The sequence below is a fragment of the Ruegeria sp. AL11 genome (assembly GCF_056540865.1).
In genome coordinates this window covers 57,672-115,342 of the sequence record NZ_JBQFXO010000006.1, presented here as the reverse complement: position 1 = coordinate 115,342, position 57,671 = coordinate 57,672, and the positions used below count along the sequence as shown (strand labels likewise).

General features: G+C 54.7%; 43 protein-coding genes (2 of these 43 cut by a window edge). 25 read left to right on the top strand and 18 right to left on the bottom strand.

The genetic code is table 11. The features are described 5' to 3' along the window. From ACR0IP_RS11345 to dctP, 4 genes are all read right to left on the bottom strand, one after another. Positions 1 to 491, bottom strand: partial view of a M24 family metallopeptidase gene (locus ACR0IP_RS11345; protein ID WP_170471592.1) — the 5' portion only. It extends 664 nt beyond the left edge of the window; 491 of the gene's 1,155 nt are visible here — the first part of the coding sequence; its start codon is at positions 489 to 491; its stop codon lies beyond the left edge, outside the window. Between the two features lie 152 nt (positions 492 to 643). Next, on the bottom strand, positions 644 to 1,939 hold the full coding sequence (locus tag ACR0IP_RS11340; RefSeq protein WP_480525596.1) for a TRAP transporter large permease: 1,296 nt from the start codon (positions 1,937 to 1,939) through the stop codon (positions 644 to 646). A 1-nt stretch (position 1,940) separates the two neighbouring features. Beyond that, a complete protein-coding gene (locus ACR0IP_RS11335) occupies positions 1,941 to 2,552 on the bottom strand; it encodes a TRAP transporter small permease (RefSeq protein WP_480525595.1) in 612 nt (203 codons plus the stop codon). A 64-nt stretch (positions 2,553 to 2,616) separates the two neighbouring features. Next, positions 2,617 to 3,621 carry a TRAP transporter substrate-binding protein DctP gene (gene dctP, locus ACR0IP_RS11330; protein ID WP_480525594.1) on the bottom strand — a complete coding sequence of 335 codons (1,005 nt, stop codon included), beginning with the start codon at positions 3,619 to 3,621 and terminating at the stop codon, positions 2,617 to 2,619. A 172-nt stretch (positions 3,622 to 3,793) separates the two neighbouring features. Between dctP and ACR0IP_RS11325 the strand changes: the two genes are divergently transcribed. The 3 genes from ACR0IP_RS11325 (at position 3,794) to ACR0IP_RS11315 (ending at position 7,409) form a co-directional block, all read left to right on the top strand. Further along, a complete protein-coding gene (locus ACR0IP_RS11325) occupies positions 3,794 to 4,519 on the top strand; it encodes a maleate cis-trans isomerase family protein (protein WP_480525592.1) in 726 nt (241 codons plus the stop codon). A gap of 44 nt (positions 4,520 to 4,563) precedes the next feature. Next, entirely contained in the window at positions 4,564 to 5,259 is a 696-nt protein-coding gene (locus ACR0IP_RS11320) for a GntR family transcriptional regulator (RefSeq protein WP_480525590.1), read from the top strand. A gap of 518 nt (positions 5,260 to 5,777) precedes the next feature. Beyond that, complete coding sequence (locus ACR0IP_RS11315) at positions 5,778 to 7,409, top strand: bifunctional aspartate transaminase/aspartate 4-decarboxylase (RefSeq protein WP_480525588.1); 1,632 nt, start codon at positions 5,778 to 5,780, stop codon at positions 7,407 to 7,409. A 107-nt stretch (positions 7,410 to 7,516) separates the two neighbouring features. Here ACR0IP_RS11315 and aspT read toward each other — a convergent pair whose 3' ends face one another. The 10 genes from aspT to ACR0IP_RS11265 form a co-directional block, all read right to left on the bottom strand. Then, positions 7,517 to 9,217 carry an aspartate-alanine antiporter gene (aspT, locus tag ACR0IP_RS11310; protein WP_170552053.1) on the bottom strand — a complete coding sequence of 567 codons (1,701 nt, stop codon included), beginning with the start codon at positions 9,215 to 9,217 and terminating at the stop codon, positions 7,517 to 7,519. 588 nt (positions 9,218 to 9,805) lie between these two features. After that, positions 9,806 to 11,362: an ATP-binding protein gene (locus ACR0IP_RS11305; RefSeq protein ID WP_480525586.1), complete on the bottom strand. Its 1,557-nt coding sequence runs from the start codon at positions 11,360 to 11,362 to the stop codon at positions 9,806 to 9,808. Next, positions 11,356 to 12,039, bottom strand: a complete 684-nt coding sequence (locus ACR0IP_RS11300) for a response regulator transcription factor (RefSeq protein ID WP_480525584.1) — start codon at positions 12,037 to 12,039, stop codon at positions 11,356 to 11,358. The genes ACR0IP_RS11305 and ACR0IP_RS11300 overlap by 7 nt, the downstream gene beginning before the upstream one ends. Before the next feature lie 153 nt (positions 12,040 to 12,192). After that, positions 12,193 to 14,169: a VIT and vWA domain-containing protein gene (locus ACR0IP_RS11295; RefSeq protein WP_480525582.1), complete on the bottom strand. Its 1,977-nt coding sequence runs from the start codon at positions 14,167 to 14,169 to the stop codon at positions 12,193 to 12,195. 104 nt (positions 14,170 to 14,273) lie between these two features. Then, positions 14,274 to 15,728: an exosortase T gene (gene xrtT / locus ACR0IP_RS11290; protein WP_480525580.1), complete on the bottom strand. Its 1,455-nt coding sequence runs from the start codon at positions 15,726 to 15,728 to the stop codon at positions 14,274 to 14,276. A 232-nt stretch (positions 15,729 to 15,960) separates the two neighbouring features. Beyond that, positions 15,961 to 19,521 carry a hypothetical protein gene (locus ACR0IP_RS11285; RefSeq protein ID WP_480525578.1) on the bottom strand — a complete coding sequence of 1,187 codons (3,561 nt, stop codon included), beginning with the start codon at positions 19,519 to 19,521 and terminating at the stop codon, positions 15,961 to 15,963. A 699-nt stretch (positions 19,522 to 20,220) separates the two neighbouring features. After that, positions 20,221 to 20,955, bottom strand: coding sequence for a proteasome-type protease (locus tag ACR0IP_RS11280; protein WP_170375812.1), 735 nt, complete (start codon positions 20,953 to 20,955; stop codon positions 20,221 to 20,223). An 11-nt stretch (positions 20,956 to 20,966) separates the two neighbouring features. Next, on the bottom strand, positions 20,967 to 21,764 hold the full coding sequence (locus ACR0IP_RS11275) for a transglutaminase-like domain-containing protein (protein ID WP_170375815.1): 798 nt from the start codon (positions 21,762 to 21,764) through the stop codon (positions 20,967 to 20,969). Positions 21,765 to 21,767: 3 nt separating this feature from the next. Beyond that, positions 21,768 to 22,709 (bottom strand): alpha-E domain-containing protein, encoded by a 942-nt coding sequence (locus ACR0IP_RS11270; RefSeq protein ID WP_480525575.1) that lies wholly within the window; start codon positions 22,707 to 22,709, stop codon positions 21,768 to 21,770. 2 nt (positions 22,710 to 22,711) lie between these two features. Then, positions 22,712 to 24,130, bottom strand: a complete 1,419-nt coding sequence (locus tag ACR0IP_RS11265) for a circularly permuted type 2 ATP-grasp protein (protein WP_170638005.1) — start codon at positions 24,128 to 24,130, stop codon at positions 22,712 to 22,714. Between the two features lie 384 nt (positions 24,131 to 24,514). On the opposite strand from ACR0IP_RS11265, the gene ACR0IP_RS11260 reads away from it, so the two are divergent. From ACR0IP_RS11260 to ACR0IP_RS11225, 8 genes are all read left to right on the top strand, one after another. Continuing rightward, positions 24,515 to 25,753: a hydroxymethylglutaryl-CoA reductase gene (locus ACR0IP_RS11260; RefSeq protein WP_480525573.1), complete on the top strand. Its 1,239-nt coding sequence runs from the start codon at positions 24,515 to 24,517 to the stop codon at positions 25,751 to 25,753. Beyond that, on the top strand, positions 25,750 to 26,661 hold the full coding sequence (locus tag ACR0IP_RS11255; protein WP_170660584.1) for a UbiA family prenyltransferase: 912 nt from the start codon (positions 25,750 to 25,752) through the stop codon (positions 26,659 to 26,661). Before ACR0IP_RS11260 ends, ACR0IP_RS11255 begins: the two co-directional genes overlap by 4 nt. Beyond that, positions 26,658 to 29,114 (top strand): PEP/pyruvate-binding domain-containing protein, encoded by a 2,457-nt coding sequence (locus tag ACR0IP_RS11250; RefSeq protein WP_480525571.1) that lies wholly within the window; start codon positions 26,658 to 26,660, stop codon positions 29,112 to 29,114. The genes ACR0IP_RS11255 and ACR0IP_RS11250 overlap by 4 nt, the downstream gene beginning before the upstream one ends. After that, a complete protein-coding gene (locus ACR0IP_RS11245; RefSeq protein ID WP_480525569.1) occupies positions 29,107 to 30,207 on the top strand; it encodes a BtaA family protein in 1,101 nt (366 codons plus the stop codon). The genes ACR0IP_RS11250 and ACR0IP_RS11245 overlap by 8 nt, the downstream gene beginning before the upstream one ends. Further along, on the top strand, positions 30,204 to 31,523 hold the full coding sequence (locus ACR0IP_RS11240) for a hypothetical protein (RefSeq protein WP_480525567.1): 1,320 nt from the start codon (positions 30,204 to 30,206) through the stop codon (positions 31,521 to 31,523). Before ACR0IP_RS11245 ends, ACR0IP_RS11240 begins: the two co-directional genes overlap by 4 nt. Continuing rightward, positions 31,520 to 32,365: a hypothetical protein gene (locus ACR0IP_RS11235; RefSeq protein ID WP_480525566.1), complete on the top strand. Its 846-nt coding sequence runs from the start codon at positions 31,520 to 31,522 to the stop codon at positions 32,363 to 32,365. Before ACR0IP_RS11240 ends, ACR0IP_RS11235 begins: the two co-directional genes overlap by 4 nt. Further along, positions 32,358 to 33,779 carry an AMP-binding protein gene (locus ACR0IP_RS11230; protein ID WP_480525564.1) on the top strand — a complete coding sequence of 474 codons (1,422 nt, stop codon included), beginning with the start codon at positions 32,358 to 32,360 and terminating at the stop codon, positions 33,777 to 33,779. Before ACR0IP_RS11235 ends, ACR0IP_RS11230 begins: the two co-directional genes overlap by 8 nt. Positions 33,780 to 34,393: 614 nt before the next feature. After that, on the top strand, positions 34,394 to 35,935 hold the full coding sequence (locus ACR0IP_RS11225) for a phospholipase D-like domain-containing protein (protein ID WP_480525562.1): 1,542 nt from the start codon (positions 34,394 to 34,396) through the stop codon (positions 35,933 to 35,935). A 59-nt stretch (positions 35,936 to 35,994) separates the two neighbouring features. Here the strand turns inward: ACR0IP_RS11225 and ACR0IP_RS11220 are convergent, their stop codons facing one another. Continuing rightward, complete coding sequence (locus tag ACR0IP_RS11220; protein WP_480525560.1) at positions 35,995 to 37,335, bottom strand: serine hydrolase domain-containing protein; 1,341 nt, start codon at positions 37,333 to 37,335, stop codon at positions 35,995 to 35,997. Between the two features lie 363 nt (positions 37,336 to 37,698). On the opposite strand from ACR0IP_RS11220, the gene ACR0IP_RS11215 reads away from it, so the two are divergent. Continuing rightward, positions 37,699 to 39,660: an amidohydrolase gene (locus tag ACR0IP_RS11215; RefSeq protein WP_480525558.1), complete on the top strand. Its 1,962-nt coding sequence runs from the start codon at positions 37,699 to 37,701 to the stop codon at positions 39,658 to 39,660. A 55-nt stretch (positions 39,661 to 39,715) separates the two neighbouring features. On the opposite strand, the gene ACR0IP_RS11210 is transcribed toward ACR0IP_RS11215, so the two are convergent. Then, positions 39,716 to 40,477, bottom strand: coding sequence for a YbaY family lipoprotein (locus tag ACR0IP_RS11210; RefSeq protein ID WP_480525557.1), 762 nt, complete (start codon positions 40,475 to 40,477; stop codon positions 39,716 to 39,718). 798 nt (positions 40,478 to 41,275) lie between these two features. Further along, entirely contained in the window at positions 41,276 to 42,055 is a 780-nt protein-coding gene (locus ACR0IP_RS11205) for an MOSC domain-containing protein (RefSeq protein WP_480525555.1), read from the bottom strand. 396 nt (positions 42,056 to 42,451) lie between these two features. Here ACR0IP_RS11205 and ACR0IP_RS11200 point away from each other — a divergent pair, with 396 nt between their 5' ends. From ACR0IP_RS11200 to ACR0IP_RS11150, 11 genes are all read left to right on the top strand, one after another. Then, positions 42,452 to 43,771 carry an ABC transporter substrate-binding protein gene (locus ACR0IP_RS11200; protein ID WP_170375848.1) on the top strand — a complete coding sequence of 440 codons (1,320 nt, stop codon included), beginning with the start codon at positions 42,452 to 42,454 and terminating at the stop codon, positions 43,769 to 43,771. A gap of 79 nt (positions 43,772 to 43,850) precedes the next feature. After that, positions 43,851 to 44,798, top strand: a complete 948-nt coding sequence (locus ACR0IP_RS11195) for a carbohydrate ABC transporter permease (RefSeq protein ID WP_155150124.1) — start codon at positions 43,851 to 43,853, stop codon at positions 44,796 to 44,798. Continuing rightward, the gene (locus ACR0IP_RS11190; protein WP_010442361.1) at positions 44,795 to 45,733 is read left to right on the top strand and encodes a carbohydrate ABC transporter permease; all 939 of its coding nucleotides are present in this window, start codon (positions 44,795 to 44,797) and stop codon (positions 45,731 to 45,733) included. Before ACR0IP_RS11195 ends, ACR0IP_RS11190 begins: the two co-directional genes overlap by 4 nt. Continuing rightward, complete coding sequence (locus tag ACR0IP_RS11185; RefSeq protein ID WP_155150119.1) at positions 45,730 to 45,918, top strand: hypothetical protein; 189 nt, start codon at positions 45,730 to 45,732, stop codon at positions 45,916 to 45,918. Before ACR0IP_RS11190 ends, ACR0IP_RS11185 begins: the two co-directional genes overlap by 4 nt. 2 nt (positions 45,919 to 45,920) lie before the next feature. Next, positions 45,921 to 47,018 carry an ABC transporter ATP-binding protein gene (locus ACR0IP_RS11180; RefSeq protein ID WP_480525552.1) on the top strand — a complete coding sequence of 366 codons (1,098 nt, stop codon included), beginning with the start codon at positions 45,921 to 45,923 and terminating at the stop codon, positions 47,016 to 47,018. Next, complete coding sequence (locus ACR0IP_RS11175) at positions 47,011 to 48,003, top strand: ABC transporter ATP-binding protein (protein WP_480525550.1); 993 nt, start codon at positions 47,011 to 47,013, stop codon at positions 48,001 to 48,003. The genes ACR0IP_RS11180 and ACR0IP_RS11175 overlap by 8 nt, the downstream gene beginning before the upstream one ends. A gap of 11 nt (positions 48,004 to 48,014) precedes the next feature. After that, on the top strand, positions 48,015 to 49,637 hold the full coding sequence (locus tag ACR0IP_RS11170; protein WP_480525549.1) for a dihydroxyacetone kinase subunit DhaK: 1,623 nt from the start codon (positions 48,015 to 48,017) through the stop codon (positions 49,635 to 49,637). Positions 49,638 to 49,644: 7 nt separating this feature from the next. Then, complete coding sequence (locus ACR0IP_RS11165) at positions 49,645 to 50,703, top strand: LacI family DNA-binding transcriptional regulator (RefSeq protein ID WP_170552589.1); 1,059 nt, start codon at positions 49,645 to 49,647, stop codon at positions 50,701 to 50,703. 27 nt (positions 50,704 to 50,730) lie between these two features. Beyond that, on the top strand, positions 50,731 to 51,786 hold the full coding sequence (locus ACR0IP_RS11160) for a sugar phosphate isomerase/epimerase family protein (RefSeq protein ID WP_480525546.1): 1,056 nt from the start codon (positions 50,731 to 50,733) through the stop codon (positions 51,784 to 51,786). Beyond that, on the top strand, positions 51,786 to 52,940 hold the full coding sequence (locus tag ACR0IP_RS11155) for a Gfo/Idh/MocA family protein (protein ID WP_480525544.1): 1,155 nt from the start codon (positions 51,786 to 51,788) through the stop codon (positions 52,938 to 52,940). The genes ACR0IP_RS11160 and ACR0IP_RS11155 overlap by 1 nt, the downstream gene beginning before the upstream one ends. 130 nt (positions 52,941 to 53,070) lie before the next feature. Further along, positions 53,071 to 53,997 (top strand): DMT family transporter, encoded by a 927-nt coding sequence (locus ACR0IP_RS11150; protein WP_480525542.1) that lies wholly within the window; start codon positions 53,071 to 53,073, stop codon positions 53,995 to 53,997. A gap of 138 nt (positions 53,998 to 54,135) precedes the next feature. On the opposite strand, the gene ACR0IP_RS11145 is transcribed toward ACR0IP_RS11150, so the two are convergent. After that, entirely contained in the window at positions 54,136 to 56,268 is a 2,133-nt protein-coding gene (locus ACR0IP_RS11145) for an adenylate/guanylate cyclase domain-containing protein (protein WP_480525540.1), read from the bottom strand. A gap of 286 nt (positions 56,269 to 56,554) precedes the next feature. On the opposite strand from ACR0IP_RS11145, the gene ACR0IP_RS11140 reads away from it, so the two are divergent. Further along, on the top strand, positions 56,555 to 57,289 hold the full coding sequence (locus ACR0IP_RS11140; RefSeq protein WP_480525538.1) for a CoA transferase: 735 nt from the start codon (positions 56,555 to 56,557) through the stop codon (positions 57,287 to 57,289). Beyond that, positions 57,213 to 57,671, top strand: the 5' end (the start) of a protein-coding gene (locus ACR0IP_RS11135) for a CoA transferase (RefSeq protein ID WP_480525537.1). Its footprint extends 1,362 nt past the window's final position; the window shows 459 of its 1,821 coding nt (coding positions 1-459); it begins with the start codon at positions 57,213 to 57,215; its stop codon lies off the right edge, out of view. Before ACR0IP_RS11140 ends, ACR0IP_RS11135 begins: the two co-directional genes overlap by 77 nt.

Genomic DNA, 57,671 nt, shown 5'->3' with positions numbered 1-57,671 from the left:
ATCATCGCACCAGCGATCTCTCCAGCCTGTTTCATCACTTCTATTTCGAAGGGTGACTTGATGGTCCGCATCGCGCCCAGTACCGGAGAGATATCCTTGAGAGGAACGCCCGGATAAGTCTCGTCCAGATGATTGCGGACAATTGCAGGGATCGAACCCTTTTCAACCCAGATCTCGGATGGGCTCTCGCCCAAAGCACCGGCCAGCGCGCGGCCCCATGTGCGTTGTCCGATATCTTCCCAGGTGCGCACGTCTTCGACCCATGTCATCGCGCCGACCATTTCCGACTCCATCAGCGGCGTGATGACGACAGGCGAGTCATCCGCGTCCACCACCAACATCGTGGGGCGCCCGAACTCGATCCCCAGGTAACCCCAGAAACCTGCCAGATAGGCCATTGAGCTTTCATCGGTAAAAACGGCCTTCTGAATGCCTGCGTCCTTCATGCGGCTCTGAAGCTCAGTCGTTCTTTGTTTTGCGTGTTCAAGCATGTGCCTTTTTCCTTCGAGAAAAGCCAACGGCATGACACCAAAACCGATGGCAGGGTTGAACTTCAGGCCGTTCTTTCATTGTCGCCTGGGCGGCCATTTCAATTTTCAATTTCAACGCCGCCCGCCTTCTACGCGGGCGGCGTTTTCGAGCCTCAGTCTAGGAGACCCGGCAAGAAAAGAGCGACCGGCGGCACGAAGGTAACAACGAAGACCATCGGCAGGTGACCCAACAGCAGGAACTTCAAGGTCGGGCCGACATAGGTTGACAGGGGTTGTCGTGTGACGCCCCCGGCCATGTAAAGCAGCGGTGCACAGGGCGGAGAGATGTTGCCCAATCCCAGGTTTGTACCGACAATGGCAGCGAAATGGATCGGATCCAAACCAATCTTCTGCGTTACCGGCAGCAGGATAATCGCAGCCAGAACTCCACCCGAAACGTCGTCGATGATCATGCCCATGATCAGCAACAGCAGATTGATCAGCAACAGGATGACAATCTTGTTTTCCGATATGGTCAGCAACAGATCGGCAAACTGTGTCGGCACCTTGGCCAAAACCATACCGCGGCTCATGACGAACAGGAAAAACAGAACCATCAGGATCGCGCCAGTCAGACGTGCGGCTTCGACTGTTGAGGCAAACAGTTTGTCGAACGGCAGCGTACGGTAGATCAACAGACCAACGGCCAGAGTATAAACCAGCGCCATCGACCCTGCTTCGGTCGGAGTGGCGATGCCGCTGTAGATGCCACCCAAAATGATCACCGGCATGATGATCGCAAGGCTTGCACGTTTACCGGTTTGGCCGATTTCTTTCACGGTGCCCGAGAACGACAGTTTTTCAGCGACCGTGATCGTCGTGTTGTTGCGCAGAAACCAGAAATTCAGCGCGCAATAGGTCGCGGCCAGCAGGATCCCCGGCCCCATGGTCGCCAGAAAACACTTGGCCACTGACTCGCGGATCGCAATCGCGAAGACAATCATTGGAATGCTGGGTGGGATCATCAGCGGCAGAACAGAAGAAACAGCCACGAGCGCAGTTGCATGGCCCGGCGGATACCCTTCCTTGATCATGCGCGGGACCATGATTTTCCCGATGGCTGCAATCGCAGCAGAGGCCGATCCCGAAATCGCGCCGAACAGCGCACAAGTCACAACAGTAACTGCGCCAAGCCCGCCCTTGGTGCGTCCGGCGAATGAATTAACGAAATCCAGGAGTCGCTCGGATATCCCCGAAGCGCCCATCAGGGTGCCCGACAGGATAAACAGCGGAATGGCAAGCAGCGAGAACGCACTGACCTGCGAATAGCCGAACCCGGCATGAAACGAGATGTCTGTGCCCTGCAAAGTGCCAAAGACAAGCGCACCGATGCCGAAGGCAAAGCCGACGGGCACCTCGATCAGCAGCAGGACAATGACAATTGCGATGGCGACGAAAAACAGCGTCATGTCATTCTCCCCCTTTCCCGGTGATCAGGGCGCGGGCTTCGAGGAAAATCTGCAGCAGCATGTAGAAACCCATCAGCACGAAGCCGAAGACCATGCTGAGATCCCACATGTATTTTGGGAATTTCATGTACGAGCTTTTGCGGTTCAGGTTGATGTTGAACTGCGCAAAATCCCAAGCGTATTTGGCAAAAACGACCAGTGCGACCAAGCACAGGATTGATCCGAACAAACGGAGGGCAAGCAATGTCTTTCGATTTCGAAAGACCAGCGACATCACTCCACCTTCGATATGGTCACGCTCGCGCGAGCAATACGCCATTCCGATGAAGTAGATCCACAAGGCCATCATCGGTGCCAGTTCTTCGATACCGAGGAACGGAGACGAAATGACATATCTCATAAAAACCTGCGCGGCCATGACCAGACCAAGGGCAAGCATTGCGACAAACATGATGACTCGCATCAGCCACGCAGCTTTGGCTTCCAGCGAGTACAGGCCATCCAGGCCGCGATAGACAGGCAGTTCGCGATCCTCTGCCGCAGGCACCGGTATGATCGGCGATGGCACCAGGACATCGTCCAAACTGTCCGTGTGCAAGATATCCTTCGTCATTTTCCCTCCCATCCCCATAAGGAAGCACGCGCAAAGCGGGCTTTGCGCGTGTTCGTAAGTGGCGCTATTCCACGCCGGCCGCCTGCTTGATGGCACCCATCACTTCTGTGCCGATGATCTCCTCCATGTAGGGGTATTCGACGGCGACAACCTTTGAGCGATAGGCATCCAGCTGCTCGGGGGTCAGTTCGACGACTTCAATCCCGGCCGCTTCGATCTGCTCGAACCACTTGGGGCTTTCGGACTCGGCGTTTTCCCACGCCCAGGTGACGGCTTCGTCGGCCGCTTCTTTAACCCAGCCCTGCTGTTCCTCTGTAAGGCTATCAAACCATGCTTTGTTTGCGTTCCAGAAGGTGTGTTCGAAGTTTTCGCGCGTGAAAACGTAAGCGCTCAGCACGTCCTTGAACAACAGTACCTCGGATGGCGGCGAGTAAGCCCGACCGTCAATAGCGCCGGTCTGCAATGCTGTATGAACCTCGGAGAATGCCATCGGAACGGCCGAAAAGCCGGTTGCCTTGTAGCGCTCGATCGCCATGGGCATACCCGGAACGCGCATCTTGAAACCTTCTGCATCGGCCGGGAAGTCTACGGGAACGTCAACGCCTTTGCGCACAACGAAACCGGTGAAGTCGGTCGGGATCGTACCCAGCAACTCCATGCCCAAGTCGTTCATGATGTCGTTGTAGACTTCGTTCATCGTCGAACCGGGACCGTAGACTTCCTTGCCCGACTCCCAGTCGTTTGCGACATAGCCCAGAACGGACACGTCCCAGCGCGGATCAAGTTCGGAATGGTTCCACGACATTGTCATCTGAACTGCGCCTTGAGCGACCTGCTCAACGATCGATGTCCAATCGCCTAGATCACCACCGGGGTGATAAGAAACCGACATGGTTCCACCAGAAAGCTCGTCCAGCCGTTCGATGAACTGTTCGGAGACTTTGTGGAAGATGTGTTCCTGATCCATGACGTGACCCAGAATGATGTCCTGAGCCGATACACTGGACGCGGTGAACCCGGCAAAGCCGAGTGCGACAGCCCCAGTTTTCAGAAATTTTGACACCTGCATTTACGAAGGTACCTCCCTTTGATCGAATCTCGGCCTGTGTTTGAGGAACCCCAATCAGGCTGGCGGGACAGTTGACCTGTATACAGCTTAATGTCAATGATCAATTTTATTCGCTATTTTCACACAAAAATGAAGGAGGTGCATGCAGGCTGTGAGAGGTGATCCAGGATCCATGTTCGATGAGGGCCGCCACAAACGGGCAAAAATAGGATTCGTTCTACTCGCGACCGAGCAGACAATCGAAGACGATATGATGGAACTGATGCCAGAAGGCGTCGGTGCACATTTCACCCGGGTGGCCATTCCAGACAGCATCACAGTTGACAGTCTGACCGCAGTCGGGGCTGACCTGGCACGCGCTGCGTCAACCCTGTTGCCAGATGGTAGTCTGGATGTGATCAGCTATGCATGCACGTCCGGCAGTTTGGTCCTGGGCGAAGAAAACGTATTTCGCGAACTGCGCAAAGGCGCACCCAACGCGATCGCGACCTCTTTGATCACCTCCGCCATTCGCGCTCTCAAAACACTTGCGGTAGAAAAGATCGCGGTGTGCACACCCTATTTGGAAGAAGTGAATCTGAGAGAAAAACAATATCTTGAAAATCAAGGGTTCCATGTCACTGATATACTCGGCCTAAATCTGGAAAAAGACAGCGACATGATCCGTGTGCGCCCGGACGTGAACGAACAGTTGGCCCATTCGGTCGATTCCAGGGCGGCCGATGCCGTGTTTATTAGCTGCGGTGCGTTGCGGTCACTCGAAGTCATTGAACGGCTCGAAGACGCCCTGAACAAACCCGTAGTTTGTTCCAATCAAGCCATGGCCTGGGATGTCTTGCGTAAAGCAGGTGTTGATGACCAAATTGCTGGGTACGGTCGGTTGTTGAGAGTCTACTGATTGGTAGTCTAAGACAGCAAAGAGCACCCAGAGGGATCAGAAACGTGACTATCGCAGATTCAGGAATTGCGGCGCCCTCGAGGGCAACCGTAGACGAGATCCAAGAACAAATCTTGGAGCGCATCTGCTTCGCGCACTACCCTCCGGGCACTCAACTGAAAGAGGCCGCGCTTGCCAAAGAATTCGGCGTCAGCAGAACCCCTGTCAGAGATGCTATCGCGCGCATCGGGCATCTTGGATTGGTAGAGACGCGCAATGGTGTCGGCACCGTTGTCATCGAGCTTTCGGCAGAACGTGTCCGCCATCTTTACGAAATGAGGATGGAGCTTGCCCAGATGATTGGGACCTTGTCGCCGATCACTGTCACAGAACATCACCGCGAAGAAGCGCGTTCGATCCATGAAAAAGCCGTGGCACTGCGCGAGCGGCTGGACTCTCAGGAATACGTAAAGCTGAACCAACGCCTACAGACCCTGATCACATCTCTGATCGGAAACCACTCTCTGCGCGAATTCTGGAACCAGGCATATTTCCAGTCGTCCAGCGTCTGGCATCGCATGGAACAGATTGTTGGCATAGTTGCCTACGATTCTTTGGTGCGAGAGACCTCTGACTTGGCCAAAGCACTGGAGCGTGAAGACATCGCCGCCGTCGGATTTTTGCAGAGAGTCTACATAGGATATGCTTTTCAACTGATTGAGACACATCTTTTGAAGCGACAAGAAGAACGTGAGTTTTGAGTCGATTGCTCAATGCTCGTTGGAATTTTCTTAGAACTTCAGAAAAATTGGTTTCGGCAGATCACCTGGCCTTTCCCATTGGCACAACCGCATTCTGGTTAGATTTCGAACCATTGGGAGCAAACGCTTCTGTTCGCCAAAAATTGTACGTTGGACATGACGGAGATAGAAACACCTCAGTGCGGGTGTTTTGTGAAGCGACTTTCAGTAGAGTCGCACGCTACCTTGCGCATCTCGCCAGCCCCTCCGAAAGCGACAGTTGATCATACGCGCGCAAAATGTTTGGGAGCTACCTTTTCGGGCATTGCAATTTCTTATGGGATGTCAGCTCAGAACCTCAGCGCAATTTCTATCACTCTGACGGCTTTGCAAGTAAGTTACAGCCAAGTCTTCTAATGACGACACGCAATCCTCGGTTATGCGTTCATCCCTTCAATCATCGTTGTTTTCATTGACACATTGCCTTGCATGCGATCCGCTGAGCTACGTCATCTGTTTTAACGCAAGGATTTGAAGTCATGCCAGAATCGCTCAATCTGCATAAATTTGAAAACCTAAGTCCTTTCCAAATTAAAGACGAACTTATCAAGTTGGCGCAGAAAGAAGCGCGGCAGATGGCTTTGCCATATCTAAATGCCGGTCGAGGGAACCCAAACTGGATCGCCACCAAAGCGCGTGAGGCATTTTTCCTTTTGGGGCAGTTCGCCATGACAGAAGCTCAGCGCCATCGGAATGAGCCGGAGGTCGGTCTGGCTGGGATGCCGCAAGGGCCAGGCTGCTACGATCGGCTCAAAACGTACTGCGCGAAATCGGTTGAAGGAAACGGCCCTCCTGGTGCAGATACTTTGGTGGCGGTCGTTGATTTTTCGATTGAGAAATTTGGGTTTACGCCAGACGATTTCGTGCTCGAGTTGACCGATGGTATCGTCGGCGACCATTACCCAATGCCCGACCGTTGCATGGAACACAACGAAGCGATTGTGCATGAATACGTTATGTGGGCGATGTGCGCGGGGCACCGACCGGATGCGAAGTTCGATATCTACGCGGTCGAGGGTGGAACCGCAGCGATGTGTTACATCTTCAAAGCGCTCAAGAACCAGAGATTGCTGAATGCCGGTGACACGATTGCGCTGGGCACACCGATTTTCACGCCCTATCTGGAAATGCCGGTCCTTGAAGATTATGGGCTGAACACAGTGGATGTATCTTCGAAAGAAGAGGACCACTTTCAACTGAACGACGAAGACTTCGAAATTCTGTCCGACCCGAAAGTCAAAGCACTCTTTCTGGTTAACCCGGGCAATCCGTCTTCAGTCGCTATCAGCCCCGAGGTCTCGGCTCGGCTTGTCGAGTTCGTAAAGACCCGCCGCCCGGACCTGATCATTTTGACTGACGATGTGTATGGGACCTTCGTTCCAAACTTTCAGTCTATCTTGGGGCATCTACCTGAGAACACTATCGGGGTTTATTCCTACTCCAAGTATTTTGGTTGCACCGGATGGCGTTTAGGCGCGATTTTGGTGGCTGAGAACAACATCTTCGACAAGATGATTGCGGATGCTCCGGATGAAACCAAGGCCGTTGTCAACGCACGGTACGAAACACTGACGCCTGATCCATCATCGTTCAAATTCATCGACCGGATCGTCGCAGACAGCCGCGATGTTGCGCTGAACCACACTGCAGGTCTGTCGCTACCGCAACAGGTGATGATGACCTTGTTTTCACTCGTCGAGCTTATGGACGAAGAGAAGGCCTATCAGAAATTCTGCTGGGGTATTCTGAAACATCGCTTTGAAGAGTTGGTCGACGGGATGGGCATCGAAGTTCCCGACAACCCGCTGTTCGACAAATACTACGGTATTATCGACTTCGAGTTCTGGCTTCGCAAATACGTGGGCGAAGAGGTTGTCGAGTGGATCAAAGAGAATGTCCACCCGCTGGATATATCCTTCAAACTGGCTCAGGACCACGGGATCGTGTTGCTGAATGGATCGGGCTTTGACGCGCCGAACTGGTCGGCGCGGGTATCCTTCGCCAACTTGGATGATAGTGCTTACCGCCAGATCGGAAGAGCTGTACGCGCAGTGGCCACTGGTTACGTGCAGGCTTACCGTGCCTCGAAAGGACTACCTTTGCACGGTTAAGATCCAGTAACAGCGTAGAGCAACGGATCAGCATGATGATTGACACACATGCTGATCTCGACCTTCCGAGCTAGGATCCCGGTTGTCGCGCCCGCTTCCGACCTGAATTACGGCACAAAAGCCACAACCAACGGTCCCCAGAGTGTTAGGAAGATATTGGCCACGGCATAGGTCATGGTGAAGGCCGGTGTGGGTGTCGAGTTCCCGGCTTTTTCCAAGAGTGTCGCAAAACCGGGATTGCCCGAGCGTGATCCGGTCACAACCGCGCAGGCCTCAACCGGGTTCTTAATACGCAGGGCGAAGTAGTTGATCGGGAACTGCACGATCATGGGCATCAATGTAACCACAACACCCAAAAGCAGAAGTATGATCCCATATTCCTGAATTGCCTCTAGTGCAGGTTTGCCCGCATTTAGGCCAACAACACCGACAAATACGGCCAATCCGAAACTCTGAAGGAAATTAGCAGCTCCACGATTAATACCTCCGATCTTGGGTTGCCGGATGCGCAAATAGCCGATGATCAATCCTGTAACCAGGCAACCGAGGCCGGACCCCAAAGCCACCTTCGTTCCGGCGATGACGAAACTGATCTCTCCGATCAGATAGCCGATGGCTACGCCGATCCCCAATGCAATGAAATTGGTGACCGAGGCCGAAGGCGGCACATAGCCCGCAACTTTGGCAACTCGATTCAGGTCGTCCTTGTGGCCGACAATACTGATCTCGTCACCTGCGTGGATCTCAGTATTGTGCAGGACGGGGACATCATGGCCCATGCGAGTGATCTTTGAGATATGAACACCGCGCCTTTGATCTGCCGTCAGAGCCTCGCGCAACTCTGCCAAGGTTTTGCCGGTCAGTTTGCGGTTGGTGACCACGACGTTGCGACGCTCCTCCACAACCGTCAGTTCAGGTGGGTACTCTCCGATTTCACCACTGGCGCTCCCCTCGAACTGGGTCAAAGTCGCAACAAGGCCAGAGACGACCACAGTGTCTCCGGCATTGACTATCGTTTCGGGGGTCGGATCTACAGGGGCGCCATCGTGGAGCAACCGTTCGACGATCAGATCGCCATCATAACCGCCTTCGATGTCCTTGACGGATTTTCCGGCAATGCTTGCATCCGCATTTACCTGATAGGCGCGGGCGTCAAACCGATTCATAGGAAGGAATTCTCCTTCCTCTAGTTTGGGACCACCACCCCCGAGTTTCTGAGCCAATTTTATCGCTTCTTGCCGCAGATCGACACGCATGATGATGGGAATGATGCTAACTGCCAATATCGGGCCGATTGAGCCGAAGATGTAAGTAACCGAGTATCCTACGGCGATGTTGGTTTTCAGTTTTTCCGCCTCATCAGCGGCGAGCCCAAGCAGATCGATGGCGTTTCCAGCGGTGCCAATGATTGCAGATTGTGTCAGGCCGCCAGCGGCCAACCCCGCAGCCAGCCCTTTGTCCAAGCCCGCCAACCGAGCAACGACGATAACAAAAAACAACCCCCAGAGGGTCATCATAAACGCGGCCAGTAACTTGGTCAGCGCAGTTCGGTTCAAGGCCGCAAAAAACTGAGGCCCGCCGTTGTAGCCGACCATGAATATGAAGAGGGAAAAGAAAACATTCTGAACGTCGGTGCTAAGGTTGATACCACCGATCTGGCCAATGAAGACTGCCACCAACAACGTGCCCGCAATGCCCCCCAATTCGAACTTGCCGACCCGAAACTTTCCGACGCCGTATCCAAGACCCAGACAAAGAAACAATGCCATGATCGGGAAGGCGCGAAGCTGTTCTGTAATCAATTCCATTATTTAATCTCCAGGGTTCAAACGCTGGTCATTTCCCCTCAAGATACAGCGCCCTACTGTATTGAAAACAAAAAAATTTAGGCACCCGACGTCGTGCGGACTCTATGAAACCATTCGGAACAATTTCTTATAATTGCTCGGGTGAACTTGAAATCAAAAAACTATTTTCAAAATGTAGGTCACGCCATTCACTCTTTGCCTTTTGGGAATGAGCCTTTGCCATTTCGGGGGTTTCACGTGGTCCCTTCTCAAATGCTGCAGATCTCCACTTAATTTGCAGCGAACGGAGGTTGTTTTTCTGACCTGATCTGCAGCAATGAAGCGATCACTCTGAACGGCGGGATACTGTGTACAGAACAGCGTCGTCGTGAGCGCAGTTAAGTCTTTGGCCTCTTCTTCCCGATTTGTGCGACAGAGCCGAAGGTTACGCAGATTTACAGGAGTTAACGCGATTTCTGCAGCTACTGGTGTAGAAATTTCAGTCTGGGTGAAACGATGTCTTCCGATCTGCAAAAATGGAGCGTGCAACAAGTTGTGAAAGCCGGCACCGACCAAAGGTCGCCCGCCAAAAGTACTCTCAACTGAGGCTCAAAACCTGATCCGAAAACTGGCGCCGTGTTCTCGGGTCATTGTCTCGATCACTGCATTTGCTTGTTTCAATACAGCGGAAACAATGGACAAGCCCAAGCCAGTACCGCCTTGATCCCGTCTAGTCGTGAAGAAGGGCTCGCTTATGCGCGTAGTGTTGCGCGGGGAAATTCCCGTGCCATCGTCAGAGACAATCAAGCTGTTAGAAGCTGAATCAAATGTAATGTCGACACGTGTTGCCCCGTGCTGGAAGGCATTTTGCAAAAGATGATGCAGAACAATGTGCCCCTGATCTTTGGACAATGGTAGGCGCGTGTCGGAAGGCGCGTGACACTCAATGACGTGCTCTGAAAACTCGGCTGATGCGGCTTGGACAATATCCGCCAATGGCGTTGGGGTCGCGTCAGTTTGAATGCTGGCCCGGGCCAGTTCGCGAAGACGCACCAGCAGAGCGTTCATGCGCAGACCTTCCTCCTTTATGTTGTGAACCAGTTTCTGATTTCGGTCACCGGGTAGAGCAGATGGCCCTTCAGACAACAGCTCGGCCGCGCCGAGAATTGCGGTGACCGGCGATTTCAACTCATGTGTGACATGGCTCGTGTAAGTTTCAATCGCTGTGGAACGTTCTGACAAGGTTGCGGCCATAGAAACGACGTTGTTGCCCAAATCTGCCAATTCCCTCACCCCATAGTGCAGCACCGGGTCAGGCGTTGGCTTCGACCCGTTTGCGACATCTCGGCTTTGACTGCTGAGGTCGCGGATTGGCTTCGAGATCAGTCGCCACATCATCCAGCAGACACCGACCGCAGACACCAGCATGAACACGGCAACAGAACCCAGTGTGAACCGTTCCTGAAACAGAAACTTCCTCAGGTCCATGGGCGTGCGCGACAGGTAAACGGCGCCGATAACCCGATTGCCCAACACAACGGGATGTGCAACGAACACGCGGTATGACGTGTCCCTGCTGATCGAATTCAGAAGATGCCGCTCAGACGGATTTTCCCGATGCCGCAACACAGAGATGGTTTCCCCCTGCAGAGCTTGAGACACTTCCGGGACATGCAGAAAGGACCCGATGACGGATCCGCTGCTTGCAATGACTCGACCAGAATGATCCGTGAAAACATATCCTGACAGAGTCGTCTTCTTTGCAGACATGGCCAACTGGGACAACGTTTGAGAAATCGCTGCGTACGGCGCAGCCAAAGGTTCATCTATTGAAACCGGATCGGGTCTGGGCGGCGAAACCTCTCCGCGAAGCAGGTCCAAACTGGGTGCTATGGGATGAAAGTCCTGCTGAAGCCGCGTAATCTGCTCGGGGGACAAGCTGTGGCCAACATCGGACGTATGTTGGAATTCTGAGAAAACCGCAGCATACACCTCGGCAAAGACAACCGCCTGAGATAGCAGGCTACGTTCCGTTTCACGCGCGAATTGGTTGCTGGACAAGCGCGCGCCCAGAACGCTGACGATTGGAAGCGTCACCAGCGCGATGCAGACCAGCGCAATCACCAGTGCAAGCGAAGGCCGCCATTTTTTCTTGACGGTCAGCACCGACAAACGCCCAATTTTACACCAACCCCGTGCACGGTCTGGATCAGGTCTGGATAGCCCGACGCGCGTGCCTTTTGACGGATATTGCGAATATGGCTGTCGACCGTGCGCCCGGACAGGTAGGTGTTATGACCATAGACCAGTTCAATGAGCTGCGACCGCCCGAAGACCCTGCTTGGCGCCTTGGCGAGGATCGACAGCACCGAGAACTCGATCCCGGTCAGCTGAATCTCGGTTTCCGCAAGGGTGCAACGATGGGCGCTGTGATCCAGCCGCAGGTCCTGAAAAACCGTCACTTCGTCGGGCGCCTTTGTGTCTACCGAGCGCGCGAGAATGGCTTTGATCCGTAGAACCAGCTCACGCGGGCTGAAAGGCTTAGTGACATAGTCATCGCCACCAAGTTGAAACCCAAGAATGCGGTCAATCTCATCATCCCGTGCCGTCAGAAACAGGATCGGTACAGTTGAGGTTTTGCGCAGCTCCTTGCACGTTTCCAACCCGTCCATTTCGGGCATTCCGATATCCAGAACAACCAAGTCAGTCGGGGTTTTTCTGAACAGCTCTAATGCATCCTGACCAGTGCCCGCTTCGGTGGTTTGAAAACCGGAATCTTCCAGTGCAAAACGTACGACATCGCGGATACGGGCATCATCATCTACGATTAGAATGTTGTTCACGGTATCTGTCCGCCGTCGAAGTTTCACCCAAGTCACAATCAGAGATCATACTGCCATTGGCCGGGTCAAGTGGGGCCTGCACACGTGATGCGCTCCATTTGAAATCGTCCCCCAACCACCAGGCATCTGTTCGCAATTTATATGGTATGTGTCTCATGCTTCGATCCTCCGCACTCGGGTCAGACGCAGCGCGCCTAAAGCCGCCAGGACGATCAGCCCAAAAATCGTTTGAGGCTCGGGTGTTGATGATCCGCTGAACGCGGTTTTGGGATAGGCCGCAGCACCGACACCCGCCACCTGAGGCAGGGCCACAGCTGTACCTCTTGCCGGTACCTCGCCTTCATTCACAACCTGTTGAGACACAGCTACAAATGAGGTGAACTGCGTCTGAAGACTGAACTTCAAACCAAGATCGGTGATCTGTGCTTCAAGCTTCTTGGGGTTACCTGTCTGAACCGCCAGGGCGCGGTCCAAATCCGCAATTTTCGTGCGCGCCCAGGTCAATGGGATTGCTTTCCCTTGACGCATATCAGCGTCAGCGACGGGCTTCGATGGCAGGTTCAGCGACAACGGCATTTGCGCGTCTCGACCCTGAACCAAACCATTGATCTTGATGTCCGTAGGCCCGCCACCTTCGTACCGCGCCATAACCCGGATTGAGCCACCGTCGAACAGGTCAGGGATATGTTGGGGAACGACGTCGGTAACGTTCAGTCCGCCCCAATCAACGGATATATCCGTCAGTACCGGCGATTTCAGGTCTTGGGCTAGCGCTTCCGCAACATCCGACGCGCGCTGCGTTGGATCGACATATCGGGCATAGCCACGACCTTCTTTGGCCATCCCATCCAAAAGGTAGCGATTGACGGCAGTACCGACACCAAAGGCATAGATCCGAGCATCACCGATCTGCCGCCGGATTGTGCGCAAGACATCCGCTTCGCGTCCGATATAGCCATCGCTGAGAAAGACGACGATGCGCAGTGTATTCTCAGGTTGCCGCGTCGCAAAAGCATGACGGATTGCATTGTCGATTTCGGTTCCACCTCCAGCGCGGAGGTCGCGCACGTGGCGCAAACCAGACCGGACGTTGGCGCGTGTGGCGGGAACGGCTTGGGATGCGAATTCGGACGCGCCTGACGAAAACCGGATAACTCGAAAACAATCTTCGGGACGCAAACCCTTTAACGCAGTTTCCATAAAGCGCTTGCTGGCATCCAGCGGTGCGCCGCCCATTGATCCCGAGGTATCTAGCACAAAAACCAGCTCTCGCGCCGTTATTTGATCCGATTGCGGAACCTTTGGTGGTTCGATTAGTAGCGACACAAAACCGCCGCGCTCATCATGATGCGCCAGCACTCCGGCCGCTGTTTGATCACCGCCAAGTTCGTAGCGCAGAACAAGATCACGGTTGTCGATCACGCGTCCGTCCTTGAAGGTGGCACTGATTGCTCCATCGGACTCCTCAAGCTGCAGATCATGGGTTGCGCTTGTCAGTTTTGAAACAGGGACAGCGCCACGCAGGTTCAGGGTCAGCGAAACGCGCGCGGGTTCAATCGTATCTGGGTTCGTCAGGCTTGGAACTGGCGGGTATTCGGGTAGCTTGGAAACCGACCAGCCAGCGATCTCAGTCACGGCGGAGGCGTCCAGCTCTTCTTCGTGGAAGTCCGCCAGCACGACATTCTCGGACGTCGGTTCAAAGTCCATCCTGCCCTGATAGCGCGGCCCGACAACCAGTGGCAGCACTAACTCATAGGCATCATCGATCTTTGGAACCGCCTGCACATAGCTCAGCGTCACCGTGATCGGCTGCCCTGGCATCAGGTTGGCGACGTTCTGCGTGAACATGTTGGGACGATGTTGGCTCAAAAGGGCTGCGGTCTTACCCTCTTGCTTTGCGGTTTCAAAGGTTTGTTCGGCCTCGTGCTTTTTCTGAACCTCAGCCTCAATCACTTCGTCGCCAACCCGCATCTGCATGGAATAGACGGCAGCCTTTTGGTTCAGTGGAAACAAGTACTCCGCCGACATTGGATCATCTGATGGGTTCACGAACACCTGCTGCGCCTGAACGGTTGCAATATCGCCTTGAATATCAACGGAAAGGTCCGACTTGAGCAGCGGGAGATCCAATTGACCCGCCGCACTAATACCGACCAATCGGCCCGCGACGTCGTCTTCTGGTTGGGCGTAGACAATCCCGGGACACAGTAAGAAGAGAAAAGCAAAGTGGCGTATCATATGTCCGTTCCTTTGATGGTTTGAATGTCCAGAGCTGCAATCGTGGCAGCGTCGAGTTGGGCGCGAAGCTCGCTGTCCAGACTCCATGGGGTAATCCTTTGCACGCTGCTCCAGGTGCCGCCGGAGCCGTTCAGCCAGCGCCAAATCGCTTCACCTACGCTGGGTGTGACGTGCCCGTTTTGTGAGACGTAGCTGACTGCGACGAGCCATTCGTGCCCATTTGGGCCGATCGCGCGATAGTAGGCACTCGGAACGCCGTCATAGCGTGTGCCAAGAAAGTGAACCTTGTAACCCAGACCCCTCAGGCAGATCTCCGGTGCATGCAGATGCCGCAGCGGTGCGCGCGTGCTAACCACGTTCAGCCCCAGCGGACCAAACTGAGCTTTCTGAGCCTGTCCGCCATAGGCTTCGAAGTAGTGTGCCTCCATCGCAGTCAGAGGTACGCTTCGCATAAGATGCCCGTAAATTTGTGCGGGAAGGTTCGGGGTTGCCACACTGCCCGAAACATCCACTGGATTGGCCTTGAGGGACACGATGGCAATGCTGCCGACTAGGCAAGCAAGCCCGCCAAAAGCTTTGATGGATTTCGGCAGGATGATCCGGCTGGATTTTGGGCGACCTACACATGCAACCGCATTGCGGGGCCGATAAAACAGCGCAAAGGGCGCAACCGTCAGAGCAAGCGTTACCAAGCCGATCAGGCTGTGCCAAGGTTCGGCCATCACATCCAGACCATGTGTAATCCCAATTGCCAGAAGTGAAATGCGCAGGCTATTGCCCAAGGCGGCGCATCCGATCACGGTCAAAACGCTGAGGCCACCAACATACAGTTTAGGACGCATGATCGCGTTCTGAGTGACCACAAAAGCCAGCGACAACAAAAGCCCTGACGCGCCCGAGCATGGCAAGTCCACCAGAATGTCTTTCTGTTCCAAAGTGATGCGCACCCCGTCGCAAACGACACCTGAAAACAAAGAGCCAAGCATGTGACAGGACAACTCCGCCGAAACCATCTGCAACGGGAAGCCAAGCGTGCGCTGCAAGACCATCTCGGCTGGTAAAGAAAACAAAAACAGAGTGGCCATCCAGAATGGCGAAAGCGCGAAGGGGCGACGATGCAGCTGCAATACCGAAACCAGCGCGAAAACATCCAATGCAAGCGCGAAAGCACTGAGGATATTGACCGCCAAAACCTGTCCTAGAAATCGGATCAAAGCGGCCAGCAACAATAAGGCAATCGTAGGTATCTGAGAGCCCACTTCATTTGGACGGCCGCTCAGAACGCTCATGCCGGCCAAACCAAAAATCAGCAGAACATAGATATATCCGTGCGACCCGTAAGCCGGACTAAGCCAGCTTTGTGCAAGCCATTGCAAAGGCTGCGCTGCAAGAATTGCGGAGGCGGTTGCGAAGGTGCACCAAGCCAAGTTATCTGCGGTCAAACGTTTCATACCGCCAGATGTGACCGGCGAATGCGCATTTCCCCTGCCCAAGATGTGCAGATTTTGATGAGACACTCTCAAGTGAGGTCTTTGTCGCTTTTCTCAGTCCTCAGCACACTGCGCGTATTGCCTTATGCCATGTAGGCTCTGCAATCACTTCTAAAGCGCGCCGGACTTCAGGCGTCAGCAATGGATGTGATCATTGGAACACTGTGTTCTGCAGCGCATCAAAGGTGGTCAACTAGCGGGCACCTGTAGAAAACTTGATAGCCACCGGGTTTGCACCTTTTGCGCGCAGTTCTGCTACATGCTCACCGGGTTTGAGTGCGTCGACCCAGGCATCCAGATCTTTCGCGACCTTTTTACCGTCCAGATACCATTCAACAGATTTTACTGCGGTTCGCCCTGTGAATGTGCCCCAGAGGTGTAGCGGTCTGTCTGCGCGCACCACCTGACCCTCTAAAGGATGAATTATGGCAAGCTCGGGCGGCGCCACGGGCAGTTTGACTGGCTTGGTGTCGGCCGTCGCGGTGGAATAGCCGTCATGCGCCAGAACCCTGATCCTGACTTTGTCGGCTGGGATGATGGCTGGGTCGATCTCAACAGAGTTGCCTGTCACGCCAACCGTCAGGCCGTTCCAGCGTTCGCCATCAGCGGACCATTGCAGCCAGATATCAGGGGCATAACCTCGTTTGGCTCCATTCATTTTCCAGGAAACCTTTAGACCAGATTTGCCAATACTGGCTTCGGCCGATGCTACTTGGATGGGCCGCACCGGGCGTTTGCGTTCCCATAGGGTCGTATCACCCTGGCAAATTCGAATTGCAGTTCCGAGGTCGACATCACCCATTGCCGCAATGAAATTGTAAGGCGGTTCAGCCGGATCCTTCTTGCTGCCCTCGCCGCAACCGCAGCCATCACCATTGGCGTCGTGCGTATCCATAGTGAAGACGGGCGCAGATGAGATCACCTCGTCATTGTCTCCGAGCAATTGGATGACAAGATCAGTGCGCGCGCCAGACATCCTTAGGGGCCGCGTTGGAACCCGTACGAGGCTTGCGACCGATGCTTGCATGTCTTTGTCAACCGCTCCGACAATCGTCACGAATGGACGTATCTGGTCTTGCCTGTCAACTTCCATAGCACCTGCCCCCGTCGCATTGCCGCCAGAGACGCCGGTTGCCAGTGCGACAGGGTCAAATTCGGCACGGTTCAGCATGTAGTTATGCGTAAAGATCGAAACCCAACGCGGGCCGCAATAGCCCATCAGATCCTCGCTGTTGGCCGGTCGGTGTATGGTCCCGTCATTTGTGTCGAGACCGTATTCACCGATGCTCGCATCTGAATAGACTGTATTGCCGCTGGAATTGGTTGTTGTCATGCCGGTATCATAGGGTTCGTACAGCGGATAGTTTGCATTCGGTGTGCCAACCGCACCGCATGGGGCGTGCGGCAAGCCCGCCTGATGGCCCAATTCATGCGCCAACGTAACCGGATTGTTGGACAGGCCGGCACCGTTGCCACCGCTGGCGCATCCTGTATTGCCATGCGAGCGTGGGATCGCCGCATTCACCAAACCATAGTAAAGCCAGTCGCCCTGATTGCCGTCGTTCGTGCGCGCATTGGCCACGAAATTCAGGATAGGCGTCCAGTTGGGATCGCATCCGCCCGCCGGGAACATATTGTTTGTCAGCCCCTGTGTTGTGGTTTGACTGTCGATGATCCGCACGTTGGGTGTACTGCCCACCGGGAAGACCCGAAGCGCAAAACTGGTGTCCGCGGCCACCTGCGCTGCGTTGGGTGCTGGCAACGTAATATTCGCTCCGCCACCCATTGGCGGGCCTTGATAGCCGATGGTGACGGCTGCAACGCGCAACTCTTGCTCAAGGTCGACATCGACGAGCTGTTGGGCTTTATCACTACCGCCATAGCAATCATCCGGCGAAGAGACGGTGATCGAAAGACGCAATAGCCCTGTCATAACACTGGCCGGGATGATGAAGTTCAGAGTCGCGTCGATATCGCGCCGCTCTGCGTCATAGCTGGAGAAACTGTCCTGGGCCGTCATCGGGGCATTGAACGGCGGAATATTGGCCACCGAGGACCAAACTCCGCCAACCCGGCGTTCCACTTGAAGTGTGCCGCCGACATTGCCGAGCTGCCCGTTGTCGAAACTCGGATCCTGCCCGCTGCGCAAGTATGTCCGCACCCAGGCCGATTTATTGGCCACCAGTTGCAACGAGTTGTCTGGGCCGCGATCAGCCGGATCCGTCAGATGCTGGGCGGCACGGTAATACTGGATCGCCTGCGTTACCTCTATCCCGTCAATGGACAGGTCCGGTGGGTTCTGGAAGACAAGGTCCAGACCCTGACTGACGGTAGCTGGTTTGCATTGCCCAGTCGCGACGATTTCCACACGTACCTTAGTCGTCTCATTGAAATCGGTTTGATCAAAGTCCCAACGCCCCAGATCAGGGGCTGGTGCAATCTGTGCAATGACAGCACCGGTTTCGGTGTTCACGATGCGAACTATCACGGTGTCTGCGGCACAGGCTTTCCAGCGGATTTTGAGGACTTCTCCAGGCAACAGACAGTCGTCATTTTGATGCCCTTTGACAATGAACTTGAGGATATCAGCGCTTGTGCCTTCGAACTCAGCCAACATCTTTCCGCTTATGCGGTAGTCCAGAAAACGATCACAGACGTTGATGGTCTGAGCAAGCGGGATGATCGTCAATCCGCACCCCGCACTGGTGGGCACGACCACGCAGATGCGTTTGTCCGACCACGAGGTCGGCTCCACGATCGGGCCGGGATTCATCGTTCCATGCTGAGTGAACTGCACTTTCCCAGCAATATCGCCGAAGCCGCATCCGCAAATAGCGACAGTATCACCGGGGCAAGCACGCTGTGGGTTGATCTCGGTCACGGTGTAACAGTCGATACTGCACCAGTTCCGATAGGCATCTGTGATGCAATCCAAAATGGGCTGACGGACACAGAGGTGGCAGCAAGTCACCTGACCGCAGTGGGTCTGATCGGTGCAGATACACAGCACGTATTCCAATAAATCAATAAAGTGCCGCTCTGAATGAAGCTTTTTGCAGATCAGGTTGACGGCTGCTTCGTGTAGCGCGGTTAACACTTGGAAACGACATAGTTGCTCCAACAACGCACCGACATATTTGACCATTGTTGGTCTGTGGCCGCAGGACACATGCATGGCGGCGAAAACCATCAGGCTCACGTCTTCGTCGGCGATCAGGGATTTTCCCGTCGGACAGACATGGTCGGAACAGCAGGTCGATTTGTGTTTGGATTTGACCGGTTTGCAGTCGTCGTCATTGCAGTCTTCGTCAAAAATGTCCTGCAACACGCTGCCAGCATCCTCGCCGGACGCGCCGTTGCAGCCGCAACCCATTGGCGACGTGGCGCAAAGGGCATTGAGCACATCCACAAATCGCCCCTTGGCAGCAATATTTCCCTTCAGAACATGCCATGCGTCATCAAGCGCATTGCCGAAGATCGCAAGCGTTGGGCGAACGCACTCAAAGAGGTCAACGCGCTTTCGCTGCAACCGACCAGCATCGGCAAGCTCAAGCGCTTCCTCTATGTCATGCAAGATACTGTCTGGCAAAAACGGCTTGTCGGGTGCAGCCCAGCTTAATGGGCGGTTCAGGTGGCAGATGAGCTCTTCTGCCGGAACGGTAACATCGAAATTGATGCCTTCGCTACAGGAACAATCTTCTACCTTGAGCCGGGCCTTGTGAATGCGCGTTCCATCACGATCGCGCAGCTTCATCCGAAGTTCCATGGGGCCTTCGCATTTGCAATACTCAGGGATTTTCGACGGATCTACTGTGAGCACAAATCGGCCATCAGCGGCCGTCAATACACACCCCAAGTCGATCTTACAGTCATCTCGCTTATGCCAGGCGTTGCCAAAAACGGCGCGAATCTTGACCAGTAGTCCGTGTACAGGTTGGCCGTTTTCCTTCTGAGTGACACGACCGAAAACAAATTGAAAGTGACTAGGCATAGCTGAAACAAGCCTCCGATTTAAATATGAACTTCTGCTGATTTCACTTGGGAATTGCGCCAAAAAGGACGCTTTGCACCAATTGCGACCAAGTGTGATATGCAAATTTCAAATAGGGTTAATGTTAATAAAATATGCTATTATTCTGCGCCAAAATCCCCAAAATGTCAATCAGATGCCGCCCCCGGCGGCGCTCTGGGCGGCATTTGGAGCCGTGGGCACGGCACCCCTTCTGAACGGTGACAGATGTGGAATGTCGCTCAGCTCTAAGGTGAAGGTCACGTTTTTGGGGCAATTATACCGCGTATGCGGCCCAAAACACCGACGGCCCTTTGCGGCAGTTCGTCCAACATTCAAGTTTCTGCGGCGGCAGGCGCAACAACAGACATTAGTGCGAGGGCGTGAACTATGAGCAGGCAATGACCTGGGCGCGGACTAAGCCGAGGATCGACTATTTCGCTCTTACACCGCTTTGTATTCTGGAAGTTTGGACAAGGCAGACTTCAAGGCGTCGCCCCAACCTTCCGATATCGTTCGAAAGTACTGATCGTCACTCTCAAACCTGGACCTCGTGCCAGCTTCAAGACTATCTTCATCGTAAAGCAGTAGATCCAACGGTGCCCCGACAGACAAGTTCGCCTTGATCGTGGAATCGAAACTGACGAGCAAGAGTTTCACGGTCTCTGGAAAGCTCATTTCGGGATCGTAGGCCCGCACCAGAATTGGGCGGCCGTATTTTGTCTCTCCGATCTGAAAGAATGGGGTGTCGTCGCCTGCCTCGATAAAGTTGCCTTCGGGGTAGATCAGGAACAATCGAGACGGTCCGCCCTTAATCTGCCCACCCAGAATGAGCGTCGCGTGAAAGGCGCTGTCGGCTTGTTGTCCAGACCGGGCGTGCTCTTCGATGACATCGTTCAGCGTAGCCGCGACCAGTTGCGCGACCTGAAACATTGTCGGCGCTTCCAGGATCGAGGGAGAACGATCTTCCGGGGCCTTAGTGCGCTCCTCAAGCAGGCTTACTGTGGCCTGAGTGGTCGCCAGATTGCCTGCGGTCAACAGAGTGATCGACCGCTCACCTTCCACCGTCCAGTTGAACATCTTGTTGAAGGTCGAAATGTTGTCGACGCCCGCGTTCGTCCGCGTATCGGACATGAACACCAGTCCGCGGTTCAGCCGCATGCCCACAGCATAGGTCATTAAGTTCTCCGTTACTGCTGTGCGACTTGCAACTGTACTGTCAATTGCTCGCCCGCTGTCCCAATTCTGTTCCCTATTACCGGCGCAGCTTGGGCATAGTCCAGACCGGTTGCGACGCGTACATAACGATGATCAGGCGAGATCCCGTTGGAAACGTCAAATCCCACCCATCCCAGCCCGTCCAAATGCACTTCGGCCCAGGCATGGGTCGCGTCCTGCAGCTCGGTTTCGTTCATCATCAGGTAACCCGAAACATAGCGCGCCGGCAGTCCGATCTGACGAGCGCAGGTAATGAAGATATGCGCATGGTCCTGGCACACGCCGCACCCAGCCGTGAGGGCCTCTTCAGCACTCCAGCCTGGGTGCGAACTTCCCACTTTATAGGTGACCCGAGATCGAATTTTTTCGGACAAGGCGTGCATCTGCTGAAGCGGCTCGCCTTCGGGCAGCGCGCCGATCACATCAGCAACCCCTTTTCCTGGCGTTGTCTGAGGCGTGCTCCGTTTGAAAAGCCATAGCGGTGTCGACCCTTCGTGGCGTCCCAGGACACCATGTGTGTCTTCCACCTCCACAACGCCTTCGGATATCAAAGAAATGCTTTGGGTATTTGCTTCGAAACTGATCAATTCCACAGTGTTTCGGTGGTAGTCTTCAAAGCTCAGCTCTTTGATCCCTCCGATGACTTCGGTGCTCCAGCTTTCAATGGTCTGGTTGCGAAATGACTTTGGCGTTTTCCTAAGCTGCTGCAGTCCAAAGGGGACCGGCGCGTCGAAATCGTATCGTGTCTTATGGCGAATATGGAGTTTCATGGGCTACTCATAGAACCGGTAGTCAATCTCGATCTGACGACTTAAGCTGCCGAGATCTTTCAGAAAATCCTGAATGTATTCATGCAGCCCCAACTCAAAGATATCGGATATTTTCCGGTCCAGATATTTCTCGTACAGTGCATTTGATGTGGCGCATGACGGCCCCGCAAAGCCATAGTCTTTCTTCAGGTAGGACAGGTTTTCTTGAATCTTTCTACAACAAAAGTGAAGACTGCGGGGCATCCGCTCATCCAAGATCAAAAACTCAGCAATGTCAGACGGTCTTGTTTTCTGACCGTGTGTCATCCGATAGCCGCCACCAGCACCGACGGAACGAAGGATGCTTTCCCACTGGATGTTGTCCAGGGACGAGCCGACTGAGAACGCCGTGGGCAATAGAACGTAGTACTTCACGTCCAAGATGCGCCCCGTGTTGTCGGCCCGTTCGACAAAAGTGCCGATGCGAGTGAAATCGAAGATATCATTGCGCAGCATGGTACCCAAAGTGGCGCCACGGACCAGTGCGGCCTGGTGACGAATAAGCTCCAACATGGCGGGCAAATCGCGCTCATTCACACGGCGCTTCATCGCCTCGTCAATTTGCATCCAACTTGCGTTTACCGCGCTCCAAACATCGTGGGTCAGTGCGGTTCGAACAAGGCGTGCGTTGTTCCTTGCCTGTTTGATGACCGACTTGATCGAGGATGGGTTGTCGGCATCGCGCAACACCCAATCCACAGCGTTGTCTTTTGAAATGTCATCGTACTTGGCGTGGTATCCATCCAAAACACCAGCCGTTTTCAGTACAGAGCCCCATTCTTCGGCAGAGTTCTTGGAACGGGTCAATGCCATCCTCTGACCTGTTTCAAGCAGCCTCGCCGTGTTTTCCGCCCGTTCGAGGTAACGGGACATCCAGAACAACCCGCCAGCAGTTTTTCCCAGCATGGTCAGTCCTCCAGAACCCAGGTGTCTTTGGTCCCGCCGCCCTGACTTGAGTTCACGACGAGCGACCCTTTCTTCAGCGCCACGCGTGTCAAACCGCCGGGCGTGATATTAACCCCATCTGGAGACACCAAAACAAAGGGGCGCAGATCAACGTGCCTGGGTGCGAGCCCCGAGCGCGCGAAAATTGGAACCGTTGAAAGCGACAGAGTCGGCTGAGCTATATAGTTCCCGGGTCTCTTCTTCAGCTTTTCACGGAAAGCTGAAATCTCTTTCTTGCTGGCCGTAGGGCCAATCAACATACCGTAACCGCCAGACCCATGTACTTCCTTGACCACGAGGTCGGACAGGTTGTCCAGCACGTAGGACAGAGACTCTGGATCGCTGCAACGCCAGGTGGGTACATTTTGAAGCAGAGGTTTTTCGCCCGTGTAGAATTCAACGATTTCAGGCATGTAGGAGTAGATTGCCTTATCATCCGCAATTCCTGTGCCCGGAGCGTTCGCAATAGTGATGCCCCCCGCGCGGTAGACATCCAGGATGCCAGGAACGCCCAGCGCGCTATCAGGGTTGAAATTCAGCGGGTCTAAGAAATCGTCATCGACCCGTCGATACAGTACGTCGATAGGCTTGTAGCCGCGTGTAGTGCGCATACAAACGCGGCCGTCGACCACCCTCAGATCGTGTCCTTCGACCAACTCCACTGCCATCTGATCCGCAAGAAACGCATGTTCGTAGTAGGCTGAGTTGTAGATACCGGGGGTCAAAACCGCGACCGTGGGTTCTCCCTCTGCACAAGCCGGTGCGCAGGCTGCAAGAGACCGCCTCAAATTTCGCGGGTAGTCGGAAACATTTCGTACATTTGTGGCGCTGAAGAGCTCGGGGAACATCTTCAGCATCGTTTCCCGGTTTTCCAGCATATAGCTGACACCGGATGGCGTACGCGCGTTGTCCTCAAGCACAAAGAACTCATCTGGTCCGGTTCGCACCAGGTCAACACCGACGATATGCGTATAAACCTGACCGGGCGGCGAGACACCGAGCATCTGCGGCAGGAACGCTTCGTTTCCGGCGATCATCTCGGCCGGTACACGTCCGGCCCTTACGATTTCTTGGCGGTGATAGATGTCGTGAAGAAAGGCATTGATTGCCCGCACCCTTTGTTCGATGCCGCGTTCCAGCCGCTGCCACTCTCGTGCGGAAATGACGCGCGGCACGATATCAAACGGTATCAACCGTTCCTCTGCTTCCGCTTTTCCGTAGACATTAAAGGTTATGCCCGTCAGCCTGAAGACTTCCTCAGCCTCGCGCTGCTTAGCTCTTAGCCGTGATACATCTTCCGCATCAAACCAACGACCGATCTCTTCGTATGGACCTCTGAGTGATCCATCGCTGTTGAACATTTCATCAAAATACTCACTCATGCGAGGAGTTTGACGATCAATTCGGGGTTTTCAAGTCATTCGGTCCTTTTTGGTAAGCACTTCTGAAAGAAACGCCTATTTTTCAAGCGAGTTGGTGCATCCACCAATTTGAACAATGCCGCTGGTTTTCTAGTTCGAATTCATGCGGCTTTGTTGCACAAATCGAGGAGAAGGCTTGCTCCCCCTTTCCTCTGACAGACTTATCCTTCGGGCTCTTTGACGAATGCGAGACCCTTTTGAATCAAACACATGATCAGCGAACATTTGGCTGGATTTCGATCCCGCGACTGATACCTTGCCCTCGCATCGGTTTTTAGCTGCACAACATATGTACGAAAAGTCTATTGGAGCACACTTTTGGTCATTCCTTTTCACGTTCGGGAAATGCTTCAACGCATTAAAGCGCGATTTGACGCCGATCAGATACCCCAGCAGATGGCGCCAAGCGATGCGGAGTTTTCAACACTGCGCCCCTCCCGCAAGCCGACCAAAGAGATGCTCGAACGCTTTTGGGGCAAGTTGAAACCCACAGCCAGCGCAGACGATCAAGCACAGATCGCGGATCCGGCGACCATCGAAGACGCCGAAATCTACGGTGCAAATATCGAGAATTTCATCGGGACGGTTAAGCTGCCTGTCGGGGTTATTGGCCCCTTGCGCTTAAACGGGATGAACGCAAATGGCGATTTCCATGTCCCCCTCGCGACCACCGAGGCCGCGCTGGTCGCGTCTTACGCCCGGGGCGCTTACGCCGCCACCCGTTCAGGCGGTGTCAGCACTGCCGTTCTGTACGAAGGTGTGCTCCGTACACCAGCCTTTGTATTTGAGAGCCTGCTAAAGGCTGGGCAATTCGTTGATTGGGTGGTGACAAATATCGATATGCTCAAATCTGCGGCTGAAGCGACGACCCGTCATGGCAAGCTTGTCTCACTGGAGCCGTTCATTGACACCAACGTCGTTTTCCTGATTTGCCGATATACCACAGGGGATGCGGCGGGTCAGAACATGGTTACCATCGCCACCGACGCTTTGTGCCATACCGTCGCAGATAGCTGCCCTGTCGCGATTGAAAACTGGTATGTCGAAGGTAATTTCTCGGGCGACAAAAAGGCCTCTGCTTTAGGGTTGGTGACGGGGCGCGGGCGCAAGGTCAGCGCTTCAGTCACGCTTCCAGCTGAGATTGTCGAGAAGACGCTGGGAACCACGGTCGAGGCCATGCTGGACTATGGGCGCGTCGCCAATCTGGGGGCACACTTATCCGGCCAGTTTGGCGCGCAGGCACATTATGCAAACGGGCTGGCGGCGTTCTATATTGCAACCGGACAGGACGCGGCCTGCGTTGCCGAAAGCGCAATGGGCGTCACGCGCATGGAACCTAGAGGCGACGATCTGTTCTGCTCGGTGACACTTCCTAACATCCTTGTCGGCTCGGTCGGTGGCGGGACCGGTTTGCCCAGCCAGACAGCGGCGCTGAATATACTTGGTCTCAAAGGCAACGGATGTGGCACGGCTTTGGCCGAGGTGGCCGCAGCCACATGCCTGTGCGGCGAAATCTCCATCGTCGCCGCGATCGCAGCGGGCCATTTCACCCGCGCCCATGAAAGCCTGGCCCGCCACAGATGAGCATTCAGAACCGATTCTGGATTTACCAGTCCGAGCGTTTTCCGCTGAAGAAAACCGTCCCTCTGCTGCTGGTGTTTTCCTCGGCCAGCATTTGTGTGTCTGCCCGTCTGGCCGACCGGCCACTGCCCGAGTGGCCCGCCTTTGCCGCTGGCTTTGTATTGGCCATGGCGTTGTTCTTCCAGATGCGGGTCTGCGATGAGTTCAAGGACGCCGAGGATGACCGGCGGTACCGGCCCGACAGGCCGATCCCACGCGGATTGGTCTCACCCGGCGAAGTCCTGAGCTTGGGATTGCTGACAATCCCCCTGGCACTTGCTGCGGCATGGCTATGGCACCCTCCCGTTTTGTGGCTGTTGGGTGCGGTCTGGATCTGGCTCGCGGCGATGACGGTTGAATTCGGCGTTCCGGTCTGGCTGAAGGCCCGACCAGTTCTGTACCTGCTCAGCCATATGGCAATCATGCCCTTGATTGACCTGTTGCTGACCGGTCTCGAGTGGCAGCCAGCAGGTGGGGCAGCATCCTCATTATGGCTGTTTCTGGCACTGTCCTTTGTGAACGGCTGCGTTCTAGAGATCGGGCGCAAATTATGGGCGCCGGAAAACGAAATCACCGGGGTCGATACCTATTCAGGCCTTTGGGGGCCGCGTCTGGCTGGGCGTATCTGGATCGGCTGCGTCCTGGTATCCTACGCCCTACTTGTTGGCACAGGCAGCGCCACCGGAGTCGGCTGGCCAACCGCCCTGATCGGCGCGCTGGCGCTGGTGCCCTGCGGAATTGCCGCCCTCCGCTACACTCAGGCGCCCACCGCAAAAGCCCAAAACAGGATGGACACGGTATCCGGCCTATGGGTGTTCTTCTGCTATGCTACGGCTGGTTTTCTACCCTTCCTAATCGGAGCTGTTGCATGAGGTTCATCGTCACCCAAACGGATGCCACCGATGTCTCGATTGTCGGGGGGAAAGCAGCGGCCCTTTTGCATCTGGCGCAGCACGGGTTTTCCCCGCCTGCGTTCTTCGTCATCACCAACGATGCATTTCGCATGGGGCAATCAGGACCCATCGCGCAAAAGGGCCTGAAATCGGCTGTGACCGCCGCGCTTGAAACGCTCGGACCCGGACCTTACGCGGTGCGCAGTTCCGGCCGGTCCGAAGATGGTGTGGACCACAGCCATGCAGGACAGTTCGAAACGGTCCTGAAAGTTCCCGGCAAAGATGTGATCGCAGCGGCCAAGCAGGTCTGGCGATCCGGTTTCTCAGCCACGATTGAGACTTATCGGGCGGTCAAATCCGGCGGTGAGGCCGAAGCCCCTGCGATCATCGTGCAATGCATGATCGATGCAAAAGCGGCCGGTGTAGCCTTTTCCGCCGATCCGGTCAGTGGTCGGCGCAATGTGGTCGTGATCTCGGCCATTGACGGGCTTGCAGAGCAGCTTGTGTCAGGCGAAGCGGACGGAGAAGACTGGGTCATTGGTTTGGATGGCACACCAGAAAACACTCTGGACACGCCCGCGCATTTGACCCTGCCCGAGGCACAATCCATTGCAGCCCTCGCCCGAAAGGCCGAGGCGCTGTTCGGTTCCCCTCAGGACATCGAATGGGCGATCGATGCGCAAGGGCTGCATATTCTGCAGGCCCGACCGATCACCACGACCCTGCGCCCGGCGCCGCTTGCAGATCAGACCCTGACCATTTTCGACAATTCCAATATCGTCGAAAGCTATCCGGGGATTGTCAGTCCGCTGACTTATTCCTTTGCCCTGCATGTGTATTCTCAGGTGTATCGCGCATTCGTTAGGCTGTTGGGCGTGACCCGGCATACGGTTGCCCGAAACCCAACAGTGTTTGACAACTTACTCGGACGGGTGGACGGGCGCGCCTATTACAACCTGATCAACTGGTATCGCGCGCTGGCGCTTCTGCCCGGGTTTTCGTTAAACCGCGACTACATGGAAACGATGATGGGCGTTTCTGAACCGATGCCGCGAGAGGTTACCGATGCTCTTGCCCCGCCGTCCACCACCGGCTGGCGCAAACTTGTGGACTACGCGAAACTGGCAAAAGTTGCGGGCGGCTTGGTCTGGCAGGCCATCCGACTGCCACGGACTCGGCGTGATTTTTATCGCAGGCTGAACGATATCTTGCAGGCGGGGCTGGATGTGGATGCTTCGAATGCGACCGAACTGGCCGCCGAATATCGCCGCATTGAAAGCACCCTGCTGGATCGGTGGGATGCCCCGCTGATCAACGATTTTCTATGCATGATTGCCTTTGGTGGCTCGCGCAACCTGGTGCAAAAGTGGCTGGGCGAGGATGGGTTGACCCTGCACAATGACCTCATGATCGGGCAAGGCGATATCGTTTCAGCGGAACCCGCGCAACGCATTGCCAGGATGGGAGAGTTGGTCCGGCAGGCAGGTCTTGCCGAGCCGCTAAAGGCCAGTGCGCATCTGTCGGTTTTGTCCGGATACCCCCAGATCGAAGACGAGGTTGAAGCATATCTTGAGAAGTTCGGCGACCGGTGTACGGAGGAACTCAAACTGGAAAGTGTTTCGCTGCGCGAAGACCCGACCAGCCTGCTGCTGGCGATTGCAGCCAGCGCCGAACGTCCGCCGTCCGTGCGTCAGGAAGGCGCTGAGCCGGACTGGAAGGCGGTGTTTCCGTCAAACCCTCTCAAACGGCAATTGGCCAAATGGATATTGGGCTGGACCAAGGCGCGCGTGCGCGACCGGGAAAACCTGCGCTTTGAGCGCACGCGTATCTTCGGCTACGCCCGGCGTGTGTTTTTAGGCATCGGTCGGGAATTCGCCGCCCGCGACCTGCTGTCCTCACCTAAGGATATTTTCTTCCTGACTACGCATGAAGTTCTCGGAGCGGTTGAGGGCTACAGCTTGTCACCCGACCTGAAAGGCATCGTTGCAAGGCGCAAACGCGAGGATGACGCCTCCTCCCGACGCTCCGACCCGCCCGAACGTATCGAAATCCGCGGGCCCGCCATCGCGCCGGTCTGGTCCGAAAACAAGGAAACCGAGGTAGACACAGCACGAGTAAAACACGGCACGGGCTGTTCTGCGGGGCAGATCAAGGCGCACGCGCGTGTGATCCGCGACCCACGCACCGAAGCCCTGAACCCCGGAGACATTCTGGTCGCCCGCCACACCGACCCGGGCTGGATTGCCGTGTTCTCGAACGCCTCCGCCATCGTCGTTGAACGAGGGTCGCTGTTGTCACATTCGGCCATTGTCGCGCGCGAGTTGGGCATCCCTTGCGTTGTCGGCCTGAAAGGCGCCACGCACTGGATTGAAGATGGCGAGATGATCCGTGTAGACGGGGCAAGCGGCGCAGTGGAGCGGTGCGATGGGTAGCAGCGAGATCGAGACAAAAGCGGATTTCGACCATATCCGCTATGCCCAACTGTGGGAGGACGCAGATGTCCTAACCTCAGCCTTGGGTGAGTGTGCGGGCAAGACGCTGGTGTCCATCTGCTCGGCCGGGGACAATGCGCTGGCGATGCTGACACTCGATCCTGCGCGCGTTATGGTTTTGGACCTGTCACCGGCGCAGATTGCCTGCCTCAGGCTTCGGATCGCGGCCTATCAGGTTCTGAACCATCCCGAATTCATCGAACTCACAGGTTCGCGCGCAAGTACGCGACGGGGTGCCCTGCTGAACCGGGTTTTAGAGGCCACCGATGCTGAGACGCGCGCCTTCTGGAAGGCGCTGACCCCGGAGGTTGAAAAACATGGTATCGGCGGTGTCGGCAAGTTCGAGCGCTATTTTCGCATCTTTCGAACCTGGCTGTTGCCGCTCGTCCATTCTCGCCGCACCATTGAAGCAGTGTTCACCCCCCGCTCGCCGACAGAGCGCCAGACCTTTTTCGACACACGGTTCAACACGGTTCGATGGCGGCTTTTGCTGAACCTCTTCTTCTCGCGTTTCGTCATGGGACGCATGGGTCGGGACAGTGCGTTCTTCGACCATGTCGAGGGCAGCCCCGCCCAACATGTCGCCCGCCGTATTCGTCATGCTGGGGTCACCACCGATCCCTCACGAAATCCCTATTTGCAGTGGATTCTCAAAGGCGATCACGGAACCGCGCTGCCGATGGCCTGGCGGCGCGAACACTATGAGACGATCCGATCCCGGTTGGATCGACTGGACATCCGCCTCGGATCGTTGGAGGCTTTTGTCTCAACCGGTGAGAAAGCAAGCGGCTTCAACCTGTCCGACATCTTTGAATACATGTCGCCGGAGACCTTCTCGCAGGTCTACGGCTCTATCCTGACCGCCGCCGAGCCAAACGCCCGGTTGGTCTATTGGAACATGATGGCACCCCGGCGGGTTCCGCCGGAATACAGGGAGCGGGTAGACACCTTGACCGACATCGAAACGCAACAGAAGGCCCGCGACATGGCATTCTTCTATTCCGATTTCGTCGTCGAAGAGGTTCAGCCGTGACGGTTCTTGGGCAGATCCTGTTGGCGGCGGGGTCCGTGGTCGCCTTGATCGGCGTCATGATGGTCATACGGTATCTGGCCAAAACGGCGGGGTTGAGTGCCGAAGTACAGCGCAAACTTATGCATGTCAGTACCGGCCTCTTTGCACTGCTTTTACCTTGGCTCTTTCCCGATCGTTGGCCGGTTTACATGCTGATTGCAGCCACAATCCTAGTGATGCTGGTGCTCCGCCTTCCGCGCTTTTCATCGGGTCTGGGCGCGACTCTGCATGGGGTAGAGCGTACGTCCTACGGTGACTTTCTGCTCGCCTTGTCGGTTGGGCTTTGCTTCCTGCTGGCTGGGGAAAACACACTGTTCTACATCCTGCCGATTGCTGTTCTGACACTGGCGGATGCCGCTGCTGCGCTGGCCGGAACTACCTATGGAACCAAACGCTACGTGGTGGAGGATGGCGACAAGAGCTTGGAAGGCTCAGTCGTGTTTTTTGTCGTAACGCTGTTGGTCGCGATCATCTGCTTCTTGTTCATGTCGAGCCTCCCACCGTCCAACATCATGATGTTGTGCCTTATGGTGGCGGGTTTTGGCACGTTGGTCGAAGCGCAAAGTTGGCGCGGTTTTGACAACCTGTTCCTGCCGCTTGGCTTGTTGATTTTTCTGAACGGCCACTACCACAGCTCTTTGGCGGAGCTCGCCCTGTTGGCTGCCCTGTTCTTTGCCGCCCTTGCCAGTTTCGGCGTGGTGGGAACCAAACTGGGCCTGACCAAACATGCGACCCGTGTTTATGTTGTTGCAGTTTTTTTGCTGCTAGCCGCCGCAAAATTGCAAAATACGGTGCTGCCGATCATAGTTCTTGCTGCGCATGGGTGGGCGCGCACTGCTTCTCCTTGTGACAGCAAGTACCCCGATCTGGATATCATCGCCGCCTTGGGTCTTTTGGGGTTTGGTTGGCTTGCGATGGGTCATGCAACAGGATGGGATGCGATTTCCTTTTTTGGGCTAAGTGCAATGGGGCTGGCCATGGGGCATATTGCGGTGGCGCTGCGTTCCAGCCCAATCGCGATACCGCTTGCTGCAGCTGTTTTGTTCGCCGTACGGGCTTGGGTTGTTTCCCAGAATTCCGAACAATCAAACTGGGCCGAGCCTCTGGCGGCTTTGGCACTGTTTTCACTCTTTCTTACAGCCGCAGTGCCGTTGGCTCGACCACAATGGTTCGAAAAAGACAGAGTGTTTAGACTCACGCTGTTGGCCCTGACCCTGCCCTTGTTTTACTACCTTTGGAGCGTTGTTGGATCGCTTGGCGTAGGGGTTATTTCATGACCAAAGAGACCATCAAAACAGCGCATGCAAAACTGACCGTCTACCTGAACGGCCCGAACTGGGAGGGTGCGCCGACAGCAACTTTCGGTGAATTTTCCTGTAAAACGCCTGAGGCTGGTGACGAGATTCTGCGCGAGGGGATCGAGCGGGTGCAAGATGCGGGCCTCGACCGTATTATTGGGCCGATGTCGGGCGATACATGGCACAGCTACCGGTTCGTCTCGGACAGCGACGGGTCCGCTCCGTTCCTTATGGAGCCCACCAACAAACCGCATGAGCTCGAGGTGTTCCGGTCTGTAGGTTTCGCAGAGATCAGTCGGTATTTCTCGGCCCGTGTAGCGCTGCAGGCCGCTGCTGCGACCGCACCGTCGGATAGCGGCCGCTTCGTGGTGGAGGCCTGGGACGGAACAGACCCCGAGGCCCTCTTTCGTCAGGTCTTTGAACTCTCAACGCGGGCGTTCTCAAACAACGCGTTCTACAAGCCGATATCTGAAGCGGATTTTCTGGCCATGTACATGCCGGTCGTGCCGATGATGAAGCGCGACCTGATCCTGTTTGCGCGCCGCCAAGACGGGACATTGGCCGGATTTCTGTTTGGCATTCCAAACTATGCAGAAGGCCCCAATCCAACTTCCGCAATCCTAAAGACCTATGCCAGTCTCGAACCCGGGGCCGGTCGACATTTGGCACACAAGTTTCACAAGACGGCATTCAGCATGGGGTACGACACGGCAATTCATGCGCTGATCCATGATGACAACACCTCGGCGGACCGCAGCGCCGCCGAAGGTGCGACGATTTTTCGGCGCTATACCCTGCTTGGACGCAAGCTGAATGGCTGACCTGTTGTCCCATTTCGCCGCTGCGGTCGAGCAGGTTCCGAACCAGACCGCCATCGTGGACGGCAAAGGGCGCCAGATCAATTTTCAGGCCCTACACAAACGCGTTCAGCAATTGGCGGGTCGGTGGCAGGGCAAGGACATCCAACCGGGGGATCGTGTGCTGTTGGCAATGCCGGTCAACGCTGACCTCTATGCCAGCCTGGCCGCCCTGTGGTCCCTTGGCGCTACCGTAGTCTTGCCGGAGCCAGCCATGGGACTGGCCGGTCTGCGCCATGCCATTCGGACAACAAACCCAAAAGTGTTCTGCGCGGCGGGCGCGTATTCTTTGCTGAAGTTTCTGGTTCCCAGCCTTTGGACCCTTCCCGTCCTCACGCCCGGAGAAAGCCACATCACCCCGAAAATGCACAAGGTGCAGCCGGATGATATCGCCCTAATCTCCTTCACCTCCGGCACAACAGGTCAGCCCAAAGCCATTCCCCGCTCGCATGCGTTTCTGATGGCTCAGCACGCTGCCATCGCACCCCTCCTCCACAGCAACATGGCCGAGCGTGATCTGGTCGCCTTTCCGGTGTTCACCCTGATCAATCTGGCGGCCGGGCGCACAAGTGTCTTACCTAATTGGAAGCTTAGCAAACTGGACCGCGTATCACCCACGCAGTTGGAACGGTTGATTCAGGCGCAGAAAGTAACCCGCGCCCTGATCCCGCCATCACTGTGCGAAAAGCTAGTTCGATCCGAGGACACGGGGCCTTTATATGCGGTGTTCACCGGCGGTGGCCCGGTGTTTCCAAACCTGGTGGAGACATTGAGAAGTCGGCACAGGCTGTCAGTTGTGTGCGTCTACGGCTCGACCGAAGCTGAACCAATCGCGCATCTCAATGCCCTCGACATCTCGGAAGAGGATTACCGCGACATGGCTTCTGGAAAGGGGCTGCTCGTGGGCTATCCGGTCCCTGACATCACGCTCCGCATTCGCGACAACGAGATTCAGGTCGCCGGCGCACATGTGAATGAAGGGTATTTGGACCCGCGTCACTCACAACAAAACAAAATCAAGGAAGGTGACATTGTTTGGCACCGGACTGGTGACGCGGGCACGCTGGATGATGACGGACGTTTGTGGCTTTGGGGGCGTATCGGATCCGAAATTGAAGTCGCCTCAGGTACGCTTTTCCCCTTTGCGATCGAAGTCGCGGCCCAGCAATGGCCGGGCGTGGATCGATGCGCTTTTATCACAACGAAAGTAGGCCCCACACTCTGCGTCCAAGGAACACAAAAGTACCTCGAGGATTGGAAGCGTTCTGCGCTTGGGTTTGGCGTTCCCGATGTGGTTTCGATTGAGAGCATCCCCATGGACAAGCGCCATGCCTCCAAAGTCGATCGCGCGAAACTGGAAAGCAGCCTGACAACTTAGGCACGATACGGCTCAACAATCGCCAAAGCTCCATACCTGAACGGCTCCTTCGCCTTGCTGGATGACGCATTCTTATCCGCATTTAAAGAAACATCGAATACGAGGCCTCTACTTCCTGGGTCGTTTCGGCCGACTAGAGCCCTTGTTGAGGAACCGAACCCATCAAGCACGGGGAGCGTATGAGACGCCGTTCGGTGGGGCAGATCAAGCGCGGCGATTGGATAGACGGCGAAGCCGTCGAGACCCATCATGCCGGGCCAGGCACCCAGCAGGTTTATCGAAAGAGTGCGCATGTTTCCCGATGCAGAAGCAAGCGCAAACGACTTTTGGCTGAAATGCCTCACCATACCGAACCACTATCGTCACTGAACCCGTGTTATGTGAAGCGATATCTGTTTAAGTGGTCAGTTCCCCTGCGAAGCTCACGCACCATCACTCATTTATTTCTGGCAGAAGGCCTCGATCTCAATTGCAAAGACCGGTCAAATCCAGCCCATAGTGGACACCAGTCTATGCTCAATCTTATGCTCCAACCTAAGCTCTTGAAAAACTATCAGTCGATAGGCCAATCTCAACTGTAAGGCTAATCCCGCGCGCCAACAACGGAACCCTGAATGCGGCTGATCAGAATATGTTTGATTTCGGTGGCGCTGATGGCAGTGGCCATAGTCGGGTTAAGGTGGACCTTTCCACTTCCTGAAGAAAATTTTTCTGAGCCAACGTTTAAACAATATGCAGATTGGGACGGGCCATTAGGCGCAACTATTAGAAATGCTCTTGAGCGTAACCCCAGGCTCGACGGTGTAAGGCCTTTGGGAAATGGACGCGCGGCTTTTGCGGCCCGGGCGATCCTCGCGAGAGAAGCGACATCCTCAATCGATGCTCAGTACTACATCTGGCAAGATGACGTTACCGGCCTGATGCTTCTGGAAGAGCTTAGGGCAGCAGCAGAGCGAGGCGTGCGCGTCAGATTGCTGGTCGACGATAACGGTATCTCCGGGTTGGATGATTTGCTTGCCGAACTGGACACCCTGCCACATGCAAATGTACGCATTTTCAATCCTTTCACTTTGAGGAACCCAAAACTCCTGTCCTATGCATTTGACTTTGGTCGCCTGAACCGGCGGATGCACAACAAGTCAATGACTGTAGACGGGGTCGCCACGATAGTTGGGGGACGTAACATTGGTGACATCTATTTCGACTACGGGGCGGGAACGCACTACCTGGATGTAGACGCGATAGCTATCGGCCCGATTGTGGATGAGGTGTCGCAATCCTTCGACGCATACTGGAATAGTGCCTCCGCTTACGACGCTGGGCTCTTTTTGGAACCTCCGTCGGAAAAAAGTCTGAAAGCAAAGGCAGACGCCGCGCGCCAGACTGCGTTTGGCGCAGGCTATCAAAGGGCAATTCAGGATAACGAACTGGCCGACCGGATAGCAGAACATGATCTGAAGTTCGAGTGGAGCGAAGTCACTCTTTTTGTCGACGACCCGTCAAAAGGTTTGGGCGAAGTAGAAAGTGAAGACCTGATTGTCGAACAACTTATCGAGTTCGCCAAAACCTCTCAAATCTCATTGGACTTGGTCTCTGCGTATTTCATTCCGGGGGAAAGAGGCGCGGAGGTTCTGGAAGGGTTGGCAAAGTCCGGAGTGAAGGTCCGCGTCTTAACCAACTCACTGGATGCCACGGATGTGATGCCCGTGCACGCGGCCTATATGCGATACAGGGAAGACTTGCTCAACAGTGGTATAGAGTTGCTTGAGCTTCGAACTTTGCGGCGTGAGCATCGCGAGCGCAGCCTGCCCGAGATGCTGGCTGGATCGGCTTCTGGTCTACACGCAAAAGTCTTTGGATCGGATGGAGAACGGATATTTATAGGTTCTTACAACCTCGACCCGAGGTCCGCGCGACTAAATACAGAAATGGGCCTTATGATCGAAAGCCCAACGATTGCTGCGTCGCTTGCGGAGCAATTGAACCGGCCTGAGTTTTCTTACCGCGTCGAACTTAACGACAGCGGCGAGATGATCTGGCTGCAAGAAGAGCAGGATGGGACAGTCACCATTCACACAGCAGACCCGGAAACCACCGGTTTACAGCGTGCCCTGACGGCCGTTGTCAGGTGGCTGCCGGTCGAATGGATGCTCTAGTCATCAAACGACCGACAATCTGTTGACCCGCAGCCAGAGACACCAGTACGTGATCTGACCTACAGTGAAGTCACAATGGCCCTGGCGTAAGCTTCCATGTCGACACTGGCACCTCCGGTTGCGTACCAAACCACGACGGCGTCTTTTCCTGGCGAGACATAGATGCCTTGGCCATTCATCCCACTTTTGTAGAAATCGCCATCGGCAAAAACGGCATCCCATTGGTACGCGTTTGCCATTGGTTGCTCGCGGAATGCGTCAGAAAGGTGCGGGCCAAGCGTTCCCTTCATGTAGTTTTCAGCGACACCCGCTGTTTGGATCATTTCGATCATCTTTTCAGAAACAATGCGGCCTGAAGCTGTCTTGTCCCAGCTCGGCGTGTAGAGCAGACCTATCTTTGCCATGTCGATCAATCGGCTGCTGATCAGACCGTGTATGATGCCGTTTCCTTGAGGTGACAGCGCAAGAGTGGCGTCGCCAGTCATTCCCGCTTTGCTCCAGACCCGCTCCGTGATCGCTTCACCAAGCCGCTGGTTCGTAACGGATTCAATAACAAGACCAAGCATTTGTGTGTTTGCAGAAGAGTATTCGAAGGCCTCAGCCGGTTCCCGTAGCTTGGGTATAGCAAAAAGGGCTTCGTTATGCGTTTGCAGGACGCCAGCTTCGTTCGGAACACCAACCTCAGCCCTGACAAAACGCCCATATGGCGTATCGCCTTTGCGCGACAGGGGGTTTTCTTCCAGATCCAAACCAGACTGCATGTTCAGGACGTCGATGACTTTTATGCTCTCCCAAGCTGTTCCCTTGGTGCCCTCGACATAGTCTCCAACCGTTTTCTGGACGTCGATCTTACCCTCATCTTCCAATTGACCGATCAGCAAGCTCGATAAGATCTTTGCATTGGACATCCAGACGTGGTTGTCCGTCCGACGCATTCCTGGGTAGGCCTCGTAAGCGATTTCGCCGTTGTGAAGAACCATAACGCCCTGCACCGTGGAATCATCAGCATTAATCATCTCGTCGAGCGAGACGGCATTGCCATCGGCGCCTTGGACGCTCGTCGCGCCTATGGCATCGTTAAGGTTTGTCGCAAGCATCGCGACGGCCCCGTCGCGGCGAATAACCGAACTCGGTAGGAACTCGGCGAGGTTCATGTATGAAAACGCCCCGGCTTCGGTGATGTCGAGAAACTTCTGCAAATTCCATTCAGAACTCAGGTCGTAGGCTTGCTCGGCCGTGTAACCATTCCGTAGGTCACGGATGGAAAAGTCTTCTCGCGGCGTAGCGTATGGGTCGTCTTCAGCATGTGCAGGAGATGTTCCAAGGCTTTGCATAATCAAACCTCCAATAAGCGCAAAAACTGGAAAATTGGACTTTGAAAGTAATGAAGTGTTTGGCATGGCAGTATCGCTCCAAATGAATTGCAACTGAAGTATGGCCGCGGCCAGCGTGTTGAAATCGGGTTTTCAAAGAACTGAACAACGTAGTTTTGCTCGGCAAAGCATAGTCCGTTTTATCGGGAATTCGAGAATTGCTGCCGCTCTCACTTACCTGGTGAAATATCCACTTTGTTCGCATTGCAGTCATTCTGTGAATTTCGGCGAATGTCTGCCACGAAACCACAGCGGGCCGCGAAAGTGGCTTTCAAATTTATGTCGCTCAGTCGGTGTTTTGAGACTGACGGCTTAGGTTGACACATCGCAGACCAACCTGCTCTGATCGAAGCAATTTATTAATGTCCGCAATCCTATTCGGAGGCATCAATGAGTTTCTCTAAGTCTCTAACCATACTCGCTTTCGCACTCATGCCGCTTCACGGCGCTGCGCAGTCTCCTTCTTTGCAAGACGCCTTCGACCGTTTTCCTGAGTTTCCCGGCACAACTGTCTACGTCGGTGGAGAAGTTCTTACCATGAATCCGGACGCCCCGTTGGCTGAGGCCGTGGCAGTTAGAAACGGTCGAATTGTCGACGTCGGAACCCTAGAGGGTATCGAGGGTCGGCTGCCCGAAGGTAGCTATGCAATTGACCGCAGTTTTGAAGACAAGGTCATTGTGCCTGGGTTCATTGAACAGCATTTACACCCGCTTCTGGGCGCGCTTGCGATGATGTCGGATGCCATCATTTCCATCGAGGACTGGCAATCGCCGGCCGGATTTGCGCCTCTTGCCAATAGCGAGGAGGAGTTTCGCGCACGCCTGTCCGAGGTCATCAACACATATGATCCAAGCAGCGGGCGGCCGTTGATGGTCTGGGGGTATCACGCGTCATGGCACGGGGGCATGAGCCGTACGATTTTGGACGAACTGGCCCCCGACATTCCGCTGGCTGTATGGCAGCGCTCTACCCACGAGATGTACTTCAACTCCGTGGCCCTCGAACAACTGGAAATCACCGAAGAATACATTGCCAGCTGGTCAAGCGAACTGGCCCGGTCTCAAGCCAATCTTGAAAAAGGCCTCTTCCTTGAAGCTGCATTCTGGGAGCATGTGTTCTTTGAGAAGTTTGCTCCGGTCTATGCGTCTATCGACAGGGTCATGGAGGCGCTGGAGTTCACAGAGGACTATTATCACCGCAGCGGGATCACGACCCTTGCAGAGCCAGCTGGCCCTGTGGATCAGAACGCCCAAGCGCTCGTAGCAAAAGCGTTCGGGCCAGACGACACACCTTTCAATTTTTACTTTATTCCGGACGGTCGGACGCTTGGCGGTTTGTTTCTGAACACCGAGGGCCCCGAAAAAGTACTAACCGAAACCGAAGCCATGCTGGCGTGGAGCGAAGGCCGAACCCAATTCCTACCTAAGCAGGTCAAGCTGCTGTTGGATGGAGCGATCTTCAGTGAATTGATGATCATGCGCGATGGCTACCTGGACGGGCATGAAGGTGAATGGATTATGACGCCCGATTTCTTCAAGCAGGTGTTCGACCTTTATTGGGACGCAGGCTTTCAGGTCCATGTTCACAATCTGGGAGACGGCGGTCTGGACATTCTTCTGGATGCCCTCGAAGCTGCCATGCAGCGCAATCCGAGATATGACCATCGCACCGTCGTTGTACACTTTGGCTACGCTCAACCTGATCAGATCGCACGCATTAAACGTCTTGGCGCGATTGTCAGCGGCAATTCCGTTTATACGCCGACGCTCGCAGATCGCTATGCCGAAGGCAGCGTCGGTAGCGAGCGCACAGAGCGCATGGTGCCTTTAGGAGACGCCATTCGAGCAGGCATCCCCTTTTCGATGCACTCGGACATGCCGATGGCTCCTGCGGAACCGTTGAAATACATGTGGGCTGCTGTCAATCGAATTTCCGCGAGCGGTCGCGTCGTTGGTCCGGACCAACGCATCAGTGCAGAAGACGCTTTGGAAGGTATCACCATCGGCGCAGCCTATTCCCTGCAATTGGAGGATGAGATCGGTTCCATCGAGCCTGGCAAACTGGCCAACTTCACAATCCTCGAGGAAAATCCGCTAACTGTGGATCCTTTGACGCTGGCCGATATCAAAGTGTGGGGCACTGTGCTTGAAGGCCGTCTTCAGCCCGCTCCTCCCGCAGCGGGTGAAGACAGTGACGAAGCTGATGCAAGCCAGCTCATCAATAATCCCGAACGTGTACTGATGGCGTCACTACGCCACGCACGCAGTAAAGCCCACTACCACGATCACTCGCAAACGACGCAGTCTAATGTCTATGATCCACTCGGAATTTCGGCCTATGGTTCGCGTTGATTGTCGCTAGAACAAGTCGGATGATTGCCCCATCTCGCTTCGAAAGGCGCAGTGCTTATCCTGGCATTTTGCGCAGACGCAGAACCGTGACACCCGCTGCGTTGTTGAGCGCCAGGTTGTTTCCGTTTGTCACGTAGCCTACTGCCGCCGACAAGGCATTGTTCGTGTCTGCCTCAAGCTTTTCCCGATCCTCAGGGCACGCCATCTTCGTTCCTGCGAAGTTGTCCGGCATGCTGAACTTACCATTGGCTGCGTCGAGTGTTCCTGTAAACCTGTTACACCCTCCGTACAGGCCAAACTGGCCGTCTTGATCAATTGTCAAGGAAGGAGGGTTCTCAGCAATGAGCATACGCCCTGCGATCTCGTAAACTTCCCAAGCCGTATCGTAGATCGATTCGTCAGCAATGTTGCCGCCCGTTCTCCTTGGCATCATCTCTAAAACGAGTTCAGCAGAATCTGGTGCGCCACGGGTCAGCACAGGTGTCGCGGTCGTTGAACGAAACATCACGTGATCGTTTGAAATGATCCTGGCAGCCACTGTGTAGGTATGGCGCTCATCGATGAGATCTGTGTCGTAGGCAATTTCAACCGTTCTGGGGACAGCAATGAGTTTGAACCTCTGGGAAGACAGCCGAACCGAAGGTGCATCTGCACGCGAAGTGTCAAGAAGTTCGACTTCCAAAACGGCGTCAGGCGGCAGCGCGATCCGTTCCCGGTAAGTTACAGTGGTCTTCACATGCATTGTCTCGGCGACTCCAGACGAAGCGATGGAGAGTAGGGCAGCTGAAAATACCGAAATCAGGACGGGTCTAAGCATTGAGAATTTACTCCCCAAATGTTCAGAAACCAACAGACTGCACTGATCCTAGAAACGCAAGGACAGTCTCTTGGATATATGCCCTCGTGCTCGCTCCGTGCGCATTTTACTAATCCCCAGACGGGATCTCGAATGGCACGCCACTACAACCATTGGATGACTCGCCAAGTGACACCCAACCAAAAAGGTCTCTGAACAGGTGCAAAACAAAGCGATCTTTTGATGAATAAGTCCCTTAAGGGCCGCAAATGACGACTTGCTGATTACTAAGAATATGAGACTGAACTCGAGCTTCAGAAAACTATCTGCAGCTCTAGATCCAACTTCATTCAAAAAATTGACTTAGGGCGCCATCTGATGCCGAGGGTTCATCGCTCTTCTGGTCCAACTACAACGGTTGGGTCAGGTTCGTGTGAAGTTGAGCAACTATGCGGGGCGACACATAGATTTCCCTTTCGGTGACCGCTAGGTCGTTAATTTTGCACTGACTGAGGTATCTCGGTCGCAACAACTTTCCCATTGACGACACAAAGACTTTCCATCGCGTAGTCAGCGCGCATAGGCCCATCTTCCCTCCCAAGCCTAAGAAGAGGTCAAAAAGACTCGCAAGCTACGATGTAGGCTAATTTATTAGGTTCGGTCAGTAACATGCTTCAACTGGAGCATTGTTTTTCGCGGGAGTTGCCTGCACTACGCTGGGCGAGCAAGAAAACGGCTGGTGAAAGAGTAGGCACAAATCATTTGAGAGAACGCGGGACAAATCGCCTGGGACTGCCACTTTGGTTGGGGAAGTAGTGTTCAATTTAACACTTGCCCTGTTTGGCCCACGCTCAGCTTGCCGCGTTTAGCCACCTCAACATAGACACCCATGTCCATATGACCCATCAACTTCCGAATTAGATAGGGTATCTTCAAGTCCCGCTCGGTCGTATCCGGGTTCACCTCGGTGGCTGCACACCTTTTCGTACGTGAGAGTATCTTTAACTCGACATCGCCGAATCTAAGAACTGATCCAACTGCGTCCAGCTCAGAAAACGGGGGTAAGCCTTCTATCTCAATATTCGCCCGGAAGCGTGCTGGGTGGATTTCCGCGTTCAGTTGTTCACCCAATTTCTCCACAGACGCCAGATTTAAAACGGATATCGCATTCATCATTTTAGATGAGACGACAGACACATCTGTAAACCGATGAGGAGCAGACGAAACGAAATTTGGCGGTTCGGGATCTTTTAAATCGATCTCTGAAGACAGGAAACTTGCCGCATTCATCCGATCTTCTGGTGCTTGCATATTAAAGCTGTGTGTTTTGCCGCTTGCTTTGATCTTTAGAGTTTGGGTCTCAGTATCAAAATTCGTCTTAACACCTGCCAGTGCAGCCTCATTCAACAGAACAACAAAGCGATCTTTCGGCAGTGGCTGAGGGTTCTGCGCATCGAAACCGGAGTTGTAGCGCGCGAATCCGAACAAGCGATCACCAGGAATCCCCTCTCCTGCTCGCAGCTTTACGGTTTGCATGGGCTCGGCACTCAAACCTTTAATTGGGTACCGGTTCAATCTGACGATAGAGAGCATGTTCATACGTCTGCACCTGACCAAACGAGTTTACACGATCCTGCGTGGTCCGTGCTGTTTGACGCTATCTCCAATTCTCCAAGGTATCGACCAAATAATCTGTGAGTGCCTCAAAAGCGTGTTCGCTTAACCTGCTGGACACATCATTGCCGCGATTGCGGTCTGTACCATTTTTGGTCAACAGGGCCTCAAAAATCCTAACTGTCAAAAATACATGCGCATCAACGCAAATGAGTAAATTAAATAAAATCAATAACTAAAAAGCGATGTCGACAACCTTCTTTGACTATTTGAGGTACGAACCTCAAAAAATTCTGGACTTGAGGTGCGTACCTCAAATAGCCTTGGAAGTATGCCGCGATTCGCACATCCTCGATTGACGGCGCAAAAAGGGAGGAATGGATGACTTACACAAAACTGGCCTCGGCCAGCGCAATAGTCCTTGCCGCTACTACTCTTTCTACCAAGGCAAATGCTGAAGATCTAACGCTTTGTTGGGCTGCATGGGACCCGGCCAACGCGCTTGTTGAGCTATCGAAAGAATTCGAAGCAGAATCCGGCCATACGATGAACTTCGAGTTTGTTCCCTGGCCGAATTTCGCGGACCGGATGCTGAACGAGCTGAACTCGGGGGGTAAGCTTTGCGACCTGCTGATTGGTGACAGCCAATGGATCGGTGGTGGCGCTGAGAATGGTCACTATGTCCAGCTGAACGAGTTCTTCGATGCTGAAGGCATCAGCATGGACGATTTCGCGCCGGCCACTGTCTACGCGTACTCGACATGGCCTAAGGGCACACCAAACTACTACGCGCTGCCTGCGATGGGCGATGCAAACGGCTGGTTCTATCGCAAGGACTGGTTTGAAAACCCCGACATTCAAGCCGCATACAAAGAGGCGACGGGTCAGGACCTGCGTGAGCCTCAGTCTCAGAAAGAGTTGTTGCAGATCGCACAGTTCTTCCAGGGTCGTGAGATCGATGGCAAGACCGTCTATGGGGCAGCAATCTTTACCGAGCGCGGCTCGGAAGGGATCACCATGGGTGTGACCGGAGCGCTGTATCCTTGGGGCTTCAAATACGAAAACACCCCGGGCTCATATGACATGGAAGGCGCGGTAAACTCACCCGAAGCGGTTGAAGCTCTGGAATTCTACAAGGAGTTCTACGAAACGGCGACGCCTCCGGGATATACCAACTCTTACATGGGTGAGAGCTTGGACGCCTTTAAGTCCGGTCAGGTCGCCATGGCTATGAACTGGTTTGCGTTCTTCCCAGGTCTCTACGCCGACCCAAATACGGGTGGTGACAAGATCGACTTCTTCGTAAACCCACCTCAAAATCAGGCAGGTTCGACGCTGGGCGGACAAGGTATCTCTGTTGTCAGCTACTCCGACAAGCAGGACGCTGCACTTGAGTACATCAAGTGGTTCGCGCAGCCAGAAGTGCAGGCCAAATGGTGGGAGCTAGGCGGCTACTCGGCGCACAACTCGGTGCTGGAAGATCCCGGTTTCGTGGACAGTCAACCGTTTGCCGGAGACTTCCTGGAAGCAATGGGCGGTGTGCAGGATTTCTGGCAAGAGCCTGCTTACGCGGAACTTCTGCTGGCAATGCAGAAACGCATCCACGACTACGTGGTTGCTGACCAAGGTACAGCTCAGGAAGCGTTGGATCTTCTGATCGAAGATTGGACGGAAGTCTTCGAAGACGAAGGCAAGCTGTAATCCGGACACAGGCCGGAGCGGGTGCAATCCCGCTCCACCTTCACCCGTGAGTCCTAAACCAACAAGAACTGGCAAAGAGATGTCTGACAGGACCGTAGATCGCGTTGCGCAGGCAACGCCCGAGCGAGTTGCGCGAAAAATCCGAGGATTATCCGACCGCGCGATCGCCTGGATATTCATCTCCCCAACGATTTTTCTATTGCTGGCGATCAACATCTTTCCGTTGATTTGGACCATCCAACTGAGCTTTACCAACTACAAGGCCAATCGGATCGGGCGTGAAGTCAAAGATGTCGGGCTCAGGAATTACGAGCGTATCCTGACGGACTCGGACACCTGGCTGAACATGCAGGCAACGGCGCACTTCCTATTCTGGACGATCTTTTTCCAGGTTCTGATCGGGTTTGCTCTGGCGTGGCTGATCAACAAGAAATTCAAGGGCAACGATCTTTGGACCACGATTATCGTGCTGCCGATGATGCTGTCTCCGGCGGTTGTCGGTAACTTCTGGAAGTTCCTGTATCAACCTCAGATCGGCCTGTTCAATTACATCGTGTCCTGGTTTACCGGCAAGGACCCATCGAGCTTTGAAATGCTGGGGTCCGTAACGTTGGCACCATGGGCGATCGTGATTGTCGACACCTGGATGTGGACCCCCTTCGTGATGCTGATCTGCCTGGCCGGTCTGCGCAGCATTCCCGACTATATATACGAGGCGGCTGAGATCGACAGGGCCAGCAAGCTGCGGCAGTTCTTTACGATCACCATCCCGATGGTGCTGCCGTTCCTAATGCTCGCTGTGTTGTTTCGAGGGATCGAGAACTTCAAGATGTTCGACCTGGTGGTTCAACTGACCGGCGGTGGACCGGGGTCGGTTACGGAACTCACTTCGATCAACCTGAAACGCGAAGCCTTTGAAAAATGGCGTACGGGCTATGCCTCGGCCTATGCGATCATCCTTTTCGTCACCGTGTTCGGCCTTGCGTCGATCTACGTCAAAGCCCTGAACAAGGTGAAACAGAGATGAGCAGTTTTTCCGTCACTGAACCTTCGAACCGGTCCAAGTGGATCGCAGGCTTTCTGGTCATCACTTATGCGCTGATCACGATGATCCCGCTGGTCTGGATTTTGCTGACTGGCTTCAAATCCCCGGCCGACGCGATCAGCTACCCGCCCAAAGTGGTCTTTGACCCAACGCTTGAAGGCTACGTCAACCTTTTCACCACGCGCACACGGCAGACGCAGGAATTTCTGGAAGCGAACCCACCACAGAACTGGGCCGATGAGATCGTCCGCCAGTACGACATGGTGATTGTCGGCCCGTCCAAGTTCGGCGAGCGTTTTATGAATTCGGTTATCATCGGATTTGGCTCAACCTTCCTGAGTATCTTCCTTGGTACGCTGGCCGCCTATGCCTTCAGCAGGTTCAAGGTCCCGCTTAAGGATGACCTTCTATTCTTCATCCTGAGTACGAGGATGATGCCCCCGGTCGCGGTTGCTATCCCTATCTTCCTGATGTTCAGAAACCTCGGTTTAAGCGACACGCATCTCGGGATGATCCTGCTCTATACGGGCGTGAATATCTCCCTGGCGGTTTGGTTGCTGAAAGGGTTCATCGACGAAATCCCCAGAGAGTACGAAGAAGCCGCCCTCATAGATGGCTACACGAGGTTTCAGGCCTTCTACAAAGTGGTGCTGCCTCAAGCCGCGACCGGCATCGCGTCAACTGCGATCTTCTGCCTGATCTTCGCCTGGAATGAATACGCGTTTGCCGTGCTGCTGACATCCGCGAATGCGCAGACTGCACCTCCGTTCATTCCGACCATTATCGGTATTGGCGGCCTGGACTGGCCCGCTGTTGCCGCAGGTGCCACGATCTTCCTGATCCCCGTCATGATTTTCACCATCCTGATGCGCAAACATTTGCTGCGTGGGATCACATTCGGAGCCGTACGCAAATGAGCGAGTTTCTTACCGGATTACTACGGCTCCGCCGCGGCCCATGGGAGATGGTCGCAACCATCCTTATTGCACTGGGTGTCTTCATGCTGATGCAACCCTTTGTCCTTTGGGCCTTCACCTACTCTTTCATCGTCACGCTGATCGGAACCGTCATGTTCATCATCGTCAGCCATTTCCCGGAGTAGAAATGGCCCAGATCGTAGTCAAAAACGTAAAGAAGATGTTCGGCGATTTCACGGCTGTCCGCGAAAGTTCGTTCACGATTGAGGACGGCGAGTTCTTCATGCTGCTGGGCCCGTCCGGATGCGGAAAAACCACGACCCTGCGTATGATCGCAGGGTTGGAGCTTCCAACGTCGGGTGAGATTTATCTGGACGGCGAAGAGATCAGCCAGCGCCCGCCGTCAGAGCGGGACATTGCCTTCGTGTTCCAGATGTTCGCGCTGTACCCGCATATGAACGTGCGAAAGAATATCAGCTACCCCCTGATATCGCAGGGTATGCCCCGCGCCGCCGTAAAGGCCAAAGTCGAGGAAGTCGCAAGCATTCTGGGGATCAACGACATCCTCGATAGCCCGGTAGGTGGGTTGTCGGGCGGCGACAGGCAGCGCGTGGCGCTGGGCCGCGCGATTGTTCGCGAACCCAAGGCGTTCATGATGGACGAACCTCTTGGTGCCTTGGATGCCGAGTTTCGTGAGCATATGGCCGAAGAACTCCGCGCGCTTCATGATCGCATGGGCGCAACCACTGTTTATGTCACACACGATCAGTTGGAAGCCATGCAAATGGGCGACAAGATCGTTGTGATGAACAACGCTGTGATTGAGCAGTTCGGCACACCTCAGGAAATCTACGACAAACCAGCCACAATGTTCGTTGCGGACTTTATCGGGTCTCCTTCGATGAACTTCCTGCCGTTTCAAGGAAAGGTCGTGCCTGGCTCGGAAATGGTTCGACTGAATGGCCATGACGAAGCCGTGCCCAAACTGATGGAAGGGGCGGAAGGTGACTTGGTTTTCGGCGTACGCCCCGAGCATGTTTTTCTGTCAGACGACAGCGCTTACCGGGCCAAGGTCCTGGCGGCAGAATATCTGGGAACCACCCAGATCGTGACGCTGCAAAGCCCGAACGGAGAGCTGAAAGCCCGGATTGATGCCCGCGAGACCGTTAATCCCGGCGAGACAGTGGGATTGGAGTTCCGCTCCCCCGCGGTAACCCTATTTGAAAAGTCTACTGGGCGCGCGTTGAGGTCCGCTCTGAACGACGAGGTACTAAGCAATGGCTGAAGTCGTGTTGGAGAACATCTCGAAGTCATTCGGCAACGTCAAAGCGGTAGATGATATCTCAATGACGATCCCCAACGGGGCCTTTGTGGTGTTGTTGGGCCCGACAGGTGCGGGAAAAACAACGACTCTGAGATTGATTTCCGGGCTTGAGAAACTGGATTCAGGAACGGTGCGCATTGCCGGGCGTGACGTTGGAATAGATACACCTGCCCAGCGCGATGTAGCGATGGTCTTCCAGCAATACTCGCTGTACCCGCATATGACAGTGCGGGAAAACCTGTCTTTCCCTCTGCGGTCGCCGATCCTGAAGACGCCAGAGGATGAGATCGCAAGGAAGGTCAACGAAATCTCAGAAATCCTCCAGATCCCGCACAAGCTGGACAACAAAGCCACTGAACTGTCAGGCGGCGAAATGCAGCGTGTGTCGATCGGACGGGCGCTGGTGCGCGATCCGCAGATCTTCCTAATGGACGAACCGCTCAGCTCTTTGGACGCCAAGCTTCGGGCGGATCTGCGGGTCGAGTTGAAGAGGATTCAGGCCGATCTGGGGTCAACCGTGCTCTACGTGACCCACGATCAGGTCGAAGCCATGACAATGGCGACGCATATCGGCGTTTTGGAAAACGGCCGATTGGTTCAGTACGGAACACCCCGGGATATCTATGAAAACCCGGGCAGTGTTTACGTTGCCAGCCGGTTGGGTCTGCCGCGGATCAACATCCTACCGTCCGAGTTGTTCGGAGGCGATCACAAAGGCCCGCAGATCGGCCTGCGCCCGGAAAACATCATTGAAGGCGAAGGTAGCGAGGCGCGTGTGATACGCGCCGAGCATCTGGGAGATCAAACACGGCTGCACCTGGACCTGAATGGTCACCCGGTTGTGACCCTGATTGATGTCCATCAGGACTACCCATCTGGAAAGATTATAAAAATCCGCCCCCAAAACCCGTTGTATTTTGACGCGTCCGGCGCGCGCGTGAATTAAGGAGCAAAAGCATGGCCCAGTTCCTCAACACAAAAGAAACCCTGGTGACAGAGGCGATAGACGGCCTTCTGGCTTCCTCTGGCGGTCAGCTTACCCGGCTGGACGGCTATCCGCATATCAAGGTTGTCTACCGGTCGGATTGGGATAAGTCGAAGGTCGCCTTGGTGTCCGGAGGAGGATCTGGTCACGAACCCGCCCATGCCGGTTTCGTTGGCGCCGGTATGTTGACAGCCGCGGTCTGCGGCGAAGTGTTCGCCTCACCCTCGGTGGAGGCGGTTTTGGCCGGCATTCTTGCGGTCACGGGTGAGGCTGGATGCTTGCTAATTGTCAAGAATTACACCGGTGATCGGCTGAATTTTGGACTGGCGGCGGAACGCGCCCGCGCTTTGGGTCGCAAGGTCGAGATGGTTGTCGTCGACGATGACATCGCCTTGCCCGACCTTCCGCAACCACGTGGCGTGGCGGGTACGTTGTTCGTTCACAAAATCGCCGGAGCGCTTGCTGAAAGCGGTGCTGACCTAGACACCGTCACTGCCGCCGCAAGAAACACCATAGCGAAGGTTGTCAGCATCGGTATGAGCCTGGACACCTGTACCGTTCCGGGATCTCCGAAAGAAGACAGGATCGCGCCGGGGAAGGCAGAGCTTGGCTTGGGTATCCATGGTGAGCCCGGCGTACAGCAAGTCGAGTTCTCAAATGCTGTTTCGGCTATGTCCACAGTCGTGGAGAAGCTGAAGCAAAGGGTTGGGTCTGGGGATCGCGTGGCGTTGGTCAACAACCTGGGCTCGACAACTCCGCTAGAAATGGCTGTCCTCACGCATGCGTTGTCCGAAACTGGTATCGCCCACCATATCATTGGCCCGGCACCCATGATGACGTCGCTGGATATGCACGGGTTTTCGGTTTCCATTCTGCCCGTAGGCCAAGACGATTTGTCAGCGCTTGAAGCACCCGTTGATCTAGCCGCATGGCCCGGGGTCAATTCCATCGACCCGATCAAAGTAGCACCATTGCCTGATGGCCTGACCCCAATCGATCCAATTCCTTCGAACAATCCCGCAACAAAGGAAACGATCACCCGGTTGTCCGACCTCCTCATCAACGCCGAGAAAACACTGAACGAGCTGGACGCAAAATCCGGGGATGGTGATACAGGAAGCACATTGGCGACCGCCGCTCGGGCGTTACAGGGTAGCCTCGACCGGATGCCGCTGGCTGATCTGACACAGCTGTTTCCGGCGTTGGGCAACGAACTGAGCCAGACAATGGGTGGGTCGTCCGGTGTGATTCTTGCGATCTTTTTCAACGCAGCCGGGGATGCCTGTGCAAGCGGAGCCTCCGTGCCTAAATCCCTTGTCGAGGGCCTGAACCGTGTCAGCCAGGTCGGGGGTGCCAAGGTCGGTGACAGGACAATGATTGACGCCTTGGCACCGGCACTTGCCGCACTGCCATCTGGTCTTACGCATGCGGCCGAGGCTGCCCGCGAAGGCGCGAACAACACCGCAAATATTCGTCGTGCGAAGGCAGGCCGGGCAGCCTATGTTCCCGAAGAAAACCTAGTTGGACATAACGATCCCGGTGCTGAGGCTGTTGCTTTGTTATTTGAAGGCTTGGCGCGGGAGATTGAGGGCTGAAGAACACGTGGAAGACCAAAAACAAAAACTAGAATTGGTGAAAAAGCCAACCGTCAACGACCTCGCGCGCGTCGCGGGTGTCAGTCTCGCGACTGTAGACCGGGTCTTGAACAGACGCCCCGGCGTGCGTGCCGTAACCGTACAGAAAGTACAAAAGGCAATTGATGAGCTGGGCTATGTGCGCGATACGGCCGCGGCCAACCTTGCGCGAAACCGAGTTTACAACTTCCTCTTTGTTCTGCCGGACACGGACAACGAGTTTGTGGAGGCAATCAGCAGTCAGATCGCAGAACAATCCCGTGACCAATTTATCGAGCGGACCCGCATTGCGATAAAGAAGGTCGCTCCGTTCGAGCCGCAAGATATCGTCAACATTTTGGATGCTGTCGACAGTTTGGATGTTGATGGGGTTGCCGTTTTTGGGCCCGAAACGCCTTCTGTCCGCGATGCTGTCAAAAGGCTCAGGGACAAAGGCGTTCCGGTGGTTGCCTTGGTATCTGACTTGCCCAGTTCCGAGCGAGACCACTTTGTGGGAATCGATAACGTTTCGGCAGGACGAACCGCCGCTCAGCTGATGGGGCGGTTTGTCCATCGCGACGGCAAGGTCTTGGTTCTTACAGGCTCTCGTTTGGCGCGTGACCACCTCGAACGTCGCCAAGGCTTTGACATTGTCGTGGCCGAGGAATTTCCGCACCTCCAAGTCGTGGCGTCGGTTGAGGGCCGGGATGACCCGGATCTGATTTACAAGATGATGCCGGAGATCTTTGAAACCTATCCAGATCTGGTCGGAATATACTCGTCAGCGGCGGGCAATGCGGGCCTGATACAATTTCTTTCAGAGAACAGGTTCAGCAAGGATCTGGTGATCATAGCGCATGAGCTTACGCCGCTCAGTCGTGAGGCGCTTAGGCTTGGCACATTTGACGCCTTAATCTCGCAAGACACCGGGCATATTGTTCGTTCTGCCGTCCGTCTATTGCGCGCTACTAAGGACAAGGTTCCATTCAACAAAGCGCAGGAACGTATCCGTATCGACATCTATCTGAAGGATAATTTACCGCCGTAGAGGCTTAGGTTTTGGGGAGGAAATTTTATGAAGACGATCAAAGGTCCAGCTTTGTTTCTTGCGCAATTTGCGGGGGACGAAGCACCGTTCAATTCGTGGGACGCGATCACCAAATGGGCGGCTGATTGTGGATACAAAGGCGTTCAGGTCCCCAGTTGGGACGGCCGGTTGTTCGACCTTGAACAGGCCGCGTCCAGCACCGGCTATTGCGATGACTTCAAAGGCAAAGCTACGGAGAATGGCGTCGAAGTCACCGAACTTTCAACGCATCTTCAAGGCCAGCTTGTGGCCGTTCACCCGGCCTATGACAGTGCATTTGATGGTTTTGCTTCCGAAAGCGTTCGCGGGAACCCGAAAGCCCGGCAAGAATGGGCGGTAGACCAGGTCAAAAAGGCACTGTCAGCGTCAAAAAACCTGGGTATTTCCGCACATGCAACATTCTCTGGCGCGCTAGCATGGCCCTATGTCTATCCTTGGCCGCAACGCCCTGCCGGCTTGATTGAAACCGCGTTTGATGAGCTGGCGCGCCGGTGGGTGCCCATCTTGAATCACGCCGAAGACTGCGGTGTCGATGTTTGCTATGAAATCCACCCCGGAGAGGACCTCCACGATGGTGTGACCTACGAGATGTTTCTGGAACGGACGGGAAATCACCCACGGGCCTGCATGCTATACGACCCGTCACACTACGTGCTGCAATGTCTCGACTATCTGGACAATATCGACATCTACAAAGATCGGATCAGGATGTTCCATGTTAAAGATGCCGAGTTCAACCCGACCGGGCGGCAGGGTGTTTATTCCGGATATCAAAGCTGGGTTGATCGGGCCGGGCGGTTCCGGTCGCTTGGTGATGGCCAAGTGGATTTCGGGGCTGTATTTTCAAAAATGGCCGCGAATGACTTTGATGGTTGGGCTGTTGTCGAATGGGAATGCTGCCTCAAACACCCCGAGGATGGTGCGCGCGAGGGTGCTCAATTCGTGTCCGATCACATCATCCGTGTAACCGAGAAAGCCTTTGATGATTTCGCAGACGGTGGCGCTGACGAAGCCGCCAATCGTAGAATGCTGGGGATTGAGTGATGGTTACAGGACGCAGTGAAGAAACGTCAGGACGTATTCGCCTTGGCATGGTTGGCGGCGGAAACGACGCCTTCATCGGCGGCGTTCATCGCATCGCCGCGCGATTGGACGACAAGTTCGAGCTGGTTGCCGGTGCTTTGTCTTCGACGCCAGAGAAATCCATTGAAAGTGGTCGAGCACTGGGCCTCGCACGGGTCTATGAAGACTTCAAGCAAATGGCGATCCGCGAAGCCCGGCTGAAATCCGGGATCGAGGCGGTCTCAATCGTCACACCAAATCACGTCCACTATGCTGCCGCACGTGAGTTCCTGAAACGCGGTATTCATGTCATTTGTGATAAGCCACTCACTTCGACCCTTGCGGATGCAAAAAAGCTGGTGAAGGCGGCGGAAAGCGCGAATGCGCTGTTCATTCTGACCCACAATTACACGGGCTACCCGATGGTTCGGCAGGCGCGGGAAATCGTTGCCAATGGCGATATCGGCACGATCCGCGTGGTTCAGGTTGAATACCCGCAGGACTGGCTGACCGAGCAGCAGGATTTCAAACAGGCTGAGTGGCGAACCGATCCCGAACGTTCGGGCGCAGGTGGATCAACTGGTGACATCGGAACCCATGCCTACAACCTCGCTTGCTTTGTAACCGGGCTTAAGGCGGAAAGCCTAGCGGCGGACTTGCAGGCCTTTGTGCCGGGGCGCAAAGTCGATGACAACGCCCACGTCTTGCTTCGCTTCGAGGGCGGCGCGCGTGGAATGCTGTGGTCTTCTCAGGTGGCTCCCGGAAATGAAAACGCACTTCGGTTGCGGGTCTACGGCGAAAAAGGTGGGTTGGAGTGGGCCCAGGAAGATCCCAATTACCTTTGGTTCATGCCATACAACGAACCCAAGCGTCTGATCACTCGAAATGGAGCTGGAGCTGGTGATGCTGCCAATCGGTTGAGCAGAGTCCCTCCGGGCCATCCCGAGGGATATCTTGAAGGTTTCGCCAATATCTATGGAGAGGCTGCTGAGGCGATCCAAGCTTTCCGGAATGGGATTTCACCTGAAGCGTCCGTAGTCTATCCAACGGTTCATGACGGGCTCAATGGTGTTAAGTTTGTAGCCGCATGCGTGCAAAGCTCTTCAAGGAATGCGGCTTGGGTCAGCTTAACTTAAATCCTGGTTGTGGGCGTAGGGCATACATCTTGGTAGGCAGCATGGGTATCTACCAAAAACCGAAGCACGAGAAACCTATCGATGAACTCTCCGGAGCAACAAAGCACGAACGTCGCTGAAGCTCCAGATTATGGTAACGACATCCGTGAGAAATCGATCACCAATCCCTTACGCATTTGCGGTTATTGGTGTTCTTTTTGCTTCAATCTGTTTCGGCCTGGTTCCCTATTTCAGCCGCAGCCTGACCGAACAGGGCGTTGCACCCTATGCGGTCGCATTCTACCGCTACATTATTGCGGCTCTTCTTCTGCTTCCGGTTCTCATCGTGCACCGAAAAGCATGGCGAGAGATCACTTGGGGTCTTTCCGCCGGAGCCGTAATGGGGCTTGGTTGGATCGGATATGTAGCGGCGCTGGAGAAGTTGCCCGCATCGACTGTGGGTGTGCTTTACATGACCTATCCGGTGTTCACCTTAGTTATTGCTTGGGCTGTATTTGGCGATGCACCCACGCGACACGCCATGTTGGCCGCTGGTCTGATTGTGGTGGCAGCTGTCATTGCTGGCTCGCCTGCGTCAGTGGCTGCGGAATACCTACCAACGCTGCTGCTATCCCTTGCCGCCCCATTTGGGTTTGGCTTCGGAATTTGCGTCCTGGTACACAGGTTGTCACGGATTGCGCCGTTGGCACGTATCGCGTCAGTTTCTCTGGGGTCTGTACTGGGCCTCGGGCCGCTTATACTTGGTGCTGAGGTTGGAGAGCTTCTCCCAAGGGAACAGTCCGATTGGCTTTTCATTGTTGGTATTGGACTGGTTACTGCTTTCGTGCCCCAGCTTATTTACACGATATGCTCACCTGTTATTGGGGCTTCCCAAACTGCGGTCGTCGGAAGCATCGAATTGCCCACAATGTTTGCCGTGGGATATCTTGCTTTTGGCGAAGCCATCTCTTTTCCTCAAGCTTTTGCATGTGCCTTAGTGCTGGGCGCAATCGCGATCACAAGAAGTAGAAAGACGCGCACCGTATCTACCGTGCTCGCAAAATCGCCGAGGCGGTAGGATTGGGTTCGAAGGCGACATACGCCGGCATTAATACAATGCCCATTTTCGGTTGGCCTGATTTGACTGGTCCGGTTTGATTGTGAGTGAATGACTGGTCTCTGGTCCATCGGGGCGAGAGTTTACGATGCTTCTCATTTATTTCTTCTCGAAACGGTAAACGCCATCCCAATCGGCCGGAGCTTCAAACGCAAAACTGCCGCAGCGTTCGATAAAGACATCTACAAGAAGCTTGTTAGCTGCGATTTCTCGATGCCTCTTTAAGGCGTCTGATGCTTCAGTCCATTTTCCAGACTGATACAAGTCATAGCATGCACGCCATTCTTCGAGTTCGCGTTTTTTGGCTGCGCTCACCAAAATACCACTCTCATCATCTTTTTCCGCTACCAGTTCAAAGATGCGACTAGGAAAACTAGTCCCGGCAGGCACGACAAAGTCAATTTCGCGCAGCACAAACTTGCTCTCGACATGAACGGCCACATCTGACGATACGAGAATTCTTGTGCCGTAAACTTTGTTCAACCCTTCCAGTCTGGAAGCAAAATTAACGGCAGCGCCGAGTGCAGTGTATTGCAACCTAGAAAGAGACCCGACGTTGCCGACCACTACGCGACCGGTGTGCAGGCCGAAACGTGTATGCAACGGACGTAGTGGTAACGCTTCGTTATCAGAATTGAGTTTCGCCTCAGCCTGCAAACACGCCAAAGCTGCTCGGCAAGCATGAACAGGGTGATCAGTATCATCGAGCGGAGCATTCCACAGAGCCATAATGGCATCGCCGATGTACTTATCCACGGTACCCTGATTGCCGGATATCTCTTTTTCCATTGCTTCGAAATACTCGGACAAGGCAGGCATCAGTACTTCGGGTTCAAGCCCCTCGGTTTGTCGCGTGAAGCCTTTGAGGTCGGCGAACATGAGCGTCACGTCGCGCGACTCTCCGCCAACGCTAATTCTCTCTGCTTTTGAAAGGATAGAGCGCACCAGCTCCTTCGGTACGAACGCACCGAAACTCGACAATCCAGCTTTCATACTCGCAATGGCTGCTCCGAGTTCGGCGACTTCCTGAATATTTGATTTCAGGTTCAAGTTCTCACTTATTTCAAAGTTACTGACTTTTCTCGCTTCCGTTGCAACGCGCACGAGATTTTTGCTCAACAGACGGGCGACGACAAAGGTAAATGAGACAGCCAGAACCAAAGCAAGTACGCCGATTTGCATGGCGCGAGTGGTGTTTCCTTTTATTTCTCCGATAAACTCATCTTCTGGCACTATGAGCCCGAGCGTGGGTTGGGCACCGAAGACTTCAGGGATTGGCATCACAGATGCGATATAGTTTCTTTCATCGGATGCTGGAGCTAAGCGGAGAAAATCCTGCTGACTGGTTCGCCATTTTTCGATGACACTGTCAATAATTCGACTACTACCTTCAATTGACTCGTTCGTATTTGTACTCACGAAGCGCGGCTCTCCACCTTCGGACCGCGTGCTGGTGTAGGAAAGCAGGCGACCTTCGCGATCTAGCATGAAAACCAAACCATGATCGCCAATCCTGATATCATCTAGGATTTGCGAAAGTGCCGATATTGTGATGTCGAGCGCAACAACGCCAAGCAATTTACCTTCGTCGTCAACCACGGTTTTTGAGAACGTTGCACCTAGACGCCCAGTGCTCTCGAATTGATAAAGCGGCGAAACGTAAACGCCGCTTTGCTCCAACGCCCCGCGATACCAAGGACGTGTTCGAGGATCGTAGACAGTGGTTCCACTAAGAAATGGTGTGGCCAGCGAACGGCCATCCGACCAAAAGTAAGTCTCGACGCGCTCGCCAAATTGCTCGGAAATTATCCGTTGAACGCGATCTACTCCTTCCGGCACAGGCAAGGCGCTCGTTCCAAATGTTTTCCAGTGCTTTGGGAGGTTAATATTCTGAAAAAAGTCTCCGGATTCTTCCTCGCCAAAATACAAGCCATAGTAGTGCTCATTGCCTTGCATCTGCGAATAGAGCACGTCCAAACCTGCACTTGAGCCAGCATAGTCCGTGAATTTAGAAAGAAAGACAGATGCAGAAGATACGACACTTCCCGCTCCGCGTATCACGGTTAGCATCTCATCGACTGACTGACTTCTGGCCTCGGCCATCCGCTCTTTCGCAGTACGAATGGCGAGCTCTTTGTTGCCAAAATAAAGAATGGCAACAAGCATGGTTGTTACGGCTAACGTGAGTAACGTGAATAACGTCGCAACGCCGATATGGAGACGTACTTTCATACCGGCAATTAGTCAAAGAGTAACAATAAAAGTCCAGTCGCTCGTTGCCTCACAAATGAGTATCTTGAGCACTTTGTTACCTACACCGGTTTGATCGCGCACCACCCGCAACCGTTCAAGCAGGCATGCAAGCACCATATTGGAAAAGGCATTGCACAGGAAAACAGAGACGTGGATGGGATGCATTGGCAGAATTGATCTCATTTTTGGCAGAATGAATATGAAACATGCCCAGACAATTTCATTGATTTGTAGGGGTAAACCGTCGGAACAGGATCTAGTAACCATGCAGAACCGCCCGCTTTCCCACGTTCGTGTCCTTGATTTTGGGCATTTTCTGGCTGGGCCGTTGGTCGGGATGATGCTGGCCGATCTCGGGGCCGAGGTGATCCGTATCGATCCGCCAAGTGGTCCTAAGTGGAAGGACCCAGCTTTCGACATGTTATCGCGCGGCAAGCGTACGCTGACGCTTGATCTCAAGACAGCCGACGGGCGCGATACAGCGCTAGATCTGGTTCGCCGCGCTGACGTGGTGATCGAGAACTTCCGTCCCGGCGTGATGGAGCGGCTGGGGCTTGGGCCGGAGGCGCTCAGGCAGGTGAACGCCGACATCGTCTCGCTTTCGCTTCCCGGATTTGCGTCGACCGATCCCGAACTCGCCGGATTGGCAGCCTGGGAGGCGGTGATCGCGGCGCGCACTGGGCAATTTACCGACATGGGGTTGAATCGTCGGCTGATGGGGATCAACCCTTCCTTTACCCCGCTGGGGTTGGCCTCGGCCTATGGTGCCGCATTCGGCGCGATGTCGGTCCTATTTGCGTTGGCCGCGCGGCCCCGGATGGGAGGCGACCACATCGAAGTGCCGCTTGCGTCTGCCCTGCTGGAGGGGCTGGTTTACAATTGCGAACAGATCGAGGGCTACCCCGAGCGCTACAAATCTCCGCGTGAGTTGGAGTTGGAGCGGCGCGCGCGAAGGCCTGCCCAACAACCTGAGCTTTGCCGAGCTCTACGAATTTCTTGATCCGTTCTACCGCACCTATACCTGTGCCGATGGACGAGGGTTTTACATCGTATCCTGCTCGATCGTGAACCATCCCCAAAGAGTGCTGGAGGTTCTCGGTCTTGGCGATCTGTTGAAGGAATTGCCGGATTTTGATGTCTATGTCGATCAGGCGGATTGGCCCGCGGAATGGGCTTTGCGAAGCTATCCGGTGGGGGTAGGTGATCGCAGGCGACTGGCTGATGCGATGAAAGCAGCCTTCCTGACCCGTCCCGCGCATGAATGGGAAGCGCTGTTCGGAGCGGCCAAGGCTCCGGCTACAGCGCAACGCAGTACGGCCGAATGGCTGGCCGACCCCCACGCGTTGACCTCGGGGTTGGTGGTCGCGCTTGACGATCCCCGC

What these genes read in the sequence shown, in the direction of transcription:
- ACR0IP_RS11340 (WP_480525596.1), bottom strand. Translation starts at nt 1,939, where the DNA reads ATGACGCTGTTTTTCGTCGCCATCGCAATTGTCATTGTCCTGCTGCTG.
- ACR0IP_RS11335 (WP_480525595.1), bottom strand. Translation starts at nt 2,552, where the DNA reads ATGACGAAGGATATCTTGCACACGGACAGTTTGGACGATGTCCTGGTG.
- dctP (WP_480525594.1), bottom strand. Translation starts at nt 3,621, where the DNA reads ATGCAGGTGTCAAAATTTCTGAAAACTGGGGCTGTCGCACTCGGCTTT.
- ACR0IP_RS11325 (WP_480525592.1), top strand. Translation starts at nt 3,794, where the DNA reads ATGTTCGATGAGGGCCGCCACAAACGGGCAAAAATAGGATTCGTTCTA.
- ACR0IP_RS11315 (WP_480525588.1), top strand. Translation starts at nt 5,778, where the DNA reads ATGCCAGAATCGCTCAATCTGCATAAATTTGAAAACCTAAGTCCTTTC.
- aspT (WP_170552053.1), bottom strand. Translation starts at nt 9,217, where the DNA reads ATGGAATTGATTACAGAACAGCTTCGCGCCTTCCCGATCATGGCATTG.
- xrtT (WP_480525580.1), bottom strand. Translation starts at nt 15,728, where the DNA reads ATGAAACGTTTGACCGCAGATAACTTGGCTTGGTGCACCTTCGCAACC.
- ACR0IP_RS11285 (WP_480525578.1), bottom strand. Translation starts at nt 19,521, where the DNA reads ATGAAGCTGCGCGATCGTGATGGAACGCGCATTCACAAGGCCCGGCTC.
- ACR0IP_RS11280 (WP_170375812.1), bottom strand. Translation starts at nt 20,955, where the DNA reads ATGACCTATGCTGTGGGCATGCGGCTGAACCGCGGACTGGTGTTCATG.
- ACR0IP_RS11275 (WP_170375815.1), bottom strand. Translation starts at nt 21,764, where the DNA reads ATGAAACTCCATATTCGCCATAAGACACGATACGATTTCGACGCGCCG.
- ACR0IP_RS11270 (WP_480525575.1), bottom strand. Translation starts at nt 22,709, where the DNA reads ATGCTGGGAAAAACTGCTGGCGGGTTGTTCTGGATGTCCCGTTACCTC.
- ACR0IP_RS11265 (WP_170638005.1), bottom strand. Translation starts at nt 24,130, where the DNA reads ATGAGTGAGTATTTTGATGAAATGTTCAACAGCGATGGATCACTCAGA.
- ACR0IP_RS11260 (WP_480525573.1), top strand. Translation starts at nt 24,515, where the DNA reads ATGCTTCAACGCATTAAAGCGCGATTTGACGCCGATCAGATACCCCAG.
- ACR0IP_RS11255 (WP_170660584.1), top strand. Translation starts at nt 25,750, where the DNA reads ATGAGCATTCAGAACCGATTCTGGATTTACCAGTCCGAGCGTTTTCCG.
- ACR0IP_RS11250 (WP_480525571.1), top strand. Translation starts at nt 26,658, where the DNA reads ATGAGGTTCATCGTCACCCAAACGGATGCCACCGATGTCTCGATTGTC.
- ACR0IP_RS11245 (WP_480525569.1), top strand. Translation starts at nt 29,107, where the DNA reads ATGGGTAGCAGCGAGATCGAGACAAAAGCGGATTTCGACCATATCCGC.
- ACR0IP_RS11235 (WP_480525566.1), top strand. Translation starts at nt 31,520, where the DNA reads ATGACCAAAGAGACCATCAAAACAGCGCATGCAAAACTGACCGTCTAC.
- ACR0IP_RS11230 (WP_480525564.1), top strand. Translation starts at nt 32,358, where the DNA reads ATGGCTGACCTGTTGTCCCATTTCGCCGCTGCGGTCGAGCAGGTTCCG.
- ACR0IP_RS11225 (WP_480525562.1), top strand. Translation starts at nt 34,394, where the DNA reads ATGCGGCTGATCAGAATATGTTTGATTTCGGTGGCGCTGATGGCAGTG.
- ACR0IP_RS11220 (WP_480525560.1), bottom strand. Translation starts at nt 37,335, where the DNA reads ATGCCAAACACTTCATTACTTTCAAAGTCCAATTTTCCAGTTTTTGCG.
- ACR0IP_RS11215 (WP_480525558.1), top strand. Translation starts at nt 37,699, where the DNA reads ATGAGTTTCTCTAAGTCTCTAACCATACTCGCTTTCGCACTCATGCCG.
- ACR0IP_RS11210 (WP_480525557.1), bottom strand. Translation starts at nt 40,477, where the DNA reads ATGCTTAGACCCGTCCTGATTTCGGTATTTTCAGCTGCCCTACTCTCC.
- ACR0IP_RS11205 (WP_480525555.1), bottom strand. Translation starts at nt 42,055, where the DNA reads ATGAACATGCTCTCTATCGTCAGATTGAACCGGTACCCAATTAAAGGT.
- ACR0IP_RS11200 (WP_170375848.1), top strand. Translation starts at nt 42,452, where the DNA reads ATGACTTACACAAAACTGGCCTCGGCCAGCGCAATAGTCCTTGCCGCT.
- ACR0IP_RS11195 (WP_155150124.1), top strand. Translation starts at nt 43,851, where the DNA reads ATGTCTGACAGGACCGTAGATCGCGTTGCGCAGGCAACGCCCGAGCGA.
- ACR0IP_RS11190 (WP_010442361.1), top strand. Translation starts at nt 44,795, where the DNA reads ATGAGCAGTTTTTCCGTCACTGAACCTTCGAACCGGTCCAAGTGGATC.
- ACR0IP_RS11185 (WP_155150119.1), top strand. Translation starts at nt 45,730, where the DNA reads ATGAGCGAGTTTCTTACCGGATTACTACGGCTCCGCCGCGGCCCATGG.
- ACR0IP_RS11180 (WP_480525552.1), top strand. Translation starts at nt 45,921, where the DNA reads ATGGCCCAGATCGTAGTCAAAAACGTAAAGAAGATGTTCGGCGATTTC.
- ACR0IP_RS11175 (WP_480525550.1), top strand. Translation starts at nt 47,011, where the DNA reads ATGGCTGAAGTCGTGTTGGAGAACATCTCGAAGTCATTCGGCAACGTC.
- ACR0IP_RS11170 (WP_480525549.1), top strand. Translation starts at nt 48,015, where the DNA reads ATGGCCCAGTTCCTCAACACAAAAGAAACCCTGGTGACAGAGGCGATA.
- ACR0IP_RS11160 (WP_480525546.1), top strand. Translation starts at nt 50,731, where the DNA reads ATGAAGACGATCAAAGGTCCAGCTTTGTTTCTTGCGCAATTTGCGGGG.
- ACR0IP_RS11155 (WP_480525544.1), top strand. Translation starts at nt 51,786, where the DNA reads ATGGTTACAGGACGCAGTGAAGAAACGTCAGGACGTATTCGCCTTGGC.
- ACR0IP_RS11150 (WP_480525542.1), top strand. Translation starts at nt 53,071, where the DNA reads ATGGTAACGACATCCGTGAGAAATCGATCACCAATCCCTTACGCATTT.
- ACR0IP_RS11145 (WP_480525540.1), bottom strand. Translation starts at nt 56,268, where the DNA reads ATGAAAGTACGTCTCCATATCGGCGTTGCGACGTTATTCACGTTACTC.
- ACR0IP_RS11140 (WP_480525538.1), top strand. Translation starts at nt 56,555, where the DNA reads ATGCAGAACCGCCCGCTTTCCCACGTTCGTGTCCTTGATTTTGGGCAT.